Source organism: Bradyrhizobium sp. CSA112 (genome assembly GCF_029051645.1).
Lineage (GTDB): Bacteria > Pseudomonadota > Alphaproteobacteria > Rhizobiales > Xanthobacteraceae > Bradyrhizobium.
Map to the genome: position 1 here is coordinate 57,343 of NZ_JAACFS010000007.1, position 56,521 is coordinate 113,863.

General features: G+C 60.9%; 52 protein-coding genes and 8 pseudogenes (2 of these 60 running past the window's edge). 23 read left to right on the forward strand and 37 right to left on the reverse strand.

All coding sequences use genetic code 11. The features are described from left to right. The 3 genes and pseudogenes from GWE18_RS15840 to GWE18_RS15850 all read left to right on the forward strand — a co-directional run. Positions 1-391 (forward strand): annotated as a pseudogene (locus tag GWE18_RS15840) (NYN domain-containing protein) (its annotated part extends 180 nt beyond the left edge of the window); the annotation flags it as partial. A 538-nt stretch (positions 392-929) separates the two neighbouring features. Next, a complete protein-coding gene (locus GWE18_RS15845; protein ID WP_275186087.1) occupies positions 930-1,085 on the forward strand; it encodes a DUF2934 domain-containing protein in 156 nt (51 codons plus the stop codon). 17 nt (positions 1,086-1,102) lie between these two features. Further along, positions 1,103-1,249, forward strand: coding sequence for a hypothetical protein (locus GWE18_RS15850; protein ID WP_275186638.1), 147 nt, complete (start codon positions 1,103-1,105; stop codon positions 1,247-1,249). 307 nt (positions 1,250-1,556) lie between these two features. On the opposite strand, the gene GWE18_RS15855 is transcribed toward GWE18_RS15850, so the two are convergent. The 3 genes from GWE18_RS15855 to GWE18_RS15865 form a co-directional block, all read right to left on the reverse strand. Beyond that, positions 1,557-1,979, reverse strand: a complete 423-nt coding sequence (locus GWE18_RS15855) for a hypothetical protein (RefSeq protein ID WP_275186086.1) — start codon at positions 1,977-1,979, stop codon at positions 1,557-1,559. A gap of 354 nt (positions 1,980-2,333) precedes the next feature. Beyond that, positions 2,334-2,825: an NUDIX domain-containing protein gene (locus GWE18_RS15860; RefSeq protein ID WP_275186639.1), complete on the reverse strand. Its 492-nt coding sequence runs from the start codon at positions 2,823-2,825 to the stop codon at positions 2,334-2,336. Between the two features lie 248 nt (positions 2,826-3,073). After that, complete coding sequence (locus GWE18_RS15865) at positions 3,074-3,592, reverse strand: septal ring lytic transglycosylase RlpA family protein (RefSeq protein ID WP_275186640.1); 519 nt, start codon at positions 3,590-3,592, stop codon at positions 3,074-3,076. 226 nt (positions 3,593-3,818) lie between these two features. Here GWE18_RS15865 and GWE18_RS15870 point away from each other — a divergent pair, with 226 nt between their 5' ends. The 8 genes and pseudogenes from GWE18_RS15870 to GWE18_RS15905 form a co-directional block, all read left to right on the forward strand. Next, a complete protein-coding gene (locus tag GWE18_RS15870; protein ID WP_342804267.1) occupies positions 3,819-4,229 on the forward strand; it encodes a hypothetical protein in 411 nt (136 codons plus the stop codon). Between the two features lie 485 nt (positions 4,230-4,714). After that, entirely contained in the window at positions 4,715-5,269 is a 555-nt protein-coding gene (locus tag GWE18_RS15875; protein ID WP_275186641.1) for a thioredoxin family protein, read from the forward strand. 166 nt (positions 5,270-5,435) lie between these two features. Continuing rightward, positions 5,436-6,689: a radical SAM protein gene (locus tag GWE18_RS15880; RefSeq protein WP_275186642.1), complete on the forward strand. Its 1,254-nt coding sequence runs from the start codon at positions 5,436-5,438 to the stop codon at positions 6,687-6,689. A 240-nt stretch (positions 6,690-6,929) separates the two neighbouring features. Then, positions 6,930-7,223 (forward strand): enoyl-CoA hydratase-related protein, encoded by a 294-nt coding sequence (locus GWE18_RS15885; protein ID WP_342804271.1) that lies wholly within the window; start codon positions 6,930-6,932, stop codon positions 7,221-7,223. Between the two features lie 136 nt (positions 7,224-7,359). Beyond that, positions 7,360-7,821: a carboxymuconolactone decarboxylase family protein gene (locus GWE18_RS15890; protein ID WP_275186795.1), complete on the forward strand. Its 462-nt coding sequence runs from the start codon at positions 7,360-7,362 to the stop codon at positions 7,819-7,821. 153 nt (positions 7,822-7,974) lie between these two features. Next, the gene (locus tag GWE18_RS15895) at positions 7,975-8,838 is read left to right on the forward strand and encodes an SDR family NAD(P)-dependent oxidoreductase (protein WP_275186643.1); all 864 of its coding nucleotides are present in this window, start codon (positions 7,975-7,977) and stop codon (positions 8,836-8,838) included. Between the two features lie 176 nt (positions 8,839-9,014). Continuing rightward, entirely contained in the window at positions 9,015-9,911 is an 897-nt protein-coding gene (locus tag GWE18_RS15900; protein ID WP_275186644.1) for an RNA polymerase sigma-70 factor, read from the forward strand. A 75-nt stretch (positions 9,912-9,986) separates the two neighbouring features. Then, positions 9,987-10,176 (forward strand): annotated as a pseudogene (locus GWE18_RS15905) (LysR family transcriptional regulator); the annotation flags it as partial. A gap of 150 nt (positions 10,177-10,326) precedes the next feature. On the opposite strand, the gene GWE18_RS15910 reads toward GWE18_RS15905, so the two are convergent. After that, positions 10,327-11,328 carry an NmrA/HSCARG family protein gene (locus GWE18_RS15910; RefSeq protein ID WP_275186645.1) on the reverse strand — a complete coding sequence of 334 codons (1,002 nt, stop codon included), beginning with the start codon at positions 11,326-11,328 and terminating at the stop codon, positions 10,327-10,329. A gap of 111 nt (positions 11,329-11,439) precedes the next feature. Here GWE18_RS15910 and GWE18_RS15915 point away from each other — a divergent pair, with 111 nt between their 5' ends. Beyond that, positions 11,440-12,375, forward strand: a complete 936-nt coding sequence (locus GWE18_RS15915; RefSeq protein WP_342804268.1) for a LysR family transcriptional regulator — start codon at positions 11,440-11,442, stop codon at positions 12,373-12,375. Between the two features lie 121 nt (positions 12,376-12,496). Beyond that, entirely contained in the window at positions 12,497-12,742 is a 246-nt protein-coding gene (locus GWE18_RS15920; RefSeq protein WP_275186646.1) for a DUF2934 domain-containing protein, read from the forward strand. 229 nt (positions 12,743-12,971) lie between these two features. Here the strand turns inward: GWE18_RS15920 and GWE18_RS15925 are convergent, their stop codons facing one another. From GWE18_RS15925 to GWE18_RS15945, 5 genes are all read right to left on the reverse strand, one after another. Beyond that, the gene (locus GWE18_RS15925; protein WP_275186647.1) at positions 12,972-13,181 is read right to left on the reverse strand and encodes a hypothetical protein; all 210 of its coding nucleotides are present in this window, start codon (positions 13,179-13,181) and stop codon (positions 12,972-12,974) included. Then, entirely contained in the window at positions 13,171-13,407 is a 237-nt protein-coding gene (locus GWE18_RS15930; protein WP_275186648.1) for a hypothetical protein, read from the reverse strand. Before GWE18_RS15930 ends, GWE18_RS15925 begins: the two co-directional genes overlap by 11 nt. A gap of 394 nt (positions 13,408-13,801) precedes the next feature. Next, positions 13,802-14,503, reverse strand: coding sequence for a phosphatase PAP2 family protein (locus tag GWE18_RS15935; protein WP_275186649.1), 702 nt, complete (start codon positions 14,501-14,503; stop codon positions 13,802-13,804). A gap of 285 nt (positions 14,504-14,788) precedes the next feature. Then, entirely contained in the window at positions 14,789-15,280 is a 492-nt protein-coding gene (locus GWE18_RS15940; protein ID WP_275186650.1) for an NUDIX domain-containing protein, read from the reverse strand. 87 nt (positions 15,281-15,367) lie between these two features. Then, complete coding sequence (locus GWE18_RS15945) at positions 15,368-15,595, reverse strand: hypothetical protein (protein WP_275186651.1); 228 nt, start codon at positions 15,593-15,595, stop codon at positions 15,368-15,370. Between the two features lie 417 nt (positions 15,596-16,012). On the opposite strand from GWE18_RS15945, the gene GWE18_RS15950 reads away from it, so the two are divergent. Further along, positions 16,013-16,162 carry a DUF6065 family protein gene (locus GWE18_RS15950; protein ID WP_275186652.1) on the forward strand — a complete coding sequence of 50 codons (150 nt, stop codon included), beginning with the start codon at positions 16,013-16,015 and terminating at the stop codon, positions 16,160-16,162. Between the two features lie 451 nt (positions 16,163-16,613). Next, positions 16,614-21,430 (forward strand): annotated as a pseudogene (locus tag GWE18_RS15955) (NAD-glutamate dehydrogenase). Positions 21,431-21,860: 430 nt separating this feature from the next. On the opposite strand, the gene GWE18_RS15960 reads toward GWE18_RS15955, so the two are convergent. From GWE18_RS15960 to GWE18_RS15985, 6 genes and pseudogenes are all read right to left on the reverse strand, one after another. Further along, positions 21,861-22,637 (reverse strand): hypothetical protein, encoded by a 777-nt coding sequence (locus GWE18_RS15960; protein ID WP_275186653.1) that lies wholly within the window; start codon positions 22,635-22,637, stop codon positions 21,861-21,863. Between the two features lie 529 nt (positions 22,638-23,166). Next, positions 23,167-23,412 (reverse strand): annotated as a pseudogene (locus GWE18_RS15965) (helix-turn-helix domain-containing protein); the annotation flags it as partial. A gap of 169 nt (positions 23,413-23,581) precedes the next feature. Then, positions 23,582-24,004, reverse strand: a complete 423-nt coding sequence (locus GWE18_RS15970; RefSeq protein ID WP_275186654.1) for a hypothetical protein — start codon at positions 24,002-24,004, stop codon at positions 23,582-23,584. 338 nt (positions 24,005-24,342) lie between these two features. Then, positions 24,343-24,651 carry a hypothetical protein gene (locus tag GWE18_RS15975; RefSeq protein ID WP_275186655.1) on the reverse strand — a complete coding sequence of 103 codons (309 nt, stop codon included), beginning with the start codon at positions 24,649-24,651 and terminating at the stop codon, positions 24,343-24,345. A gap of 199 nt (positions 24,652-24,850) precedes the next feature. Next, positions 24,851-26,302, reverse strand: coding sequence for an HlyD family type I secretion periplasmic adaptor subunit (locus tag GWE18_RS15980; protein ID WP_275186656.1), 1,452 nt, complete (start codon positions 26,300-26,302; stop codon positions 24,851-24,853). Between the two features lie 23 nt (positions 26,303-26,325). Then, positions 26,326-28,459 (reverse strand): annotated as a pseudogene (locus tag GWE18_RS15985) (type I secretion system permease/ATPase). A gap of 493 nt (positions 28,460-28,952) precedes the next feature. On the opposite strand from GWE18_RS15985, the pseudogene GWE18_RS15990 reads away from it, so the two are divergent. Then, a pseudogene (locus GWE18_RS15990) lies at positions 28,953-29,339 on the forward strand (DUF899 family protein); the annotation flags it as partial. 259 nt (positions 29,340-29,598) lie between these two features. Here the strand turns inward: GWE18_RS15990 and GWE18_RS15995 are convergent. Beyond that, complete coding sequence (locus GWE18_RS15995) at positions 29,599-29,997, reverse strand: hypothetical protein (RefSeq protein ID WP_275186658.1); 399 nt, start codon at positions 29,995-29,997, stop codon at positions 29,599-29,601. A 741-nt stretch (positions 29,998-30,738) separates the two neighbouring features. Here GWE18_RS15995 and GWE18_RS16005 point away from each other — a divergent pair. Next, a pseudogene (locus GWE18_RS16005) lies at positions 30,739-30,863 on the forward strand (IS3 family transposase); the annotation flags it as partial. Positions 30,864-31,149: 286 nt separating this feature from the next. Here the strand turns inward: GWE18_RS16005 and GWE18_RS16010 are convergent. From GWE18_RS16010 to GWE18_RS16030, 5 genes are all read right to left on the reverse strand, one after another. Next, positions 31,150-31,959: a CheR family methyltransferase gene (locus tag GWE18_RS16010; RefSeq protein WP_275186659.1), complete on the reverse strand. Its 810-nt coding sequence runs from the start codon at positions 31,957-31,959 to the stop codon at positions 31,150-31,152. A 56-nt stretch (positions 31,960-32,015) separates the two neighbouring features. Beyond that, entirely contained in the window at positions 32,016-32,837 is an 822-nt protein-coding gene (locus tag GWE18_RS16015) for a phosphosulfolactate synthase (RefSeq protein ID WP_275186660.1), read from the reverse strand. Positions 32,838-32,862: 25 nt separating this feature from the next. After that, entirely contained in the window at positions 32,863-34,242 is a 1,380-nt protein-coding gene (locus GWE18_RS16020) for an MmgE/PrpD family protein (RefSeq protein ID WP_275186661.1), read from the reverse strand. 533 nt (positions 34,243-34,775) lie between these two features. Then, positions 34,776-35,498 carry a metallophosphoesterase gene (locus GWE18_RS16025; RefSeq protein ID WP_275186662.1) on the reverse strand — a complete coding sequence of 241 codons (723 nt, stop codon included), beginning with the start codon at positions 35,496-35,498 and terminating at the stop codon, positions 34,776-34,778. Positions 35,499-35,502: 4 nt separating this feature from the next. Continuing rightward, entirely contained in the window at positions 35,503-36,261 is a 759-nt protein-coding gene (locus GWE18_RS16030; RefSeq protein WP_275186663.1) for a nucleotidyltransferase family protein, read from the reverse strand. Between the two features lie 327 nt (positions 36,262-36,588). Here GWE18_RS16030 and GWE18_RS16035 point away from each other — a divergent pair, with 327 nt between their 5' ends. Next, positions 36,589-36,819 (forward strand): hypothetical protein, encoded by a 231-nt coding sequence (locus GWE18_RS16035; protein WP_275186664.1) that lies wholly within the window; start codon positions 36,589-36,591, stop codon positions 36,817-36,819. A 263-nt stretch (positions 36,820-37,082) separates the two neighbouring features. Here GWE18_RS16035 and GWE18_RS16040 read toward each other — a convergent pair whose 3' ends face one another. From GWE18_RS16040 to GWE18_RS16075, 8 genes and pseudogenes are all read right to left on the reverse strand, one after another. Next, a complete protein-coding gene (locus GWE18_RS16040) occupies positions 37,083-37,499 on the reverse strand; it encodes an ester cyclase (RefSeq protein WP_275186665.1) in 417 nt (138 codons plus the stop codon). Between the two features lie 116 nt (positions 37,500-37,615). Then, on the reverse strand, positions 37,616-38,224 hold the full coding sequence (locus GWE18_RS16045) for a hypothetical protein (RefSeq protein ID WP_275186666.1): 609 nt from the start codon (positions 38,222-38,224) through the stop codon (positions 37,616-37,618). A gap of 194 nt (positions 38,225-38,418) precedes the next feature. Next, a complete protein-coding gene (locus GWE18_RS16050) occupies positions 38,419-39,402 on the reverse strand; it encodes a tripartite tricarboxylate transporter substrate binding protein (RefSeq protein WP_275186667.1) in 984 nt (327 codons plus the stop codon). A 48-nt stretch (positions 39,403-39,450) separates the two neighbouring features. Beyond that, positions 39,451-40,947, reverse strand: a complete 1,497-nt coding sequence (locus GWE18_RS16055; protein ID WP_275186668.1) for a tripartite tricarboxylate transporter permease — start codon at positions 40,945-40,947, stop codon at positions 39,451-39,453. 13 nt (positions 40,948-40,960) lie between these two features. Next, positions 40,961-41,446 (reverse strand): tripartite tricarboxylate transporter TctB family protein, encoded by a 486-nt coding sequence (locus tag GWE18_RS16060; protein WP_275186669.1) that lies wholly within the window; start codon positions 41,444-41,446, stop codon positions 40,961-40,963. A 416-nt stretch (positions 41,447-41,862) separates the two neighbouring features. Further along, positions 41,863-42,291 carry a hypothetical protein gene (locus tag GWE18_RS16065; protein ID WP_275186670.1) on the reverse strand — a complete coding sequence of 143 codons (429 nt, stop codon included), beginning with the start codon at positions 42,289-42,291 and terminating at the stop codon, positions 41,863-41,865. An 11-nt stretch (positions 42,292-42,302) separates the two neighbouring features. Continuing rightward, positions 42,303-42,524, reverse strand: coding sequence for a hypothetical protein (locus GWE18_RS16070; protein WP_275186671.1), 222 nt, complete (start codon positions 42,522-42,524; stop codon positions 42,303-42,305). A gap of 139 nt (positions 42,525-42,663) precedes the next feature. Next, positions 42,664-42,903: pseudogene (locus GWE18_RS16075) on the reverse strand (hypothetical protein); the annotation flags it as partial. 363 nt (positions 42,904-43,266) lie between these two features. Between GWE18_RS16075 and GWE18_RS16080 the strand changes: the two are divergent. Both GWE18_RS16080 and GWE18_RS16085 read left to right on the forward strand, forming a co-directional pair. Beyond that, positions 43,267-43,476, forward strand: coding sequence for a hypothetical protein (locus tag GWE18_RS16080; protein WP_275186801.1), 210 nt, complete (start codon positions 43,267-43,269; stop codon positions 43,474-43,476). Positions 43,477-43,582: 106 nt separating this feature from the next. After that, complete coding sequence (locus GWE18_RS16085; RefSeq protein ID WP_275186672.1) at positions 43,583-44,374, forward strand: hypothetical protein; 792 nt, start codon at positions 43,583-43,585, stop codon at positions 44,372-44,374. A gap of 887 nt (positions 44,375-45,261) precedes the next feature. Here GWE18_RS16085 and GWE18_RS16090 read toward each other — a convergent pair. Both GWE18_RS16090 and GWE18_RS16095 read right to left on the reverse strand, forming a co-directional pair. After that, on the reverse strand, positions 45,262-46,413 hold the full coding sequence (locus tag GWE18_RS16090) for a Gfo/Idh/MocA family oxidoreductase (protein WP_275186673.1): 1,152 nt from the start codon (positions 46,411-46,413) through the stop codon (positions 45,262-45,264). Between the two features lie 31 nt (positions 46,414-46,444). Then, complete coding sequence (locus GWE18_RS16095; RefSeq protein WP_275186674.1) at positions 46,445-47,518, reverse strand: sugar phosphate isomerase/epimerase; 1,074 nt, start codon at positions 47,516-47,518, stop codon at positions 46,445-46,447. A 422-nt stretch (positions 47,519-47,940) separates the two neighbouring features. On the opposite strand from GWE18_RS16095, the gene GWE18_RS16100 reads away from it, so the two are divergent. Continuing rightward, complete coding sequence (locus tag GWE18_RS16100) at positions 47,941-48,603, forward strand: TQO small subunit DoxD (RefSeq protein ID WP_275186675.1); 663 nt, start codon at positions 47,941-47,943, stop codon at positions 48,601-48,603. 30 nt (positions 48,604-48,633) lie between these two features. Then, positions 48,634-49,374, forward strand: coding sequence for a methyltransferase domain-containing protein (locus GWE18_RS16105; RefSeq protein ID WP_275186676.1), 741 nt, complete (start codon positions 48,634-48,636; stop codon positions 49,372-49,374). Positions 49,375-49,579: 205 nt separating this feature from the next. On the opposite strand, the gene GWE18_RS16110 is transcribed toward GWE18_RS16105, so the two are convergent. From GWE18_RS16110 to GWE18_RS16135, 6 genes are all read right to left on the reverse strand, one after another. Continuing rightward, complete coding sequence (locus GWE18_RS16110; protein WP_342804269.1) at positions 49,580-50,377, reverse strand: alpha/beta hydrolase; 798 nt, start codon at positions 50,375-50,377, stop codon at positions 49,580-49,582. Between the two features lie 200 nt (positions 50,378-50,577). Then, entirely contained in the window at positions 50,578-51,336 is a 759-nt protein-coding gene (locus GWE18_RS16115; RefSeq protein ID WP_275186677.1) for a glycosyltransferase family 2 protein, read from the reverse strand. Further along, a complete protein-coding gene (locus GWE18_RS16120; RefSeq protein WP_275186678.1) occupies positions 51,333-52,412 on the reverse strand; it encodes a radical SAM protein in 1,080 nt (359 codons plus the stop codon). The genes GWE18_RS16115 and GWE18_RS16120 overlap by 4 nt, the downstream gene beginning before the upstream one ends. After that, entirely contained in the window at positions 52,409-53,662 is a 1,254-nt protein-coding gene (locus GWE18_RS16125; RefSeq protein ID WP_275186679.1) for a glycosyltransferase 87 family protein, read from the reverse strand. The genes GWE18_RS16120 and GWE18_RS16125 overlap by 4 nt, the downstream gene beginning before the upstream one ends. A 116-nt stretch (positions 53,663-53,778) precedes the next feature. Further along, positions 53,779-54,483 carry a TIGR04282 family arsenosugar biosynthesis glycosyltransferase gene (locus GWE18_RS16130; protein ID WP_275186680.1) on the reverse strand — a complete coding sequence of 235 codons (705 nt, stop codon included), beginning with the start codon at positions 54,481-54,483 and terminating at the stop codon, positions 53,779-53,781. Then, positions 54,480-55,289 carry a nucleoside phosphorylase gene (locus tag GWE18_RS16135; protein WP_275186798.1) on the reverse strand — a complete coding sequence of 270 codons (810 nt, stop codon included), beginning with the start codon at positions 55,287-55,289 and terminating at the stop codon, positions 54,480-54,482. Before GWE18_RS16135 ends, GWE18_RS16130 begins: the two co-directional genes overlap by 4 nt. Positions 55,290-55,605: 316 nt before the next feature. Here GWE18_RS16135 and GWE18_RS16140 point away from each other — a divergent pair, with 316 nt between their 5' ends. Continuing rightward, positions 55,606-56,521, forward strand: partial view of an acyl-CoA dehydrogenase family protein gene (locus tag GWE18_RS16140; protein WP_275186681.1) — the 5' portion only. The gene runs 230 nt beyond the window's last position; the window shows 916 of its 1,146 coding nt (coding positions 1-916); it begins with the start codon at positions 55,606-55,608; its stop codon lies beyond the right edge, outside the window.

Genomic DNA, 56,521 nt, shown 5'->3' on the forward strand with positions numbered 1-56,521 from the left:
CTCCGCCCGTTAACAGATTGGCTCAGTTACAACGGCTACACCGTAGTCACCAAGGCGGCGAAGGAGTTCACGGACGCCGGCGGTCGCCGCAAGGTCAAAGGAAGTATGCACGTCGAACTGGCCGTGGACGCCATGGATCTCGCCGATCAAATCGACCAGATGGTTCTGTTCTCCGGCGACGGAGATTTCCGCGCCCTTGTCGAGGCAGTTCAGCGTCGCGGCGTCCGCGTTACGGTGATTTCCACGATATCGAGCCAGCCACCGATGATTGCCGACGAACTGCGGCGCCAGGCCGACGTGTTCACGGATCTCGTGGAGTTGCAGTCAAACCTCGCCCGCGACCCGTCCGGGCGTCCCGCGCGAGCCGCATCATCCGGCGCCGCGGTTCCTGCATTGCGCGATGCTAAGGTTTCCCCGAGCAAGCGATAGGGACGGCAACTCTCAGGCCATTTGCGGGCTTGTTACCCGGCTGACGAGGACCCAGTGTTCTCAACCGAAGTTCCCACCTATGTCCGTTGCGGATCAATCGCGTCGATGCGGTGGCGTTTTGGCAGTCTTGAAGACTGCGGCTTGGCGCCAATCTGAGGGGGTCTGTAACTGAGCCAGATAGGCCTGAGCGAGTCGGGTTTGCAACTTCGTAGCTAGTGACCTGTTTCTTTTCTGGCGACAACGGCGCAGCCTGTCAAAGCTGCTGTCCTAAATTTAAGTGTTTATTCCAATTGACTACGGTTCGTTGCGGCATAGCCTCATCATCGGATCGCGACCAAGGCTTCCCACGCCAGCAGAGCCAGAGCGGGTCGCGCCCGCCAGCGCCAGTCGAAGTGGGCCGATACCACGCGTGTGGTGCACCAAAACGGCGCTGGTAACAGCGCCGTTTCTGCCCTCGGCTCCCAAATCCCAAAGGCGGGACTGCGCTTCAAGGAAGAGGCATGGCCACACCCAAGGAAATGGATGTTGTCCGGCGGGCTTATGAGCTCTGGCAGCAGGCAGGCGAGCCCTCGGGCAAAGACGACGAATTCTACCACCAAGCCAAGAAAGAGTTGCAAGAGGCGCTGGATAGAGAAAACCAACCCCGCCGGGAATAACCAAGAACGCCTTGCGTATGGCGCTGCTGCTTGATGGCACCGACACCAAAGTCAGTTTCCAGGCTGCTTATCGTGGGCTGAAAGACCCCACAGTCGGAGCGCCTATTCTCGACCGGGCGGCGCAGCGCCGCTTTGCTATCCTCGTGACGCTACGCCAGCGATGATTGAAAGTTACAGGCAGAGACAGGCTTCGCGGTGATCGTGAGCGCGGAGGTTAGGTCGGCGCTTCAGAGGTAGGGCTATACTACATGCGGCCACGTCCGGACATTGGGGCCCAGTGGTATCGTCCCGCTGGCATGCTCACGGTCGACCGTACCCGGGACATAGCACCGTCAGGCGTTTGCGAATGTCCGCAACGGGGCGATGAGCCGAAAGGCTCCGCCAGAGCACGAGCAGTCCGCTGTCCTCCCAAGATCGGAAATAACGGCCGATGCCGTGCTTCGCCGGCTAACGGTCCATGAGCCGACATCGTTAGCGGCCGTAGGGGAAGCAGCGGTCGCGATCGAGTGTGAGACCGAAATGCGCTCCCAGCGCAGCGATGGCCGCGTCCTGCTGAGGATAAGGATCGGCATTGGATGCGGCAACGATGATGATCCGGAACCCGCCGCGATCCTTGCCACCCGGCGGCAGCATCGCTGTAGTCAGTGCATTGCCCTCCCTGTCGCGCAACGTGAGGAAAAGCGGCATCTCTCGCTCTACATGGGCCTTGAGGCCGATGTCGCGCTCGATCGCGTTGGGTCGCTCCGGACGCCAGGACTGGACTGCCTTCTCCCGCTCGCGGCGAAAATATTTCTCGACCGTATGGCTCATGAGGCGCGACTCATGCACCGCTTCACCTTCCGTCTCGATACGGAACCAGGCCTTACCGTTCGGCGCGTCGCAAACATACTGCATTTCGCTCGTCCTGCGATCCCCGCAATTCTAGGGCGGTGGGCCTGCAAAACCAATATGAGATTCGCTTCGGTGTATAACGCTGCACGATCGTATAATCGGAAGTTCGGCTGCAAGACCGCGCGACTATTGCTCGACAGGCGATAGTAGGGCTCCGATCTGATGATGCTTCACAAAGCGGTCCGGTACGCCCAGCCTAGTAAATCTGTTCACCGCAACGTCCGCTTTGGGTCCACACAGCCAGGGTCAATAGCAGACCTTGACGTAGAGCGATCGGCACGTCTGCTTTCCCGCGAGCAACGGACATCATTCGGATATGAGATGTTATGGAAGAAGCAGCCCAATGGCCCAGTCCGGCTAACTGCCGTCAGCCCGACCGAGTATCTCCAACAGATAGTCCAGGAACACTGCTTGGCCTTTCAGTATCTTAAGTCGCGCCTCGGCAACGCCAAACCAGGACGCGCGGTCGAGCTCAGGAAATGATTGTCGACGCCCGGACCGCGGAGGCCATTCCATCTCGAACGTGTTGCTCCGAAGATCGGCTGGGTCCCAATCCTCTTCAATGGCCCACACATGCACCACCTTACCACCCGGTTGCTGGGCACTGCCAAGCGCAATGGCTTTGCCGTCCGGACGGTAGCCGGTCTCTTCGGCGAACTCGCGCTGTGCGGCCGAAAGCAGGGATTCGCCAGGCCCAATCAGGCCCTTCGGAATGGTCCAGGCACCGTGATCCTTGCGGCTCCAGAACGGGCCGCCCGGATGGCCAAGCAAGACTTGGACGTCCTTGCCCCTTTGACGGAAAAGCAAGAGACCTGCGCTCTGTATTTTGGATGAGGCGCGGACAGCCATCGAAGGCCACCCGGAGAGCTAGCACATCGTCGCGTTCAATGATTCAACTCCCGACAAGGCGAGAATTTCTCGTCTATGAAAAGGTTTGCGTCGTAGACCGTTCACTCAACATGTCGCGCCTGAATCATAACTGTTGCAACCCAGAGTGGGAGGAGACAGGGCTTCGTGGCATTGCATGAGTGCAAGGGAAAAGGCGTTGCAGTACCGGGGTTTCAAAGCCCAACCGCAAATGGAGTTCCGAGCACGATCTAAAGGACTTCAACGCGCACTCGGGCAACACCGCGATCAGTGATTCCCAGCGTGCGCGCCGCGCCAAGGGAAAGGTCGAGAACGCGGTCGCGAATCCAGGGGCCCCGGTCGACAATGCGCACCACCACCGACTTGGTGCTCGCAGGATCAGTTACGCGAACTCTTGTGCCGAACGGCAGGCTGCGGTGAGCTGCAGTCATGGCATCGCGGTGGAAGGTGGCGCCGCTGGCTGTTTTGCCCTTCGAATACGAATAGAAAGACGCTTTCCCGGAAAACACTCGATTGGCGGACCGAGGAGCTAAGCGATTTACCGATGATTCAGTTGGCTGTTTTTCAGTCGCAGGCTGATCTGGCGAGTTCTGCTTGGTTTGGTCGGGTGCTTCAGGAGCTGGTTCTGCGTGCGCTTTTGGGATGATGGACCATCTGTCATTGAAGTCTTGGGCCGCAGCAGAATTCACAGAGGTGCCTAACCAGGCCGGGATGGTCGCGATAGCGACTACTCTAAGCAACGCACGCATGGATCAACCTCACGAACAATGAAAACAAAATGATAATGCCAGCGCATTAGGGAGTGTTCCCGGGAGGTGGACGTTCATTGCCGCGACGGTGATTTGTTACCGCTAGCTGCAGACATGCAGAAGCAAGCTGCTTGGAGGCGTTGCAGCAAGAACTGGCGGCTCAGCTTTAGAGCGGCATTGATGAAAGAGCTTCAGGTCGCCGGCGTGCGCCGAACGTTCACCGGGGATGGCAAGGGATGGCAATGGATCGCGGCTGGGGTATTTGCTGGCCGGCGTCGGCCTGTTTCACCAGGCACATCGAGCGATCGACGATTGCCGCGCCCTTGTTGAAATCCTGGCTTGCGATCTATCGAACACAGATCGATCCGGCCTCGCCGCCCTCCTGGAACGCGCAAGACGAAAAACTATGCGCATCTGGGCCGAACAGTCTCCGTTCGAACTTAAACACGCCTTGAAGCAGCGGGGCTATCGTTGGAGCGATGGCGCCGACGGCCGACCGAGGTCTTGGTACATCGATGTCGATGAGGCAAACGCAGCAACCGAAACCGAGTTCTTGAGAACCACTATTTACCTGAGAGATGTTGAGCCTCGCATGCAGGCGATGAATGCGATCAATCGGTTTTCGACTCGCACCTGACGTCGCAAAAAGACGCGCTAGATCGAGATCCTGATTCTGGGCGGGCAGCCTAGAGACCTATAGATGTCAATCCCGACTCGTCTGCACGAGCAGGCGTGACCGCACCAGTTTCGCACCAGAAACGACGCAACCGAAGCGCAACGAACGCGACCGGATTGAGACAAAAAGACAGCAACATCAACGAAGCCGATCGTTATCCCGCCGCTCATAACGGTCTGGTTGCAGGTTCGAGTCCTGCCGGGCCCACCAGCCTTCGCTCGCTGTGCGGACTAGCCGGCCGGGCGTTGGCGCAGCGTTCGCGGACGCAGGGGCGAGCTGGCCCTAGGAAGGTGTTATATCGCCTGCTGGCGCACACCGACGAAATCACGCGCTCGTCCAAATGACGGCTACGTATGGCCTAAAAAGCGCGACTGGCGAGCAGGCCTTGGAACTGTGCCCCGTCTGGCCGTCATCAGCACATATATTCGGGGACAAGGAGGTGCGATATGGCGACAACAGCTACTCAAGTCGTTCTTGATGCGCCGGCGGCGGAGTTCCGGCTTCCGGCCACCGACGGCAAGACTTACGCACTGGACGACGTTGCGGGCGAAAAAGGCACGGTCGTCGTCTTTATCTGCAACCATTGTCCCTATGTTAAAGCAGTGATCGACCGCATGGTTTCGGACGCCCGCGTGCTGATGTCGGAGAGCGTAGGCTTTGCGGCGATTTGCTCGAACGATGCGGCGAGCTATCCCGAAGACTCATTTGAGAATATGAAGCGCTTCGCGAAGGCTCATGATTTCCCGTTTCCATATCTCCACGACGAAACCCAGACAGTCGCACGGGCGTATGGGGCGGTCTGTACGCCGGACTTCTTCGGTTACGATGCCGACCGCAAGCTCAAGTATCGCGGCCGGCTCGACGAAGGCCGCACAACTCCGCCTCGCGCGGGGGCGCCCCGAGAGCTAGTCGAGGCCATGCGTGCGATTGCGACCACCGGTGTGGCGCCGGCGGAGCAAAAGGCGTCTATTGGCTGCTCGATCAAATGGAAGGACGAATAAGGCCGAGCCCCGATGGGCGCGATCGTTAGGCCCGGAATCGGGCCTTCTACGCCCGCAGCAGCGAGATCGTCATCGCTGGACACGACCGTGTGACCCGCTTGTCCCCGAATAAGACGATCCATAATTCCAAGGTAGGGATGTAGGCTGGCGTGACCGGAACCCGCGCATGAGCGACTTGGCCCAGCTGAGAGTGTGGGACGATCCAGCGATTCATGCCGCGCTGTCGTGGTACCTTGACGTCGCGGAAAACCGATGCCCGGCCAAGTTCCGTATCGCCGCCACGGTTGCTCTGCAGTTCGATCCTGCAGCAACTAGCGAAGATGCCCTCTGGGCCGAGCTCGACGACCTGACGCCGATTTTTATCGCACGCTGGCAGGCGATCAGGGCGGGCGCGCCGTTGCCACCGGCGGCGGATGGCCCAAGTCTGCTGGAGCTGTGCCGCGAACTCGCCTACCGCATGCTCACCCACTGCAATTTCTGTCCATGGGATTGCCGCATCGATCGCGCGGCAGGCACCAAATTTGGCGCCTGCAAGCTCGCCGCCGGCTCACGGGTCAGCTCCCATTTCCATCATACCGGCGAGGAGCTGTTCTATCGCGGCACGCAAGGCTCGGGCACGATCTTCTTCACATCGTGCAACATGCGCTGCGCTTTCTGCCAGAACGGCGACATCAGCACCGACAAAGACAACGGTGAGGAGACGGATCCGCGTACTCTTGCGGCGATGGCGTGGACGCTGCGCCGCGAAGGTTGCCACAACATAAATTGGGTCGGCGGCGAAGTCGTCATTCACCTGCACGCCATCGTCCATGCCATTGCGCTGTTGGGCCGCGATTACGCGCCGACACGAGCGGAGCTGGCTCGCGCGCGCAAAACGAAGGCTGACCGCTTCTTCTGGTTCGACGAGGTACCCGGCGCCGCCGTCTATGACGGTAGGTTCAATGCGCCGATGCTATGGAACAGCAACTTCTTCATGACGATCGAGAGCATGAAGATCCTGCGCATCCTGACCGACGTTTGGCTCCCTGATTTCAAATTCGGTCCCGGCCGTTGCGCGATGACACTGGCGAAGACACCTTGGTACTGGGAGACGGTGACGCGCAACATTGCGCTGCTCGACGAGTGGGGAGAGGATTTTTCCATCCGCCACCTGGTGATGCCCAATCACGTCGAGTGTTGCACGTATCCGGTGCTGGAATGGATTGCCTCGCGCGTGCCCGCATCGCCCGTGAACGTGATGGAGCAGTTCCACCCCGACAATTTCTGTGATCCCGCGAGTGCCAAGTACCGGGACAAATATGCGGAAATCGCTCGCCGACCGACGCACGCGGAGCTGGAGGATTCGTGGCGCCGCGCTCGCGAATTGGGCCTCCAATTCGAGATCACTTCGTTCGAGCGCCACAATGCTTTGGGTATGTGATCGGGGCCGCTGCGGGTTTTGGCGAGCTCAATTTATGCCGAAATGGCGCCCCAGCGTAGATGAAACTGATAACTACGTTTCCGCTGGAGCACTATGAAATTTCCACCTTCGGCCCGCGAAGGCCACCGGAAGCATCCGCGACTCGCCAAAGCTACTACGACCAAGCGGAATCCCAATCGTCACCCTCACTCGGAACCGCCCTAACAAGCTGAACGCCTTGAGCTACGCGCTGCTCGACCGCTGCTCGCTCGCCTCGACGAGCTTGAGACGACGCCGACGGCGCGCACGGTGATCCTGACAGGCGTGGGTGATCGCGCTTTCTCGGCGGGCGCAGACATAGCTGAGTTCTTCCGCGGCGTCGCGGCGGGTCCGGGAGGCTGCGTGCCTCGCTGCGAGATCACGGAAGCTGCGCCGCTCGCCATCGCCAGCGAGAGGGCGATGTTCGCCAAGCCCGAGATCGGGCTAGGCATGCCACCCATCTTCGGCGGCACAGCGACTGCCGCGCGAATACCTGCCGGGCCTTCGATTTTCTGAGATTCGAACACGAGCGGACTAAATTTCGTCAGCGCCGATGTCACAAGACGCCAGGCCGGGGTGTCTTAAGGACGTGATCACCCTCACGAGGAGAACGATTGTGAGCCACGCCACCGCCCAATCCCGCCTGAATTTCATGGAGCAGTCGCCCGACCTTTTCAACAAGCTCAAAGATCTTGGTATGGCCATCGTTGCCAGCAGTCACATCGAGCCGGGGCTGGGCCAACTGGTGGACATCCGTGCCTCCCAGATGAACGGCTGCGTCGCCTGCCTGGATATGCACGTCAAGCAGGCCAAGCTGGCCGGCGAGCGCGAGTTGCGCCTGTATCACGTCGCGATCTGGCGCGAGTCGCCGCTGTTTTCGCCCAAGGAACGTGCCGCGCTGGCCTGGACCGAGGCGCTGACCAAGATCGCGCCGACTGGCGTCTCCGATGACCTCTACGCCGAGTTGCGCGAGCAGTTCAGCGAAAAGGAACTCTCGACGCTGACCTTCCGCGTGATAGGCATCAACGCGGCGAACCGCGCCAACGTGGCCTTCCGCACCCAGCCTGGCAAGTACGATAGGGAAATCGGTCTGGATAAGGCCGGGCTTGCCTAAGCGTGCGTGCGAGCCGGCCAATGTCCCCGCCGCGTTGAGGGATGGTGTGGGCCGCGTCACGCGTATTCGCGAAGCCCTGCGCGCGCCGGTCCTGCTACTCAAAGCTGCAAATCGAATGTTCGATAGCAATCAACGAACGAAAAGGAAGACATCATGAGCAAGATCTGGTTCGTCACCGGTTCTTCGCGTGGTTTGGGCCGCAGCTTCGTCGAGGCGGCCCTGTCTCGCGGCGACAGGGTGGCCGCGAGCGCCAGAAACATCCTGAGTCTTGATGGGCTGGTCACCGCCTACGGCGACGCGGTGCTTCCGCTCGAGCTGGACGTGACCGATAGGGTTGCAGTCTTCGAAAGCGTGAAGCGGGCCAAGAAGCACTTCGGCCGTCTCGACGTCATCGTAAACAATGCCGGTTACGCGCAGATCGGCGCGATCGAGGAACTGACCGAGCAACAACTGCGTGACCAATTTGAGACCAACGTGTTCGGCGCCGTGTGGGTCATTCAGGCCGCGCTGCCTTACCTGCGCGAGCAGGGCGCAGGACACATCATCCAGATGTCCTCCATTGCCGGGCTCATCGCAATGCCGCTCGGCGGCGCATACCACGCCTCGAAGTGGCCTCTCGAAGCGCTGAATGACTCACTTGCCCAGGAAGTCGCCGACTTTGGTATTAAGGTAACCGTGGTCGAGCCCACCGGATTCGCCACCAGGTCCGGCAAGAACCCAAATCCACTAGCCAATGGCCACATGGCCAAGGCTAACCCGGTCTACGATGGACTCCGCCGGCGTCTCGCCGGGCTCGCCGGCAAGCAGCCCCCTGGCGATCCGGCCGCCGCGGCCCAGGCACTCCTCAAGATTGTCGATTCCGACAACCCGCCCCTGCGGGTACTCTTTGGCCAGGGCTTCTACCCCATGCTGCAACAGGTTTACGCCGACCGGCTCAAGACCTGGGCCGACTGGCGGGACCTCTCGCTGGAGGCTCACGGCAAGTTCGATCCGAAGGCCGGTGCATCCTCCGCCTGAGCTTTCGAGATCTGAGACGCGTGGGGGATATCCTGGATCGTCATGATGGGAACTAACTGAAGGAAGACCGATCATTACTGCCAAACTCAATTTCGCCGTCGTAGCGCCGGTGCTGATGAAGCTGCGGTAAGACCTTCAGCAACGAAGGGCATCGGCCGAAGAAGAAGGAACGAGAATTGAACAGCCACGCGATTGATGCTGCGACGAAGGCTTTCGTAGCCTACCGCGGTCTTCTATTCACCGTCGCATACGAAATGCTCGGATCGGCATCCGACGCTGAAGACGTCCTTCAAGAAACCTGGCTGAGGTGGGTCAAGGTTGACTTGGCACAGGTACGCGACCAGCGCGCCTATCTTTTCCGAATTACGACACGGCAGGCACTGAACCGGCTCCGCACACTGAAGCGCCGCAAGGAGGAATATGTCGGCCCGTGGCTACCCGAGCCGTTGATCACTGCGCCAGACATGACCGAGGACCTTGAACTCGCCGAGAGTGTATCGATGGCGCTCATGATCGTTCTCGAGACGCTGTCACCGATCGAGCGCGCTGTCTTCGTTCTTCGTGAGGCCTTTGATGTCAGCTATGACGAGATCGCCGCTATCGTCGACAAGAGCCCCACGGCCGTCCGTCAAATAGCGCATCGCGCCCGCCAGCATGTCAACGCGCGACGCTCTCGCCAAGTAGTCTCCCCGGGAGAGGCGCGGCGGGCACTGGAGGTGTTTCGCCGCGCACTCGAATCCGGGAATCCGCAGGACCTCATCAACGTGCTCGCGCCGGACGTGGTCTTTGTGAGCGACGGCGGCGGCGTAAAGCAGGCTGCGCTGCGGCCGATCATCGGGGCAAAGAGGATCATCCGGGTGCTCCTCCACGGTCTCCCAAAGATCGAAGGTGCGCTCACTGGCGAACCCACGGTAGTCAACGGCAACCCGGCACTGATCATGCGCCTTGATGGGAAGCTCGACGGCATCCTCGCTGTCCGGGTCGAGGACGCGCGCATCACCGGCCTTTACTACGTCCGAAACCCGGAGAAGCTGACCCGTATCGAATCCGAAACGCCGCTGACCCTCGGATGAGCGGCGGCCCCGAACTGGTCATTGCGATCAAGGATCGTGGCGGCGCGAATGCGCTGCTGAAGATTTTCCGTGTCGATCGAGCTTAAGCATCTACGCTACGCTGAAGTAGCGGAATGCTGTGGCAGCTTTCGCAAGGCGGCGGACTTGCTCGCCCTCAAGCAGTCTCAGCCGCAGAGTCAGACATCTGGAGGAGCAACTCGGGATCGCGTTGTTCGAGCGGATCAATGGGGGTGTTAGGCCGACCGCGGCAGGCCGGGACTTTGTCAATGGTGTTCGGCGGCCGCACGTCGTTAGGCGACGCGATCACGGGCTCCCGGCCGACCGCCGCATCGCAAAGCCTGCACCTGCTCTGGCTGCAGGCGTTGCTGGTAAGGCGGCCGCCGCCTGCACCTCAGTCAGCCGGCGGCAGCCATTCTCACGTCGGTGCAAGTTGGGCGTGATCGGGCTCAGGAGCGGCGCCATAAGACAGCAAGTCGCCTTGCCAATGACTGCGTTTCAGGAATTGCTCCCAGGTCAACGCATGCGAATCGATTTTCCGGCTCCACGTCAGGTCGCGCTCGGGGGCGAAGTAGCCATACTCGACGGCGTATTCGACCATGCCCACCAACTCGCGCACGAGATGCTCGTCGGCGGCAAAACCCGGAAAGTGGCGCAACAAATCTTCGCGCGAATAAGCGGAGGCATGGCGCGCCCGCTGCCCGGTGACGCGTACAAACGTGTCCACCATGTCCAGCGCCGACAGAAACTCGCCGATAACCGGGAGGGTTTGGCCGGCGTATTGCATCGGGTGATCGAAAATCTCGCGCACCGCCGGCCCGGCCGCAGTGAGCGGATCACAGAACGGCATGGGGATGTGCGGCGGCAGGTAGATGGCAAACGTTATGCCGTCCTTCCCGCGCTGCGGCACATAGTATTCCAGGAAGTTTGTGTAGAAGAACGCCAGGTACACGAACGAGCTGCGAATGGGTAGGCTGCGAATATAGTCTGCCACCTTCGCTTTGTCGGTGAAGTGCGGCGCCCACTTGGTACCGCCGGTGCGCGCTTCGACGTTTTCGAGCCCGCTGAAAACCACATGTCCGACGCCGGCGGCCACCGCCGCATCGGCCAATTCCTTGCCGAGAGTAAACTCAAGTTCAGCGGGCGGTACTTTGACGATGGGTGGCGTCATCAAAAACGCCCCAGCCGAGCCGCGCATAGCCGCGGTCAGTTCAGCCTGCTTGCCGGGTTCAAGCGGCGCGACCACGACTTCGGCGCCCTTCTGCGCCAGGATTTGCGCGGGCTCGCTGTCGCGGCGCCGAGTCAGGGCACGCACCCGGTAGCGCCCGCTGTCGAGCAAGGCCTCGGCGACACTTCGACCTTGCTTACTCGAGGCACCGACTACGGTGATCAAAGGTTTGGAGGTATCGGCTTGGATCATGCTGTTTCTCCCGTTCGTAACCGCTTCCGCCCGATCCCGCACCGTGGCCTGCAGGTGAGCGCGGCGAAGGTCCGCCCTAGGCCACGAAGTCTCGACTGATCCGAGCTATATTTGAAATCGCAGAAATGTTCGGCTACTATCCATCCGATGGATAGCAAGCGCCTCGATCTCAATCTGTTGGTCACTCTCGAGACGTTGCTGGTGGAGCAGAACGTCACGAAGGCGGCGGCCCGCCTGCATCTGAGCCAACCAGCGGTAAGCGCGCAGCTGAACCGTCTCCGGCATGAATTCGATGACTTGTTGCTAATTCCTGCACAGCGAGGAATGACGCCGACCGCCAAGGCAACAGAACTGCTCGACCCGTTGCGCCAGGCGCTGGACCAAGTTCGCGCTGCCGTCGCCACGCATAGGAACTTCGATCCGGCCAAAGCCAGGCTAACCGTCGCCATCGCCTGCACAGACTATTTACAGGCAGCAGTAATCAAACCGCTCGTCGTGAAACTCAGAACGCGGGCGCCTGGGGTGCGTGTGGCGCTGCGCAATCTGGACCTGCCGCAGCTCGAGGCGCAGATGGCACGCGGTGAAGTCGACCTGGTGCTCATGACACCACAGGATGCGGCGCCCAGTCTTCGTACCAGGCACCTGTTCGACGAGCGCTATGTGCTTATCGGCCGCCGCAAGCATCCGCGGCTACGGAAAGGGATCACAGTCGAAGAATTTGCCAAGCTGGAGCACGTCGTCGTGTCCCTTGGTGGCGGCGGCTTCGTGACACCGGTGGATAGCGCTTTGGCTGCTCTCGGATACAAGCGGAATGCGGTACTATCCGCGGCTTCATTCTTGTTCGTCCCCGAGATCGTGTCCGGCTCGGACTTCGTGGCTCTGGTGCCGGAACGGCTGGTACGCGACCGTTCCGACAAGCTCAAGGTGATGGACTGTCCGTTCCCGGTGGAAGGCTTCGCAGTCGGGATGGTGTGGCACGAGCGCAGTCACGGACACAGCGGGCAACGCTGGATCCGAGAGGCAATCTCGTCACTGATCAACGCTTAGGCCAGCAAGCGCAGGAATCCGACCAGGCGAATCCAATCGACACCAGCGGGTAAGATTTCGTTAACCTTACGGGAGCAAGACTTTGCCTGCCGGGGCTGGGCGCATCATGAAGGAGAATCCCATGCCAAATCTGGAAGAGGCCATTCGCGAACGCGCCTACCATCTCTGGATCGCCGATGGTCAACCCGAGGGCCAGGCGCACATCCATTGGCTCAATGCTCAACGCGAAATTCTTACGACATCAGTTGAAAGCTCATGCAGTAACGCTGCCGCCGCAGCGTTCGCAGACACGAGCTTCGTTGCGACGAAATCCACTAAAAAGGCGAAGGTCGCCCGATCGGGAAAAAGCAACACCCGCGCCGCATAGGTCCATACGAGCATCGTTACGCGTACCGTATTGACGACTCCGTGATCAGCGGAGGGAGCCCGTTGTTCGTCAAAACGAATCGATCTTCAGGAATGGCGAGACATCCGGGATTGGACTGCCGAGAAGTACCGGCGCCTCCCGGATGGTCGTTTGGGGAGCGCTCATCAACTGCCGGCCGTTCCAAGATCGCGAAGCGGCCGGGTGAAGTTCGACGATGACAAGCCGTTGGCTAAGCAGCAAGCGATGATGCGCCGGTAGTGAGCGATCTCGGCAGTTTGACCGCCGCGGCGACCGTGGCGCCGCCGCCCACCAAGATGGCCTGGGCGACGTCATTCTGTCGATTGCCTTCGGAGGCAGCGCAGGTTGCGTGCGCTCGGTGATCTGACTGGATGATAGCCATTTCAACGCGGGAGCGTGAGTCTTCCATCTCAATGGTCATCAGTTCGCGCTCCACCGGTGGCTTTTGATCGCTTCTTGAAAGCCACTAAACCAAGCTCACGCGCTTTTGTTTTCACCGAACCAACGTAGCGCCCAAGAGATTTCGATATTTCTTCCGCACTATGCCGCTGCCCGCTCATAAAGATCAGGGCCTTAACCTCTAGTTCGGTCCATTCCCGGGGCTTAGATGACTTCATCGCGAGCCAGATGATTCGCAGAAAATCCAATTATGGGCTCCAATCTAGGCGAACAGGAGGCCCAGTGGGACTACGCACAATTTAGAAGTCGTTCCCATAAGGCGAGCGCCGTGCTCTCGCCGTCCGTGGTGTTGCGAAAGTCGAAAATTGAACGATGCGGAGAATCTCGAAGCTGATTTTTAGCCGGCTCCACCACTGCAATACTGCGTAGCGCCCATACGAAGCTCCGTGGTCGTTTTTGTGTGAAACGATTTGACCCCCTCATATCGCCGCGTGCGAAACGCATCAGCGGTCCTGAAAAATTTGGTCGCCACCCCAAAAGGACTTTTCAACGCTATCCGCCAATAGCGGAAGTCCGACGCCCTCATTCGATCACTTCATCGGTACAGGCGCGCAAAGTCGACGCCTGAGCGGCAAACGCGAACTAGTCGCTCGGCTGCTCGATCCTTCCGGTGCGCTGAAAATACGACATGAGCATCTGGCAAATTAGTGCCCACGAAGTGCCGAAGCACCAGCCCGCCAACACATCGGTCGGATAATGAACTCCGAGATATATGCGGCTGACTCCGACCAGCAGGGTAAGGGTCGCGGCGGTCATTATAAGATGGATGCGAACAGAACGGGAAGCTTGCGTTTGAGCAAGCATCAAGCCGAGCGTCAGATAGCAGACAGCCGAAATCGCTGCGTGCCCGCTCGGAAAGCTCAGCGTAGAAACCTGAGTGAGTTGAGCGACGAGATCGGGACGCGCTCGCGCAAAGGCAAGCTTGAGAAGAGTGTTGAGAATGGCGCCGCTCAGAACCGTCGTCAGGACGAACAAACCGGCGCGACGTTTGCCTATGGCAAAAAGGAATGTGGTCACAACCGTAACCAGCAGTGCAAGTACCGCAGTACTGCCCAGCGCGGTGATGTCTCGCACACCGTCAAGCAACCATGGCGGCCCGATTGGCCGCGACAAGTCGGACGCATGGCGAAAGGCGACCATCAACCAACGGTCGAACGCGATAGGCTCTCCTTCGGTCACTTCCAGTGCGATGAACGCAAAACCGAACAGAAGAACGGCGACGAGCAAGGTCGGAGCCCCAGACTTCAGATGCCTGGCAGCATTCTGCGATCCAGTTGTTCTCATCTTCGCCTCCGGGGAGTTCAACTTTCCAAAATTTCTCCAAAGAAGTGAAGTTTGGCGGCTAAGCAAGCAGTGGCAAGCGGATTATGCGCTTTGCCAAAAGTCCAAGCCGCGGCCCGAACTGCGCCGGCTTCCATTCACGGCTACGTCGCCGCCACTACGGACTGGACGTCGGTGAGCAAGGCTACGGCGCTGTGACCGAACAGCGCCTCTACCAGTTGATAAGACAGACGAAGCCCGCCGTCGACCAACGTTCGAAATCGAGTTCATCGGCCCGGGCCCCGAGGCTTATTTGCTGACTTCAGCCCGGCCCAGTGTTTCCAACAGACGGTCCAGGAACGCTGCTTGGCCTTTCAGCATCTTAAGTCGCGCCTCGGCAATGCCAAACCAGCACGCGCGATCGATCTCAGGAAATGATAGCCGTCGCCCAGACCGCGGAGGCCATTCCATCTCGAACGTGTTGCTCTGAAGATCGGCTGGGTCCCAGTCCTCTTCAATTGCCCACACGTGGACGACCTTGCCCCCCGCTTGCTTGACACTGCCAAGCGGAATGGCTTCGCCGCCCGGACGATAGCCGGTCTCTTCGGCGAACTCACGCTGTGCGGCCGAAAGCGGGGATTCGCTAGACCCAATCAGGCCTTTCGGAATGGTCCAGGCACCCTGATCCTTACGACTCCAAAACGGGCCACCCGGGTGTCCCAATAGGACTTGGACACCCCCGACCCTTCGGAATAGTAAGAGACCTGCGCTTTGTATTTTCGACGAGACGCGATCAGGCATGACCCTGAGGTCTAGCACATTGTCGCGCTCAATGTTCAGCTACCGCCAAGTGCGGTGGGGAAAATCGGAATAGGACTCCTCCGCCGACTATTTTAAGTTAGCCAGTTTCTCTCTGTTCTCAATTGCCCGGTCGACGCTCGCGAACATTCCCAATACACATCTTCGGGCAGCCTCGTGGTACTCGCCCTCGCTGCGTACCACGTTCTTGGCGATCTCATTCCTCGTTTCTTTAGTTTTGAAAATCTTGGGAAGCCGGGCGAAAACCGCATCAACTGCAGCCTGCATTTCGTCCGCTTTCTTACTATCGAGCAACATGCGCCATCTCCTTGCCTGCATGGCCTACTTAGAAACTAAGACGGGGCTTTTGAGACCTTTACCAACTGCCAATATATCGGTGCCCTTGAACCATCGATGAACGCCCTCGAATTCGAAACCACAAAAAGCTGATGTTGTGCCACCGGTCCAACGGCAGGATCGCCAACTATCAGAATGTGTTCAGAATTCAGGTCTCGGTCCTGGAGATGCCGCGCGCCACATCTCTGGCGTTCTCGTAAATGAAACGCGGCACCTTGCCGGCTGGCATCTTCGATCAGCACCTCGGCTTGAGTGAGCAGGCGTCGCAGTCACGCTTGCTGGCACGATAGAGGGGTATCGCCCCGTCATTCGCTATGGCCCCGGTCGAGGTCAGCACCTTGCCGGCAGGGCATGAATAGATATCGGACTTTGGATAGAATGCGTAACAGTGACCGACACCCGGGATCGGAAGCAACGCAGCAGCGGTGGCAGAAAGCATACTTTCGCGGCCTGAATCCCTCGGGCGAGGAAACACATGCGGAGCACCGAAGCCGTCTTCGCGTGCAGGATTTCACGGCAAAAGATTAAAGCCGCACGCCTCGGAACAGGTGGTTACCATCCGAGGCGGAAAGCGTCGTGGCCGGTCGCGCGTCCCGGAAAAAGCTCTCGCAATTGGTGGCCAGACACCTGGCCTGGTTCGATGCCGCCGAACGGCGCGCCATTCAGAACAAAACTACGAACTCATATTCATTGAAATTCCGTGGGATACCGCCAATGTTTGCATTGCGAAACGCTCTCACATGAAGCTCTCAGATGGAGCTCTCCGATGGCATACGTGCCAGTAAGGCGACTCTTCCCGAGATCAGCTGAAACCGCAAACTGGGGATGTATTTCGCGAGATTAGATGGCATGATCATCAAGAGCCGCGGACGCTCCGAGACCGAGGATTTCGCATCGATCCCGGCCAAAACGACGCGCTCAAAGAGATGCACTCCAAAATCAAGCGGACGATCGCGACTGCGGTCAGACGGCGAGAGAAATGGAGGACGTTATGGCGTCGTGGCGTGACGACAAGGCCCGGGCGACTCTGATTCAGGAAGCCGCGGGTAGCGTGCAGCCAGGCAAGACACCTCGATCCTTTGCCGAGCATCTGTTCGGCCATGCAAATCTCGAGGACCTCGCCAACTACGATGCCGCCTCCCTGGCCTTCCTGGCGGAACAGGCCTGGGAGCATGTGAAGCAACGAACGGCGGGCCGTGCCGACATCCGCGTCATCAATCCGATGATGCCGGACGGGCGCGAGATTTCCGTGCTCGAAGTTCTCAACGACAACATGCCCTTCCTGTTCGATTCCACCATGGCGGAACTCGCCGAGCAGGGCATCGAGGTCACGCTGGTCGTCCACCCGATCATCGCCGTGGAGCGCAACGAGCAAGGCAAGCTGCTGCGTTTCTACGGCGAGACGCTCCCCGAGGGTGTAAAGGGCGAGCGCGAAAGCCTGATTCATCTCCACATCGCGCGTCTCGACGCCGATGCCGACCACCAGAAGCTGATCGATGGCCTCACCGAGACGCTGAACGACGTGCGCGCCTGCGTCACCGACTGGCAAGCCATGCGCGCCCGCGTCGAGCAGGCGATCAACACCTTCTCTTCTAATCCACCGCCGCTGCCGATCAACGAGGTCGCCGAAGCCAACCAGTTCCTGCAATGGCTGTGCGCCGACAATTTCACTTTTCTGGGCCTGCGCGAATATCGCTTCTCGCCCGACAGCGATGCGTCGGATGAAATCAGCACCGGCGACGGCCTCGGCATCCTGCGCGATCCCGACGTGAAGGTCCTGCGCCGCGGCACCGAAATGGTGGTGATGACATCGGAAATTCGCGAATTCATGCGCGAGCCTACCCTCCTGATTGTTATCAAGGCGAACGTCACCAGCCGCGTTCATCGCCGCGTCCACATGGATTATGTCGGCATCAAACTCTATGCGGCCGATGGGCGGCTCGACGGCGAATTGCGCCTGGTCGGCCTGTTCACTTCGGGTGCCTATACTCGCTCGGTGCGGAAAATCCCTTACGTCCGCCACAAGGTGGCGCAGATACTCCAGCGCGCCGGCTTCGACCCAAACAGCCATTCCGGCAAAGCCCTCATGCATATCCTCGAAGAATATCCGCGCGACGAGCTCGTCCAGGTCGACGGCGAAACGCTCTATAATTTCGTCATGGAAATCCTGATGCTCTCCGAGCGCCCCCGCTGGCACGGGTCGACAAGTTCGATCGCTTCGTCTCCATCCTTGTGTTCATTCCGCGCGAGAAATATGACACCGACGTGCGCACGCGTGTCGGTGCCTTCCTGGCGCAGGAATACAAGGGGACCGCGGCAGCCTCCTACCTGTCCTTCCCCGAAGGGTCGCTTGCCCGCGTCCACTACATTATCGCGCGCTTTGAAGGTAAAACGCCTGTCGTCGAGCGCGCCATGCTTGAAGCCGGGATCAGCGCCATCGCCGCAACCTGGGGCGACAAGCTGAAAGCAGCGCTTGCGACCACCACCGACGGCATGCGGGCTCGCATGCTCGCTAACCGTTATGCCCGGGCCTTTACCGGCGGCTATACGGAGGTCTTCGACACCTCGCAGGCCATCGCCGATATCGGCACCATCGAAAAGCTCACCGCGGCTCGTCCCGTGGCGCTTTCGGTTTACCGCAGCGTAGGCGATGACGATCCGACGCGCTTCGGCCTCAAGGTCTTCTCGCGTAGCACGCCCCTGTCGCTGTCCTATCGGGTGCCGGTGATCGAAAATCACGGCTTGCGCGTCGTCAACGAGCGCACCTATCAGATCACGCCCAGCGCCACACCGGCACCCGCGCCGGTTTGGCTGCACGACATGACGATCGAGGCTAATGACGGCAAGCCGATCGTTATCACTGCGGAATTCGCCGGTCGCCTGGAAGCCTCTATTATGGCGGTGGTGGGCGATCGCGCCGAATCCGACGGATACAACGCGCTGATCCTGCGCACGGGCCTGAGCTGGCGCCAAGTTTCGGCCATCCGCGCCCTCTCCCGCTACCTGCACCAGATCCGCGCGCCGTTCAGCCAGGACTACATGTGGGCGACCCTCCGCAAGAACGCCGCGGTCACCAACAGCATCGTCGCTCTATTCCAAGCTCGCTTCGACCCGCGCCTCACCTCCACCGATGCCGAGCGCTCGGCACGCGAGACGGCCCTCCTTGCCGAGATCGAGGAGCAGCTCAAATCCGTCGCCTCGCTCGACGAAGACCGCATCCTGCGCCGTTTCACCAATCTGTTGCAGGCCACCATCCGCACCAATTTGTGGCAGGTCGGTCAGGATGGACAACCGCGTCCGGTGATTTCCTTCAAGTTCGACGCACGCAGGATTGAGGATCTGCCGGATCCTCGACCGCTCTACGAGATTTTCGTCTATTCGCCGCGCCTCGAAGGCATTCATCTGCGCTTCGGCAAGGTCGCGCGCGGCGGGTTGCGCTGGTCGGACCGGCCGCAGGATTTCCGCACCGAGATCCTCGGCCTGGTCAAGGCCCAGCAGGTCAAGAACGCCGTGATCGTGCCGGTCGGCGCCAAAGGCGGCTTCGTGCCCAAACGCCTGCCGCCACCCTCCAATCGCGACGCCTTCATGGCCGAAGGCACCGAAGCCTATCGCATCTTCGTTCGCTCGCTGCTCGAGCTTACCGACAATCTCGACGGCGACACCATCGTGCCGCCTGACAGCACCGTGCGACACGACGGCGACGATCCCTACCTCGTCGTCGCCGCCGACAAGGGCACTGCCAGCTTCTCCGATATCGCCAACGCGATCTCGGCCGAGAAGGGCCATTGGCTCGGCGATGCCTTCGCCTCCGGCGGCAGCCAGGGCTATGACCACAAGAAGATGGGGATCACGGCGCGCGGGGCCTGGGAGGCGGTGAAGCGCCACTTCCGCGAGCTCGGCACCGACATTCAGACCATGCCATTCACCGTCGCCGGCGTGGGCGACATGTCGGGCGATGTCTTCGGGAATGGCATGCTGCTCTCGCCGGCAACGAAGCTTGTCGCGGCTTTTGATCACCGCGACATTTTCATCGATCCTTCGCCCGACCCGGCGATCAGCTACGCCGAACGCCTGCGTATGTTCAGCCTGCCGCGGTCGAGCTGGCAGGATTACGACAAGTCGCTGATCTCGCAAGGCGGCGGCGTGTTCTCGCGCTCGCTCAAGGCAATTCCACTCGCACCGGAAGTGCGGGTCTTGCTTGATCTCGACAGGCCGCAAGCCACGCCGTTCGAGGTGATGACGGCGATCCTCAAGGCGCGCGTCGACCTCCTGTGGTTTGGCGGCATCGGCACCTATATCCGCGCATCGACGGAAAGCGACGATCACGTTGGCGACCGCGCCAACGATTCGATCCGTGTCACAGGCGCTGATGTCCGCGCCCGGGTGATCGGCGAAGGCGCCAATCTCGGCGTGACCCAGCGCGGCCGCATCGAAGCGGCGCAGAAAGGCGTCAGGCTCAACACCGACGCGATCGACAATTCGGCCGGGGTCAACACCTCCGACGTCGAGGTCAATATCAAGATCGCGCTGGCGCGCCCCAAGCGCGAGGGACGGCTCAGTCCACCCGACCGGGACAGCCTGCTTGCCGCAATGACCAACGAAGTCGGCGCGCTGGTGCTTCGCAACAATTATTTGCAGACGCTGGCGTTGTCGCTGGCCGAACGCAGGGGCACGACCGACAATGGCTTCCTCGCCCGCCTGATGCAATCGCTCGAGCGGCGCAGCCTCCTCGACCGCGCCGTGGAGTTCTTGCCGGACGATGTCGTGATCGCCGAACGCACCAGGCGCGGCCAGCCTTTCACGCGGCCCGAGCTCGCGGTGCTGCTCGCTTACGCCAAGCTCACGCTTTACGATGATCTGCTGGTCACGAGCGTGCCAGATGATCCTTATCTCGCCCACGAATTGTCAAAGTATTTTCCGCACCAGGTTCGGGACAAGTTCCCCGAGTCCATGCAACACCACCGGCTGCGGCGGGAGGTCATCTCCACCAATCTTGCCAACGCCATGATCAATCGCGGCGGCCCGACCTTCATCGGGCGGCTGATCGACCAGACCGATGCCGACGTACCCACCATCGTCAGGTCTTTTGTGGCGGTCGACGAATCCTACGGTCTTGAGCGTCTGAACAACGCGATAGATGCGCTCGACAACGGCATCGACGGTCAGGTGCAACTCGGCCTCTATGCCGCCGTTCAGGCTCTGCTGCTTTCCCGCGTGGTCTGGTTTGTGCGGAATGTCGACTTCAACGCCGGGCTGGACGCGGTGATCTCGCGCTTCAGCCCGAACATCCGCGAGATCATTGCTGGACTCGACGAGACCCTGCCGGAGGACCTGCAAACCGGACGCTGCAAACGCCGGCAGGACCTTGTCGATAGCGACGTCCCGGCCGAGCTTGCCGGCGAACTCGCCGATCTCGACATCCTGGTCTCGGCACCGGATATCGTAACCGTTGCGGAGCGGACCAACCGGACCATCGGCGACGCCGCCGCGACCTTTTTCGCCGCCGAAGCCAATTTCCGCCTTGATCGCATCATCGCCGCGGCACGCAGCGTGCCGGCAAACGATAATTTCGAACGCCTCGCCATCGATCGCGCCGTTGACCAGATCGCGGCTGCGGAAAGAAGACTAGCCGCAGATACCGGCCAATCCGGTCTGCAGGCCGCGGAGAACTGGCTCGCGGCTCATCCTGAAGCGACGCGCACCCGCCGCTCGGTCGAGGAAATCTCGGCCAGCGGCCTGACACTCGCCAAGCTGACGGTGACGGCGAACTTGCTGGGGGATCTGGTCAACGGCTGATGGGCACGCGGCAACGAAATGGGATTCTGAAGGACCAGGGTTGAGGACGAGAATGTTCGGTTGAAAGCTCGTCTCAGCGCGGTCCGCGCCGGCGAACCGAGAAACCCAATGATCCCACGCTACTTGCCACACCGCTGATAATGTCGTCTGTCTTGAGTTCGATGCCACACCTTGGTTCAGCGGGGCCGACGCGCCGAACATTGTCGATTTGGCCCAGCGAGGGTGGTCCAGTACGGCGATTGCGGAGTCCCTCGAGCGCCGACGCGGATACGAACGCTTGCACGACCTGGTTGAGTATGCGGCGCAGCGGCTTCAGCCAGAATCCCAACCTGGGAAACGTTCGAGTGTATCGTTGACGAGCCGGATGCTTGGCGTGGCTCGAGAAAAGCCGGCCTGATGTTGTGGCAAAAATCCCGCGCCAAAGCCGGTGTCAGCGCGGGACGTTCAATCGGTTAGCGACCAACATGGCGATCCCACGGGGGGTCGCATCGTGCAATGTCGTGGAATGGCGCGCCCGAAGAGATTCGAACCCATGACGCCGAGATTCGTAGCCTGGGGGGGGAGCGCTTTGCGATCGTTCGCGGAAGCGCGTCTGATCACGACTTACTCCGCAGCGCGACCGCACAGCGGAATCCCGGTCGGTCCTAGATACCTCGGGGCTCCCGGATTCTCGAACCGCGTCCTCTCGGGGATCTTGTATGAATGGCTGTACCTTGCTCCTGAACGATTCAACCGTAGTTACATATTCTCCAGGCGTCATGGCGCCATCGGCTGCCATTTGATTAATCAGAGTCGAAGTGCCTTGCACCCCGGTGCTGTTGAAGCCATTCGGCAGACCGCGAAGGTTCTGCGACCTAGTGAAGAACTCGTCGTCCGCCCAGACGGTAACCCGATTTCCGGCTGCAATATCGGATTTCGCAAGTTCTACGATTGATACGTCGCCTGCACTTTTTGACGGAATTTCACCAGTAATCACCTGAAGCAGGGTCTGTGTGGGAAGTCCTGACGACAAGCCCTTGCTTTGGAGCCACCCACCAAGCTCCTTTCTTAAAGGCCCGGCTTCAATTTCGCCCCTCACCACATCGCTTATCCGCAACTCGTATCCCTGCTGCGCCGCATACACCGCGATCCTATCAAGCAAGGCGGTGCCGCCGCCCTGATAAGCATAAGCTAGTGAATTGTGATCCAAATAGAGATGGCTGCTCATCGGTTCTCTTCACTAATCAGGTAGACCAAGCTGCCGCCGACTGATGTCACGGAGCAGGCGAACGAGGCCGATGAATTCCCCTGGCGGGGTCTCTGGATACAGCTTGTGAATTGTCATGAGGATCCACTGGTGGACATCGGGCTGGATTGCCTTGTCGCGAATTTCACCCTGTAGATAAGCTTCCCACTGATCCGGCCGTTCTGACTGAAGGGCCTTTGTGAGATATTGCACATCGTTCTCAGTCCACCTTGTACGTTCAGACATTAGACCACCTTTCGCCTACGGACCCCTGAAGCCATTCATCTTCCCAAATAGAGGTACCTACTCATTGAGTCTCTCCATTAGTCGCCAAAGGCAAGCTGCACCTAGTAGCGCCGCAACCAAGCATCTGGAGAACTCCGACGGCGCGGAGGGTGGCAAATGGCGGCAAACGTCGCCGACGAACGAACGGTCCCATCATCATCATCCTTAAACCACTTGGTCACCTACCAGTCCTGAGAGTTGCCATTTCCGAAAAAGTCTGATCTCGTCATCTGCCAACACTGGGCTGTGGCTCTCGCGGCGGCGCGGACCCTTCGCCTACCGGCTCGATCAGACCAAGTTCGATTGCTTTAACCGCGGCGAGAGTGCGGTTGGCAGTATCGAGCTTACGCATTGCATTCTTGATGTGAAAGACGACGGTGTTCTCGCTGATCGAGAGAATCCGACCGATCTCCCAAGAGGACTTGCCAAGCGCTGTCCACCTCAAGCAGGCCTTCTCCCGCTCAGACAGATCGCCGGACGTAGCCAGTTTCCCATTTTTCATATGCACACCTTGACCCGCCAGCCGTGCACGCGGATTCGTCCAGCATTCTCTTTTTCACCGCTTGTTCGGAACGTCGAAGACGGATAGCCGTGGATTGCGCGGCGAACGTTGAGACGCTCAAGGAGGAACTCCGGGTAGGTCATCGGGATGCATTCATGAGGTGCAAGACTTTCGGTACGCTATGCGTTGACTCAGGTGCTTTGGCCATAGCGTCACCTCTCCCGCAGACTTTCCTGCCTGTATACCGCCGCAGCGGCGACAGCAGATACTCGATGATCCTGCGTTGCCCGGTCTTGATCTCGACCGTTACCGCCATGCCGGGCGCCAGATCGACCATACGATCTTCCACCTGCATCCTCGTCTGATCGAGCGCAACGCGCGCGGCATAGATCAATTCCAGCCCCGGCGGTTCGCTGCTGCGCGCGGTCTGGCCGGCCTGGCGCTGAGCTTCGGCCTGATGCCCCGCCGGCTTGTCGCGCATGACGGCGTCCTGCGAAACGCTGACGACCTTGCCGTGCAGCAAACCGTATTTCGTGAAGTTGAATGTATCGACCTTGACCAAGCGAGAAGCTTACTCCAGATACATCGCTGCTGTCTCCGTATGTCAGCGTCGTTGTCTGAACGAATCCAAGCCCAGACCTCTTGATCACCCCCGAAGAATTCTGCGATCGCACCCAAATTAACGCCAAGGCTTGTTGTCTCACCATCGATCGACTTCGGGCTAACGGTGCCATACACACCAAAGCTATTGTTGGGGCCGAACGCTGTTGCGTAAACGCCCCCACCGACAGTCCCGCCCCATTGCGTTAGCGGAATTCCCGCCGTGAGCTGACGACCATACTGCAATGCAAGTTCAGGAAAGTTCGACATTTGATATCCACCATGCGCAACTTTGCCGAATTAACGAGATCTAATTGTAGAGAAGGCTGACCACGCAACGATTCCCACGACGAGTAAGGACAATCCAAGACCGCCCAGTGACATGGCGAGAAACAGCCAGCGGGGCATTGTTCGCTTCAACCAATTAAAGTAGACATCTTCTAACTTTCCTATTGCCGCCAAGGCGACAGCCATCGCTACGAAGAGAATGATATTTGATGCTGTTGATGACCATGCTTCACCAACAGCATCGCTTCTCTGAGCACCGGCAGAACCACCTAAACCAACCAAGATAGTCACTACACGGAGTGCCTCATCCCAGGTGAGCATATGATCTCGTCCTCACCAAGAAGCTTTCGCTCAGCACTATCCGCAAGAACCCGGCGCAGCTTCAGTTCTGATCATTCGTCCTTCCCGCAACCAGCACTATCTCGCCGTCTCCCACTACATAGACGACTGACGTCATGCTAACACGCAACGATTTGGTGCATTATCTTTGCACCTTGAGAGTGTACTCCATTCATCCCGCTCACCTCTCCCTTGCCGCTTCATGCCGATAGCGCAGCAGCGGCGACAGCAGATATTCGATGACGCGGCGCTGGCCCGTCTTGATCTCCACCGTCACCGCCATGCCGGGCGCGAGACTGACGGTCTTGTCCTCGATTTGCATTTGCGTGCGGTCGAGCGAGACGCGCGCGGAGTAGACCAGTTCCTGTCCCTGAGGCTCGCTGGTGTCGGAAAGCGCCGCGCGTTGCGTCGCGCCGCCCGTCCGATCGGCGGGTTTTTCACGGGTGATGGCGTCCTGCGAGACGTTGATTACCTCGCCGTGCAGCATGCCGTATTTGGTGAAATTGAACGTATCGATCTTGATCTCCGCGGGTTGCCCCGGCACCACGAAACCGATGTCGCGGTTCGGCACCATGGCTTCCGCTTCGAGCTTGCTATCGGCCGGCACGATCGCCATCAGTTGCTGCGCCGGCGTCACCACGCCGCCGACGGTGTGGATCGCCAACTGCTGCACTGTGCCGTCAACCGGCGCGCGCAACATCTGGTCGCTCATCTTGCGCTCGGCCTTGACGATATCCTCGCCGAGTTGCGCCACCTTCTGCTCGGCCTCGGCGAGATCGGTCATGACGCCGCGTGCATACTCAGCGCGCGTCTGCTCGCGGCTCGCTTCCAGAGCCGCCTTGGCCGCAGCGGTCTCCACCAGGCGGCGACGCTGCACGATCAGATCATGACGCTGCTCGCTGAGCTTGAGCTGCGAGTCGAGGAATGCGAGGCGGTTGCCGAACTCCATCTTGAGGAGCTTCTGGCGAACCTCCGCGGTCTCCGCGACGAACGGAAGGCTGGCTTCAACCTTGTCGATCAGCGCAGCGATCTCATCGGCCTCGGCCGCCTTCTGCGCGATCTGCTGATCGAGCGAGAGGATTTTCGCGGCCTGCTGCTCGGCCTGCGCCAGCATCGCCGCACGCGTGCGCAGCACCTCATAGGTCGGCGCCTGCGGCGGCGGGGCAAAATCACCAGCCGTGTTGGTGGCAAGCCCGGCACGCAAAGCGGCGAGACGCGCCACATCAAGGCGGGCGCGCAAAAGCTCATGGCCGACGCGGTTGCGCTCGGCAGTCGAGATGGTGCGATCGATCTCCAGCAGCACGTCGCCTTCGCGCACCTTGTCGCCGTCGCGAACGCGGATCGCGGTCACGGTGCCGGCTTCGAGCGGCTGGATCGTTTTGGTGCGGCCGGTCGGCACGATCTTGCCTTGCGCGGTGGCGATGATGTCGATCTTGCCCAGACACGCCCACAACAGGGCAGCGACGAAGAACGCGATGATGGTGAAAGCGATGGCGCGGCCCGCCGGCGACGCCGGGGTTTCGATGATCTCCAGCGCGGCCGGCAGGAATTCGAGCTCGTCACGATGGCGCACCACGCGCAGCGGCGGGACCTTGGCCGGAGCGGCTTCGACGGCAGCGCTATCAACGGCCATCGCGTAACCCCGCCATCTCTGGTTCACACCACTTCATGCAAGCCCGCCTGGATCCGGTGCAGGTTGGCGTAGCGGCCGCCCTTGCGAATGAGTTCGTCATGGCTGCCGTCCTCGACCAGCCGGCCCCGCTCCAGCGTCAGGATGCAGTCGGCGTTGCGCACGGTGGAGAGCCGGTGCGCGATGATCAGCACGGTGCGGCCGCGCACGATACTGCGCATGTTCTCCTGGATCACCCGCTCGCTCTCATAATCGAGCGCGCTGGTCGCCTCGTCGAAAATCAGAATGCGGGGATCGCCGACCAGCGCGCGCAATGGCGATGCGTTGGCGCTGCCCGCCCGACAGGCTGGCACCGCGCTCACCGACCATGGTGTCGTAACCTTCGGGCAGCTCAAGGATGAAATCGTGCGCGCCGGCGAGCTTCGCCGCCGCAACCACACGCTCCATCGCCATCGCGGGGTCCGCCAGCGCGATGTTGTCGCGGACCGTCCGGTTGAACAGGACGTTTTCCTGCAGCACCACGCCGACCTGTCGGCGCAACCAGGCGACATCGACCATCGCGAGGTCTACGCCGTCAACGAGAATGCGGCCGGCCTCAGGCACGTAGAGCCGCTGCACCAGTTTTGCGAGCGTCGATTTGCCGGAGCCGGAGGCGCCGACGATGCCGACCACCTGCCCGGCCGGCACATTGATGCTGACATCATGCAGCACCTGCGGTCCATCGAGCCGGTAGCGGAAATCGACGTGATCGAAGCCGATGGCGCCGCGGATCGGCGGCGGCGTAGCCCGCCCCGGCGTATAGGCCGGCTCCGGCGCAGTGTTGAGGATGTCGCCAAGCCGCGCGATCGACAGTCGCGCCTGGTGGAAATCCTGCCATAGCTGCGCCAGCCGCAGCACCGGCTGCGCGACCCGGCCGGCCAGCATGTTGAAGGCGACGAGTTCGCCCACCGTCAAGCTGCCGTCGATAACGAGAAGCGCGCCGAAATACAACGTCAGCGCGGTGACGATCTTGCTGATCAGTTGCACGCCCTGGCTTGCCCAGTTGCCGAGCGACAGCACGCGGAAGCTTGCCGCGACATAGCCGGCGAGCTGCTCTTCCCAGCGCCGCTGCATCTGCGGCTCGACCGCCATCGCCTTCAGCGTCTCGACGCCGTTGACGCTTTCGACCAGGAACGACTGGTTCTCGGCACCGCGGTTGAACTTCTCGTCAAGCCGCTGCTTGAACAACGGCGTCACGCCCGCCGAAATCGCAATGTAGAACGGGAATGAGCCGATCACGGTCCAGGTCAGCGCCGGCGAGTAATAATACATCACGCCCAGAAACACGAAGGTGAACAACAGGTCGATCACCAGCGTCAGCGCCGAGCCGGTGAGAAAATTGCGGATGTTTTCCAGTTCGCGGACCCGGGCGACCGAGTCGCCTGCCCGCCGTGCGCCAAAATAGGCGATCGGCAGCGCGATCAGATGCCGGAATAGTCGGGCGCCGAGCTCAACGTCGATGCGGTTGGTGGTGTGGGCAAACACGTAGGTGCGGAGCGCGGCGAGCACCGTCTCGAAGATCGACACCGCGATCAAGCCTGCGACCAACACATCAAGCGTGGTCAACCCGCGATGCACCAGCACCTTGTCGATCACCACCTGGAAGAACAGCGGGGTGATCAGCGCAAATACCTGCAGGAAGAACGAGGCGACCAGCACTTCGGTGAGCAACCCGCGGTATTTGTGTATCGCCTGCAAGAACCACGTGATGTCGAAGCGCCGCGCTAGTTCGGCCAGGGAGGCACGGCGCGTCATCAGCACGAGCCGACCGGACCACGTCGCCTCGAAATCCTTGCGCTCCATCAGTTGAGGCCGGCCGTTGACCGGATCATGCACCAGCACCTTGTCGTCAGCGACCTTGCCAAGAATCAGGAATGAGCCGTCAGTGCGTTCGGCGATGGCCGGCAGCGCGGTGGTGGCGAGCCGCAACCAGTCCTTGGTGACGAGACGCGCTTTGAGCCCTAACGCCTTGGCGCAGCGCACGATCTCCGAGTGATCAACAACCCCGCCTCCGAGCCGATGACTGATTTGCTCGGGCTCGACCGCCACACCGTTGAATCGGAGCAACAGAACCAGGCACGCAAGACCGGAATCAGAATTGTCGTTTGCGGTCTCAGGCATACCCATCCCAGGCCAGCACAGCCATTTTCCCATAAACATCTAGTAGTTGAACCTATAGGACGTCTCCCGTCGAGCAAATCGATTTGTTTTTCATTTATTGTTTCGGGTTCGGGTCTCCTCAATCGTCCTACTTAAATGGACCTTGGTTTGGCTCGAGCAAAGGACGGGCGCATGGATGACAGGGTAATAGGTATTCCGGTTTTCCTGTATGATCAGCAGCGCGATAGCGGCGGGGATCTCCGTAGTCCAGTTCGTCATCGAGGGCTCGGACAGCACCGCACTGGCTTCGCGCGTCGGCTGCTCCTGCGACTTGTGTCTACCCTGGCCCACCCGGACATCTCTAGAATGTACGCGGTCGGAGCGTTGCGGCAGCCGCCAGAGCGCCTGGGCGACAATAGCACGTCGTACCAGCCTCGACGGGACTCGGATTTCGGTGAGGCTATATGCCCGGGACTCAAAACTGACTTGAAATAGACTCAGAACTTCTTTCGACGTTGAGGGGCTGGGAGCAAACATCGCGGCCGTGGCCAAGGCACCGATCCAGCGGGTCGCGGCTTGTGCAGCGCATCGCGGCTGGCGCAATTTGAAGGTGCTTTCAGCCGCCAACAACAGCTTCAAGCGCGACTATCATGGCGAGGATGAGGAGGGACAGCAGGTGCCGATGCTCACCGTATTCCACAAGGGCGCCGATGGGGTGATTAGGCTGAGCTGGGCCTCCGAACTGTTGTTCTTGCCGACCGAACCGGGGCAGGATCCACGACATGTCGGCACGATCGAGCCGATGTGGACCCTCTTGGATCTCACTCCTGGAGGGCGGCCCGACGCGTACGAGCAAATCGAATACGAATGCTGTCGGCCCGAAGCGCCAGCGAGTACTTAGCGAGCATACAGCAACTTCGAAATCGCGCGCTCGTGCCTCAGAACAGTGGCTTTGCCGACGCCGGCGCGGAGTTGCCAGGGTCTGAAAAGAGTCGACTCCAGCCGTAGCCCGAATGGGCGCTCTGGAGAGCGCCGCGAATGTCTGGAACTGGCCCTGGCCGGACCTCCCGTGATTTCCGCTTTTCCGCCGCTCGTGGCAGCTAAGCAGACATCACTTAGAGATTGCAGAACGGTCGCGATTTGCGAGTACGCGCCATCCGCTAATTCAGTTTGCCCTTTTGGGCATCGGGCGATGGATGTGTGGCCTTCGCCGAATTGCGCGCCTTCATCCGGTCAGCCAGCATCCGAAGCTCATCCGCAAGAACGGTCCCTTTCGGAACCGGATAGTCATGGGAAATGCGATCATTCATATGAACGCGGAGGAGCACTTCTCCCGCAGTCTCAACGATCTGCACTCCTTCAATGCGCGGAAGGGCCATGCTGTCTGCGGCCGGACTTCCAATCGCCTCCTCTAGCGAGGTCCTCAACGCACCGATAAGGTCTGCCGTCTCTATTGTGCTTAGAGCGATTTCGTGTTCACCGCGCTCATCGGTGAACCCAATAATCACCCGTCCATCCCGTGAATCCGTATAGGTTAGCTTCATAATCTTGGCTCTCATTAGGGTTGCAATCCTACTGCGACACGTGCCGTTGCCAATAGCCGGTGAAGTCTACGGATTTCCTGTGCTTCAACGCCAGTTCTGCAATCCGGCTCATCTAAATCCCATTGGAACCCCGCGGTTGTCCTCACGCCATGAGCTTTCCTGAGGGTACGCGCTATCATCCGACGGCGCCCTCGGCCGCGATCAGTGTCGACACGTCATGACCGCAACGCCCCAAGCCACCTCGCCGGAAAGCCGCTCGCTTTCTTGGCCGGTTCTCGACCGGCCGCAATTGTGCTCGCCACGACATCATAGTGCTCGCCACGACATCGTTTCCATGTCAGTTCGTGCATATCAGTTCGTGATCAACGATCTTCGACCATTCACTCAGACTGGGCCCCACGAACAGCAATCACCTGTGCCCGCCAACCTCCGCAATCGTCGCCGTCGATCGCGCTGCGCGCAACCGGCCTTGCTCTCGGGCCCAGTCAAATCCCCATAGCACCTGCGGCCCCGCCGCAGTCCGCCCAATCGCGGTTTCCTCCTTTGGAGGTTTTCATACGCCGACCCCCGGAGTCCATGGCGACGTCGTCAGGCGTACCAGTTAATATTGTGCGACAAGTAGTCTGGTGCACAACCGCCCTTCCGACGACCCTGACGCCGCGGACGTGCGATGACTAAGGCGATCGTCAACATCGCCACGCCGCTCGGGAATGCCGTGCACGATCACATCGTCGGCAAGAACGGGCATGCGAGGTTGACCTGACGCTCGACAAGATGATCTTTGCGAGGACAGCCAGGGGAAACTTCTGAGCCCGGCGCGCCGCCGTGACTGTATCGATCACGAGAAGTTATCCGAGCGGCGCGTCTTCCGTGTGCTCGGCGCTCCGCAGCCCGAAGGCTAAGCAGCCTGGCGCAATGCGTTTCCAGCTTGAATTTATGCTCCTGTTCGAGCCGAAACTGCAGAAGGCAAGGCCGGAGCGTTCTCCATCGGTGGTGAGCTTGGGACGAGTCAGCTGCGGTCGATTCGGATCCAAATAGTGCTTGAATCTTTCGATGAGGCGACCGCGACGAGTTGAACCCTCGGTCGATTGCGACGTCCCCCCATACCTCATCCCCTCTCCTTCGTTTCCGCCCCATTGACTCGAAAAGCCGAATCCTCGTCCCGGTTCAGCCAGCCTTCGTGAACACATGCGGCATGCCTGCGGCGGAAACAAAACGCGGATCGGCCAGTTGCTCGTGCGAGCCCACGACCAGAAATCCATCTGGGACGAGCCGCTCAGCGAACACCGTCAAGACCTTCTGCCGCAGCGATGGTGCGAAATACGTGAATGCGAGATACCGGCAGAGAATGAGGTCGAAAGCGCCGGACGGCGCTTCCGAGCGCAAATCCTGCTTCAGGAAAATCACGCCCTCACGATGCTGCTCCTGGATACAGAAGTGTGATCCGACCTGCTCGAATGCACGCGCAATCAGGTCCGGCGGGACCTCCCGTAAGCTGGTGCGGCCATAGCAGCCGACGCGCGCACGCGCGAGAAGCTCACCGTCGATGTCGGTTGCGACCAGCAACATTTCCGTCTTGGGACCGGCGCAACCCGAACCGAGATCCCAGAGGATCCTCATCGAATAGGGCTCCTCGCCAGATGCGCAGCCGGCCGACCAGCAACGGACAGGACGCCGTTCCGAACAAGCACGTTCGGCGACGGTCGGCAGTATGCCGGTCCGCAAACAGTCGAAGACGCCACGATCCCGGAAAAAGCGCGACATCGTGATGTGGCAGAATTGGTCGAGCACCCGCCATTCTTGTGCGTCACCCTCCAGGCGCTCGCGATAGGCGGCGAATCCATTTAGTCCGAGGGCGGCGATGCGGTGTCTCACTCTCTTGCAGACCTGATGCCGCACCTTCCGGAAGCCCAGCCAATGCATATCGAGTTGCGGCAAGGCCCATTGCAGAAATGCCGTGCAATCAGCGTCGCGCATGGCCGGGACACACTCTCCGCCGCGCTCATGTCCGATCCGTCGCTCGGTCCGCCCCTTCAACCGGATGGGTTCTGAATTCGGCCCCAAGTGCTCTTGGTGCCCCAGATTCCCGAGCGCAGCGCCTCGAGCTGCACGATCTGACTGTGATCGACGAACAGATTGACCTCGTTTCCGTAGTTCTTGACATACCATTCGAATACCGGCGGATCGGCGCCTTCGAACATGACCCTTTCGAGTCCGAGCTGATTGATGACGCGGGCGACCACATCAGTGCGCCAGATGCTCACGTTTTCGGTGATCCCTTCGCTTTCGACCATGATGATGTCCGCTCCGGCATCGAGCGCCCGCTCAGCCTGGGCGATCAGCCAGCCGACATCCTTGGTGCCTTCGGCTGCGAGCTCCTCGGCCGACGTGCTGCCGCCAGCGCCGAACTGAATGCCAAGTTCGGGTTTCGCCTTCAGCCCGGCTTTTTTCACCTTCTGCACCAGGCGCAGCAGGCTGTCGGTAGGAAGGCTGATGAAGCCCGTGGAAATCTCGATGACGTCAAAGCCAAGCGCCTTGGCCTCCTCGATGTAGCGATCGACCGCGTCCCCGCCGAAGCGCAGAACATTTTCCATCCAGCCGCCGGTTGAGACGTAGACATCGTGATCGCGTGCCAGCTTGTTGATCGACCTGACGGCCTCGGCCGGCATGAGCGCAAACGAGCCGCCCGCATATTTAAAGCCGTCGACATACGCGCCGACCGTTTCCAGGATATCGGCAAGATGGCGGGAACCATAGGCGCTGTAATAGGGACCTCGGATCTCTGTGATTCCGATCCGCCGCGGCTTGGCCGAACGCGCCGCCCGGGGGATGAAAGAAAACGTGGTTTCTGCCATGGCTTCGTCCTCCTGAGAAATTTGTTCAGGCCTTCGTGGGCGGGATTGGAATGTCGCCGAGCAACGACGTGAGGGCGGCAACCGGGCGCTCTTCCAGCGTGGCGATCACCTCGGCGAGCGCATCGCGTTCGGAAGGGCCCGCGAAGGCGAGCGTAACGCGATCGAACTTGCTGCGGGCCGCGCTCCAGTCGAATGGCCTGGTATGAAAGCCGTGATAATCGTCGCGCTGGGAACGAAATACAGTCCCGTCGTTCTGTTGAACTTCGAGATCGGCAGGGAGCCGGTGCGGGAACTGGGCCGACAGGCTGGGATCGGGCCTGACCGTCACCTTGCGCAGCAGCATCTGGACATCCTCGGCGGCAATTCGCTCGGGAGCGTATTGCTCCGGCTGCACCTCGCCATCGATCAGCGCAACCGCCAGCATATAGGGCAGACTGTGATCTGCCCCCTCCTTGGTTCGCACTGTTCGCTTGTCGCCCTCCTCCCCGCCGCCAATGATCCGATGGGCGACCGCAAACGTCCTGAGCTGCACGGCGGAAACGGCGCCGACCTCAAAGCCCGGACGAGCGCGGATATCGAGAGCCGTATCGAGCGCGGATTGAGCGTGGATTTCGGCATTGTGCCGCTTGATGATTGTGCGGCGCACGCCTTCGAGATCCTCTTGCCGCCAGTCAATCTCGAAGGGACCGGCGATCACTTCCTTGAATCCCTTGGTGCCTTCGAACAACATTTCGGGTCCAGTGATTCCGCGGCTCGCAAGCAGCGCGGCGTGCGTCGCCGACATCGCTGTATTTGGATAGGCGAGTCCCTTCCAGTGAGACAGCGCGCCCGTGCGGGTGACACGCAGCGCATTGTTGGCAGTCCCGCTGATGGCGATGGCATGCGCGATCTGCGCTGACGGCAAGCCAAGCGCCTTGGCTGCACCGGCAGCGGCCGCGTACGCGCCTTGCGTGGTGTGGTCAAAACCCCTGTCGCGGACCGGAGCGACATCGCTTAATCTGATGTGGACATGGTAGGCAACCGCAAGCGCGGTGAGCAGATCGGCCCCGCTCGCCTCCCGCATCTCGGCCGCGGCCAGGACTGCGCCAAGATTATCGGATGGATGACATGTCTCCCCGGCAGCGATGTAGCTGTCCATGAAATCAAGGTAACGGCTGAGTGCGCCATTGTAGAACGCGGCGCGGTCCGGCGCGGTGCGGCCGCCGCCGATGAGCGTGGAGCACGGATGGCCGCCAAGCTCGGTGACGAGGCCGCGGACCGCCACGATCGGTGGAGCATTCAGTGCCCCGATGGCCACCCCGATCGTGTCCAGCACGCGAATCTTTAGCTGCTCCAGCGCCGGCTCGCTCAAGTCTTCCAGCCGGGCACGTTCCACAAAGCTTGCGAGCTCCTGTACCTCGGTCATGACCGTTGGTTCCTCGTCTCATCTGCTGCCGGGCCGGGCTCACCGCAATCGCCATCGGCAAGCCAGCGCTTGCGCTCGCAAGCATTCCGGCCTCGGCCTGCCTAGATCGGCCCCGCAGACAGCTATGCGGTGAGCAGACACCTGCGCGGTGAAATGCGTGCTCCCCACGCCGTCGATCGAAATGATCGCATCTTCGGCGTCCTTTCCGCCGCCGGCCTGCGATGCAGGTCAACGTTGCAGCATGAAGACGGTTGCAACATGGGAACAAGAACCGGGAGCAGTAACTGGGCATCGCCGCGCCTGGCTTGAGCGGCGCGGTGTCATCTTAACGAGCCTCAGACAATGACGAATGGCGGCTACTCGCTCCAGCTTTGCCATCGTCCGAACGTCGTTTGGCGAGCGTGATCGTCGTGTTACGCCGTCTGGCCGGATGTGCCGTTTTGGAGTCAAGTCGCAGAGCTGCGACCTGCCAACAAATCAATCGCAGCCCGCGATCGGTCCTGCTGGGCCACCAATGAGTCCAGGCGCCCGGCTTAGACCTCAATCAAGGCATAGGGTCGACCGGTGGGCTTTTTGATTGACCGAGCCACGTTGTAGACCGGGGCGCCTCCGGGCGTGTGTCCCTCATAGCGGCCCTGATGGGCGTGGCCGTGCACTACCGCGCTCACATTAAATCGATCGATCGTTTCGCCGAGACGTGATGAGCCGAGGAACGGAAGAATCTCCAGTGGCTCGCCTTCGACCGTATCGAGAACCGGCGCATAGTGAAGGACGACGACAGCCTGCTTGCTCGCCACAGCGCGCATCGCATTTTCGAGGCGCGTCGCTTCGTTGATGGCTTCGGCCACCAAGCTCTTGACGGCGGCCTCACCGAACGATGCAAGCATACGACGGCCGAATCCGCCGATGAAGCCCTTCACACCGACGAAGGCAACACCGTGGATTTCGTACGACTGCCCATTGAGCAAATGCATCCCGGCACTCTTCAAGATGCTCTTAACGTCTTCAGTCTGCCCGGATTCGTAGTCGTGGTTTCCGAGCACGCCGACAACAGGAATGGAGCAAGCACGCAAATCCTCTGCCAGAAGTTCCGCTTCAGACGGCTTGCCGAGGTCAGTGAGGTCGCCGCAAAGGACGAGCACCTGGGCCTTGGTCGAGAGCTCGGCAAACAGCTCCCGGAAGGTCAACGTGCGGTCCTCCTTCACGTGGAGATCGCCAATGGCAGCGAAGGTGAGCTTGTCGGGCTTTTTGGACATCGCGCTACTTACTATCCACGTCTGCGTCGATAAAGCCCCAATCCTCAACGGCCGGCTCATAGTCGACCTGCGAGAACAGGCGCCCCCGACATATCTTCACGCGCGGAGGAGGAAGCTCGAACTGGGTCTTCAGGCGGGCGACCAGTTCGTCCATCAGCCAGCGCGGCACGCAATCGCGCTCGCTGGGGTAGGCCCAGCGGAAGTTGAGTAGATGCGCCAGAAGAACCTCCCAATGCAGCTCCATGTGAGCAAGCAGACGCTGCCAGTCGATTTGATCGTGCTGCTTGAGAACGAGATGCGCGATATCCGCACCGTCGTAACGGTGGCGCAACTGGACGAAGGCCTTGGACCAGATCAGCTCCGTCGGGGCGATAACGCGCATCGGCGTACCCAACACCTCAATGCGCGGCGCGGATTCGAACCATTGGTCCGTCACCGGAGCCATGCCATACCAGAACGCGAAGATCACATCGAAAAAGTGCTCATCCTGGAAGACCTTGCCGAGCCAGCGCTCGTCCTCGATTTCGACGGTGTATCCCAGGTCCTGGAAGTGGTTGAGGACATGTGGATAATCACTCGGCTTGCAGACGATATCGAGATCTTTGGTCTCGCGCACCACGCCGGTATAGGCGCTGAGCGCATACGTCCCCGCCAACAGAAACGGAAGATCGAGCTTCGCGAGCTCACGCAACGCCCGGGCGTAAAATACTTCGGCGCGGGCCGATGGCGCGGTCGGCTCGGCGGCTGCATCGACCGTCTCCATAGATCCAGTGAGCGGTCTGAGTCGCTTCACCATGAAGGTTCATTCGAAGCTCATCGGCTTCGGTCATCAGGATGCCCGTTTGACAATCGAACAGACCGCGCAAAGTTCCATCGCCACAGTTCCCCTACCGGCGACAAAAGAGGCCGCCGGTGGGACACGGGCTTCGCTATCACGCCGGCGGCTGTCGGCACCTAGCCTGTTGGACCAGAATTTTCGCTCGAACCGGTGACCTTCGTGCTCCGCAAAGCGCCTTTTTTGCAGCAATCCTGCCGGTCGGCAGACCGGCCCTGCGGTAGCTACCGCTGCTACTAAGGGAGCGGGCTCCTGGTGCCCTATTTCCTGAGCCTGCCCGCTGAGCCGCACGATCATGCCGGCGCGGTGAACGACGGCTTGGATGTTGTCACCAAGGCGCTGGACCGAGTGACAGCAACCGGCGAGCCGTGGTTTGAGGCCGAACTCCATCGGATGATGGGCGAGCTGATGCTGCTATTGCCGAGGTCCGATCCGACCGCCGCGGAAGCACGGTTCGCCCGTGCGGCGGCAACGGCGCGCCAGTAAGGCGCCGCTGTGGGAGCTGCGCGCGACGACACGCCTTGCAGAAGTTTGGAGAGAACAGGGCCGGTGCGGCGAGGCACACGACCTGCTCAGCCCGCTCTATAGCCAGTTTTTCACCGAGGGTTTTGGGACACCGGATCTACAGGCTGCCAGCGCAATACTTCGAGAGACCGCTGCCAGCTTCGAACCGAACAACCCGATCCCAAATGCCAGTGGTTGATCCTGCACACGAGCATGGCCGTGCGGCCACAGTTCGCGTGTTGCCCTTAAGCCCAGCCCAGTTGCTTTAGTGCCATGCCAGAATGCCAGATCTTCGTCATGTGGCTGATCTTGTCGTCGGTGAATTGCATCACGTAGACGTAGTCTGAAGTCGTCTTTTTGCCGGTTGGCTCACACGGACCACCGGGACCGGTATGCGTACCCGAAAAGACGGCATAGGCGGCGACGTTGTTTCGTTCGGTATCGGTAGCGAAGGATTTCACCTCGTAGCTGCTGTCCGGCATAGCGGTTGTTACCCCCTTCATCCAATCCGCGTATTCCGCAAGTGTTTTAATATCTGCAAGCGGTTCGGCCTGAGCGGCGAAGGTCGCGTTTGGAGCACAGTAAGCCTTGCATATTTCCCAGCCTTTTCCTGTCTCGCAGGCGGCAAAGAAATCTTTGGCAATTGCCGTGATCGATGCCATGAGCGTTTCTCCTTAGTATTTATGAACTAACCGCCAACCGAGGGACTTCCAGGTTAACGCCGCGAGCGTGGTCCCCCGATCCATCTGAGTTTGCCGGATCCGCCTCGTTACTCGTTTCACGCACAACTCGCCGCGAGCGTGCGAGTCAAATCCGCCACCTTGCCGACCGACGCCGGTGAGAAAAATGAGCCGGCCAGCGGAGTTGCTGAATCGATCGGTTTCCTTGACGATCTATCCAGTTGGCTGAAGGCCTGCGACTCGGTGTCGTACATGCCAGCAGTGGTGGTTGTGAATGTCCCCGCTCTTGCCGTGACGACCACCGTTCCCGCGTAAGATTGCAGTGCTTTGGGCAACGAAGGCAGTCCTGCCGTTTCGGCCATTCCGTGCGCCGTGAAAAACCACGTTGCGCCGCTTAGGGCGGGCTCGCTGCTCATCACTGTTCCAACGATGCAAAGGTCGATTTGGCTCAAGCAACCTTCTTTGGTCATCTGAAGCGCAATTGTCGCCTCAAAGTTTCGGCACTGCGCGGGCTGTTGTGCGAAGCCGGCGCTCGTCGAAAGTGACAGTGCAACGATCAGGGTTGAAAGGCGGTTTTCATCATGCCCTCCTTTTCTGCTGGATGTGCACTCTACATCTGATTGGAGGGGTAAACTAGAGCGCGCCAGCGCACCCTTCCAATTAGGCCGCTGCCAATCGAAAGTCCGCAAATGGGACAATTGTGTCATTGTGGTCGTCGCCGACTACTCTTCCCCTGGAAACGGACATCGTCAGGGCCGGTCGTCATGTCTCAAAGGTGCCAGAAGCGGACCTTTCGAATGAGTTGGAGATGTGGCACGGCACTGCGGCGCGCCGCTATACCAGCGCCACGCCCGACTCGAAGCGTTGTCCGCGGAAAGCCACGATCGACGCGCCGCGAGCATCACATGGGCGGTCGGTTCTTGGCCCACTCCGTATATTTCTTCGCCTTTGAGTGCGTTTCGGCGAAGTACTTTTCGTACTCATCGCCAATCATGATCTTGATGGCGAGGCCCTGCTCCTCGAGCTTCTTCACGTGCTCGGGGTCTTCCATCGCCTTCTTGAGAACGTCGCTCAGCTTGGCCACGAGCGGCGCCGGCATCCCCTTCGGACCGGCGAGACCGCGTGTCGAGCTCGAGATCACCGTCGGAAGGCCGAGCTCTTTCATGGTCGGCACGTCGGGCAAGAACCTGGACCGCGCATCATCCATCACGGCCAACGCTCGCACCTCGCCCGACTGTACGCGCTTGACGATGCTGCCGACGTTGTCGAACGCCACATCGATGTTGCCGGCCATGATCTCCTTGAACTGCGCGGCGCCGCCTTCAAGGTGCACGAGACGGAATTTTGCGCCCGGCGCTGCTTCCTCGGTCATCAGGATCGCCAGGTGGTCGTCCGACAGGATGCCGGTCGTAGCGGCGCGGATCGTTCCCGGCGATTTCTTGGCCGCGTCGATGAGGTCCTGCACTGTCTTGTAGGGGCTGTCCGCCCTGACCCAGATAACGCCAGGATCCAGCACCTGGTTGATGATCGGTGTGAAGTCCTTCTCGGTGAAGACCGCCCTGCGTTCCGGATCGAGGATTACCGTATTGGTAGCGGGCAGGTTGATGAAGCCGATGTAGTAGCCGTCGGGCCTCTGGCGCACCAATTCTGTCCACCCGATCTGGCCACCGGCGCCGCCGCGGTTGATCACCACGATCGGCTGTCCCAGCGCCTTCTCGGCAATGGATGCGACGATGCGCGCCGCAATATCGGTCGATCCTCCCGCCGGGAAGGCGACCATCAGCTGGATCGGCTTGGTGGGAAAATCCTGCTGCGCCCTCGCAGCTCCGGTCACCGCCGCGAGCACAATGGCCGCAACGGAGAGGCATTTCGTGAGCTTGGGCATTTCCTCATCCTCCTCTTATGCTTCGAAGTCTCACACTCTCGATTCCTGTCAGGTGGTAGATCCCTCCCGGAGTTGGCGCGGCTGCAGCCGTAGCGCCGAGGCGACGAGCACAATACCTGCCAGCACCAGCAGCGTGAGGCAGAGCGGGCGGGTAAAGAAGATGGAGAAGTCGCCCGCCGACATCTCGAGCGACGTTCTGAGCGACTTCTCGAGGAAGGGTCCGAGAATCAGCCCCAGCACCAGGGGTGCGATCGGCATGTCGATCTTGCGCATGCCATAGCCGATGATGCCGCAGACGATCATGACGCCGATATCGAACGCGTTCTGCTGCAGGCTGTAGGCGCCGATGACGCAAAACAGGAGTGTGCAGACGCACACATAAGCGTAGGGCAGATGTAGGATGCGCGCCCACAAGCCGACGAAAGGCAAATTCAGAACGAGCAGCAGGATATTGCCGAGAAAGAAGCTCGCGATCACGGCCCAGACAAGATCCGGGCGCTCCTGGAAGAGGAACGGCCCCGGGGTGAGCCCGTTGACGATGAACGCGCCCATCAGCACCGCAATCGTCGGCGAGCTTGGGATGCCGAGAGTCAGCAGCGGAATCATGGCGGCATTGGCGTAGGCGTTGTTGGCGCTCTCGGGTGCCGCCACGCCTTCGATGGCGCCGTGCCCAAACCGCTCTGGCGTCTTCGAGAGACGCTTCTCGAAGACATACGCCACGAAGGTCGGAATGATCGCACCGACACCCGGAATAAGCCCAAGGAAAAAGCCGATGCCGGTTCCGCGTCCGATGGCGCCGATGGAGCGGCGCCACTCCTCGCGCGAAGGCAGCAATGAGGCGAGGTCGGTCTTGATGACCTGGCGACGCGGCTGCTGGATGGCGAGGAGGATTTCGGCGACGCCGAACAGGCCCATCACGACGGGAATGAAGCCGAGGCCGTCATAGAGGCTCGGAATGCCGAGCGTGAAGCGCGGAGCCCCGCGTACGGGATCGATTCCGACCATGGCAATGAGAAGCCCGAGTATTGCCATGGTGAGTCCGGCGAGCAGCGAACGGCCGCCGAGGCCGGTGATGAGACAAAGGCCGACCAGCATCAGCGCGAAGAATTCCGGCGGACCGAACTTCAAGGCTACCTGCGCGAGCGGCGGGGCGACGATGACCAGCGCAATGGTCGCAACGATTCCGCCGACAAATGAGCCGATCGCCGCGATGCCGAGTGCGGTGCCGCCGCGGCCCTGTTTGGCCATCTGGTGCCCGTCGATACAGGTGATCACTGACGCGGCTTCGCCCGGCACGTTGATCAGCACCGAGGTCACCGTGCCCCCATACATCGCGCCATAGTAGATGGCCGAAAGCATGATGAGGGCGCCAGTCGGGTCGAGCTTGAAGGTCAGGGGTATCAAGATTGCGGTGCCGGCGGCAGGCCCGAGGCCGGGCAGCACGCCGATGAGCGTGCCAAGGATACAGCCGATGAGCGCGAAAGCGAGGTTCTGCAGGCTGAGCGCCGCCGTCAGGCCCGCCATCAGATGCGCAAGCGTGTCCATCGCGTGCCCTGCCTCACACCCCGAATGCGCCGATCGGCAACGGCACCTTGAGCCACTGGTAGAAGACGTGGAAGACGCCAAAGCTCCCCGCGAGTGCCGTCAGCGCGATTGCGATCGGGGACCGTGCGCCGAGAATGAACAGCACTCCCACGATGAATGGCAGCATGGTCAGCCGGTACCCGAGGGGCTCGAACAGGGCTGCCGCCGCGGTCAGGGCAATGATTACGCCGATTGCCTGCAGCGCCATCCGCCGGTCCGGCGCAAGGCTCATGGCGGTGCCCTCGGCGGCCTTGGCCAGTGTCACTTGCACCAGGATCGCGGCGGAGAGGACCCCACCGATGAGGCTGAGCCAGAACGGAAAGAAGCCAGGGCCCGGGCCCAGGGCATCGGTCAGCGAATAGCCAAGGGACGTCACGAGCGCGGGCACGAAGATGCCAAGGAGGCACACGCAGGCGACTTGCCAGCCCAATTTGAGAGCCTTGCTGCCGCTGGTCGGCATGGCTTCCTCCCCTCGCCGCCGGGTATCGAGCATCCTTTGTGCGGCTCTGTCAGGTCGGCCGCTTCCTTAACGCGTTGACGCTCTTTTTAACGGGCACTGCGGATCATCTCGCAAACCCAACGAGATTACCAGCCCACATTCGGCACGCCGCTGCCACGACCGTGCGCTCATAATCAGGCTGACCTGACCGATGTCTGGTAACACCCCGAGAGCGCCGCGCGAGCGGATGTTCCAGAAAGGCTTCGGTTTGGCGTTGATGATGCAAGCGTTGGAGTAGTCGCCTGTTCCGGCTCCGCGCATGAAAGCGACGGCTACCTGTTCATCGCTTTTCGGCCCGACCTCGTCGGGCGAGCGGATGTTTTCAGGTGGCGCAATTGATCGAACGTATCAAGGCGATACGACGCCGATTTGCGTTCTCAGCCGAGGGGTCGGCTTTGCCTGAAATGGAAATTATTCGGAGTGAACCTCCTGGCCACGGCGCGCGCCTGGCCCTCGCATGTCTCCAGCGCGATTTTCTGGGCAAGCATGACGTCTCCGATCGGCAGAGCGCCGATCGGCATGAAACACAGCCCCTCCTGCAGGCGACCTCTTTTGTCGATCTCGCACACATTCACCGAGGCCCCGGCGTGGATCCTGTACCGCTTTCCGCTGTCGCTTCCGACGACCTCGAAGTAGCCCTTCCTGGCGAACTGCTCTCGCTGCGCCGGCGACAGCCATTCTCGCAAGAGCCGCAGCGAGCGGCCCTCCGGCGTGCCCTCGGCGCCGTGCCTGATGAAGAGGGCTCGCGTCGCGCTTATGCGGGAACGGGAGCGGCCGCCCGGCGGCCACGGTCGAAAGCCGAACATGGCCGGGCCGGTTACCCGCCGACCAGCCTGGGGAAGAAGACAGTTTCTTCCGCAGTGGGGTCGAACGATCGTAGGTGCGCGGTCTGACCCGGACCTGTCCTAACTGCCGCGGTGAAGCCGGCATTGGTGAGCTCGTAGAACCGCTGCTCCGCCTTCGCCAGTTCTTGTGCGTCATCCGAATTGAAGGGGTGACGGCGGTCGCCGCTGCGGTCCATCACGATCTGGATCGGCATGATCGTCCTCCTGGGATTGCTGGTGGCAAGGACCTGCTCCAGTATCCGACCGCCCTCGCGGACTTTCAAGAACAACATTCCATCGCAATCGCCGGTCGTCTGCCGATCGCAGCAAGCGCAATCGGGCTGGTAGACGCGCCGGGCAGGTGTCGCCGAGCGAGTCCGGGACGCCCCGAACTTCAGCGACGGCCTCCTCCGGAGAGACGCCGGACGGCGGATCCTGACGGGCGATGACGAGAGCGCGCTCTTGGGCATGGGGATCAGCGCGGGCCCAGCCATGCTCCTCGCATTCGCGGATCGCTCCGGCTTCCTGCAACACGGAGACGGCCCAGCCCCGCAGCGTCCTCATAGCGGGCTGCCGTTCCTTCTTGATCCGCATCGAAATGGCTCCTGCCGAAGACCAATCCGACCGAACCGTCTTCCGTTCCGGCTGCTAACACAGGTCAGGGATTCGTAAATTTAAGGTCTGCTGGTTGTCCCCGCGCTCTGACGAGGCGGAAAACGCTACGCAACCACTGCCTGCGATCTAACGTCTGCTGTCCAAGATGAACCGGACCAAGATTTGCCAAGCGGGAACCGCCGCTTGTGACCCCCTGGGTTGAAGCCACACTGGGGCACGGCTGGAGGCCGTTCGAGCCGAGTATCCACGCTCAATGTGAGCGCTTTCACACGACGCCAGCGGATGCCGAGCTAACGTGGTTGCATTCCATCAGGGCCTCGGGGACCGGTTCTGACCAGCCGCGTGATCCATCGCGATCCGGACTCCGCTGGCGCCATTCAACAGCCGCTTGAGGTGGAAGTTGGCGAACGCGTCATCCGGATGCTGGCCGACATGCGCCGCGAAGGCGGCGATCGCGCGCGGCGATGCATGGTCCGGCTGCTCGCCGGGATGGGATCGGTGCCGCCTTCGCAGCTGCAAAATCCCTGTCTCACCCCCAAAGTTCTGTCTTAGCACTGCAAGCGTCAGAACCTTTCCGGTGTTCACGGTGTTGACTTTGTGAGTTCCGCGCGCTGGACGGGGACGAAGCCGTCCGCGCCCTCACCGGGAGGAAGTCACCATGAATCCGACGTTTACGAGCATTCGGGATTGGAGCGAGGCTTTGCTCACATCCCTTGCGGCCGCGATGGCCGTATTCTTCGCCGCCATTCCCAAGATCCTTGCCTTTGCCGCGATCCTGATTATCGGCTGGTTCGTCGCGGCCATAGTGGCAAGCGCAATCGCGGCGGTGCTTCGGCGAGTCCGCTTCAACGAACTATCCACGCAATCGGGGTTCACCGGCTTCGTTCATAACATGGGGTTGGAGACTGATGCCTCGGGAGCGATTGCCCTCACGACGAAATGGTTCATCAGGCTGATCGCGCTTGTGGTTGCGTTCGACGCTTTGGGTCTACCGGCTGTTTCGGACGTGTTGCGACAACTCCTGTTGTGGATTCCCAACCTTATCGTCGGAATCGTCGTTCTCGTCATCGGTGGCTTGGCGGCGAATGCCCTGGGTAACTTGGTCCGAGGCGCCACGGCACAGGCCGACCTGGGCAATCCCGACCTCCTCGCCAAGATTGCAAAGGTCATGGTGTGGGCCTTCGCCATCGTCATAGCCGTGAACCAGATCGGTGTTGCCCAGACGTTGGCCAACACGCTGTTCACGGCTGTCGTCGGCGCAGCAGCTCTCGCGCTCGGTCTGGCCTTCGGGCTCGGTGGACGAGAGACTGCAGCCGAGATTCTCCGTCGATGGTACGACTCGTCGCGAGGAGATGTCGCGTCGAAGCTCGACGAAGCTGCTGAAGCCGGCCGTCGCTTGGGCGAACACGCGGCAGGTACTTCCCAACCGCCGCGCAAGTCCAGCAGGTGAACGTGATGATACCGGAAGACGTTGAAGGCGACGATTGAGCATGTTCCGCAGAACACGACTTCCGGTCTACCGCGGTGAGCGGACATTCGCAGGATAGACGGGCATGTCTCAGAAGTGCCACGAACGGACATTCATGTAATGGTTCGGCTACGCTCACGCCTCAAAAACAATCGCGTTCCCGTGTACGAGCGTAAGAGCTTCGTCGGCATCGCAGCGCGCGCGGCTTCGTAAAACGGTTCGCCGGTACAATGCAGCGGATCACGTAAGTCGGATCGATTTCCTGGAGTGCCTTGACCGTATCTCGAACGTAGTCCTCTTGATAGGGCGCGAGACTTGAGGATGCGCACGCACAAGAACGTTGAGCTTCCGGGGCTCAGTGGATCAGACCTGCGACCTACGATATGCAGCGCGCGATGAGATGTTCAAAATACAAGATCGTGTGCATTTGCCAAATCGACTCACGAATTTTGGTTTTGGGCAAAAATCGACTCACGAATCTTTGGTTTTTCGACTCGCGAATTTTTGGCGACGAACGAGAAATCAATGACTTAGTCGACTCGCATTTGATTGGTCCCGACACGAAGCGAGAGAAGGCTGCCGCGCCGGAGCCCAAAGGGCGAAGGCGGGCTGTTCGGCACGCGAGCTGCGGCTAGGCAAGCCATCCTGCGATCATCAACGGGAAAGATAGCCGCAAGGCCGACGTGGTTCCCGCTCCCAACTAAAATATCGAAAACAACCCCATGCAAAGTAGCAGGGCATTCGCTGGCAGGGATGCCTCGCGCGATGCCGATTTGACACGTCGGGCAAATCAGCGGCGCAAATCCACCATTGCGCCGTGACCAGGTTCTGGCCTCGACCGCCGGCGACGACGCGTGTGATCGGCGCGTTCACAATTCAACCGGCATCCAGACCCCTCCGGCTGCGCTTGAGCGCAACGCGGCGTCCACCATCGCAACTCCGGCAAAGCCATCCTCAATCGTTGGAAAAGTCACCTCCGGATCGGCAAGGGAAGCGGTGCGCCTGGCCACGATAGCTGCGGCCACTTCGGTATAGATCGTCGCGAATGCTTCCAGGTATCCCTCGGGATGGCCGGGTGGAGTACGATTGACGCGCTGACCGGCGGCGTTCATGGACGCTGTGCCGCGGCGAATCAACCGTGGTGCTTCACCGAGCGGCGACCAGACAAGAACGTTCGGCTCTTCCTGCCTCCAATCAAGACCGCCCTTCTCGCCGAAGATCCGTAACCGCAGCCCGTTATCGTTTCCGGGTGCAACCTGGCTCGCCCACAATGCGCCTCGCGCCCCGTTCCCGTAACGCAGCAGAATTTGCACGTTGTCATCGAGACGGCGGCCCGGCACGAAGATGGTCGCCTCGGCCAGAATCTGCTCAGGCATCATCCCGGTGACAAAGTGCGCCAGCTGGTATGCATGGGTACCGATGTCGCCGACGCAGCCGCCGGCACCCGAGCGCGCCGGGTCGGTACGCCAGTCGGCCTGCTTCTGGCCCGCAGCCTCAAGCGGATCGGACAACCAATCCTGCGGGTATTCGACCTGCACGATGCGGATCGCGCCGAGTTCGCCGCCCTGAACCATAGAGCGTGCATGGCGGACAAGAGGATAACCGGAATAATTATAGGTGACAGCAAATATTAGTCTGCTCGCGCGTGCCTTCTCGCGCAAGCGGCGTGCCTCCTCAAGTGTGATCGTCAACGGTTTGTCGCAGATGATATGAACGCCCGCATCCAGGAAGGCGGCGGCGACAGGTGCGTGCATATGGTTGGGAGTGACGATCGCAACCGCTTCGATACCGTCGGTTCGCGCGGCCTCGGCCTGCGCCATGGTCCGAAAGTCGGGATAGGATCGATCGGCCCCAAGGCCGATAGCCGCCGCCGATCGGATCGCTTTATCGGGCGAGGCCGAAAGCGCGCCAGCGACGAGTTCGTAGCGATCGTCCAGGCGCGCAGCGATACGGTGGACGGCGCCGATGAAGGCGCCTTCCCCGCCGCCTACCATTCCAAGTCGAATGCGTGGCTCAGCCATGTCGCGCGCTCCTGTCGATTTATTCCGGCGCTCAGATGAGGCCCAATGTCCGTCGGATCTGCGTCTCGTCGCTGGTGCCGCCGGCGAAGTCGTCGAAGGCTCGCTCGGTGACGCGGATGATGTGGTCGCGGATAAAGGCGGCGCCTTCGCGCGCGCCGTCCTCCGCGTTCTTCAAGCAGCATTCCCACTCGAGCACCGCCCAGCGGTCGAATCCGATGGCAGCCAGCCGCGAGAAGATCGCCTTGAAGTCAACCTGCCCGTCGCCGAGCGAGCGAAAGCGGCCGGCGCGATTGATCCAGGGCTGGAAGCCCGAATAGACGCCCTGCCGCCCGGTCGGATTGAACTCCGCGTCCTTGACGTGGAAGGCGCGGATGCGCTCGGCGTAAATGTCGATGAAGGCCAGATAATCCAATTGCTGCAGGACGAAATGGGACGGATCGTAGTTGATCGCGCAACGCGGGTGATTGCCGGTGCGCTCGTAGAACATCTCGAAGGTAATGCCGTCGCATACGTCCTCGCCTGGATGGACCTCGTAGCAGAGGTCAACGCCCGCTTCCTCATATGCATCGAGGATCGGACGCCAGCGACGCGCGAGTTCGTCGAACGCCGTCTCGATCAGGCCCGGCGGCCGCTGCGGCCAGGGATAAAGGAACGGCCAGGCAAGCGCGCCGGTGAAGCTCACGCTGCCGGTGAGGCCGAGGCGGCGAGACGCCTGCGCGGCCTTCATCATTTGATCTACCGCCCAGATCTGACGTTGGTCCGGCCTGCCCCTGACTGCCGGCGGTGCAAACGCGTCGAAGGCTTCGTTGTAGGCCGGGTGAACCGCGACGAGCTGGCCTTGCAGGTGGGTGGACAATTCGGTGATCACCAGACCATGGCTCGCGGCCACGCCGGCAATTTCATCGCAATAGGTCTGAGAGGCCGCGGCCTTGTCGATATCGATCAGGCGCGGATCGGAGGTCGGGACCTGAACGCCCTTGTACCCTAGTCCTGCCGCCCAGCCGCAGATGGCATCGAAGCTGTCAAACGGCTGCGCATCGCCGATAAACTGCGCCAGAAAAATTGCGGGCCCCTTCATGGTGGCCGGTCGGATAGTCGCTGACATTACATTTTCTCCGGTTCATGCCGCTACGCTACGCCGGTAGGACGCCGCCTCCTTGTCCGACAAGGCTGCCGGCCGTTCAATACGCGAGACGATCTTGATCGTCCCCCATCGCTGCCCGCCTGCTGGCCAGGCCAATTTCAACCTGGGCGCACTCGACTTCTGTTCTCTTTGTGTTCTGGTCAAGAAAATGGCCGACCGGCCCGCGAGCTGGCGCATGCGCCCTCGAAACAGATGTAAAGCTGGCCGCGGAAGCGGTCCCGCACCCTATCCCGAACTGCCTGAGGCTTTGATGCCGCCTTCTGCGTAATAACCACGCGTTCTACTGCGTAGTAACCTGGTAGGCGCCATTCGATCGCCCGCGCGGCGGCGCGCCAACTGGCCGATAGGCAGAGCAACTATTCAGTTCATTGGAGCACGCGCCTATGCCCAAGAATCCATTTACCGATGTCTGGCAGTTCCTGACCGCGACTACCGGCGACTATCTTCAGCTCGGAAACTGGCGCTTTCTGATCCTGGCGCTGTTCTGGGCGCTGCTGCTCGCCGGCATTGCAGTGGCCTTCCAGAATTGGCGGGAGGATTCGGCGCAACGTAGCGGGCGACATCTTGGAATCTGGCTGGTCCGGGTCCTGATCGGCTGCATGTGGTTCGAAGGCATGTTGTGGAAACTCCCGCTGCCCGTGTCCGGCGGTCTGCAATTCTGGACCGAACAGGAAACGACCCGCGCAGCGTTCGAGTTTCACGGCGCCTTCGTGAAGGATATCGTGCTGCCCAACATGAATTTCTTTGGGCCAATTGTTTTTCTTGCCGAGCTCGTGTTTGCCGCGTCGATGATCCTCGGGCTTGCGGTACGGTTCGTGGGCGTGCTGGCCCTCGCCTATACGCTGCAACTCTGGCTCGGCATTTATCGGCCGGGCGATCCGGCCGAGTGGCCGTGGTCGTACATCTTCCTGGCCATGCTGATGTTCCTGTTTGTGCTGGAGGGCGCCGGCCGCAGTCTGGGCCTTGATGCCTGGTTGCGCCGCAAAGTGCCCGCCGTGCGCGATGGGAAGGGACTTGTTGGATGGTTCTTCAACATCGCCGGTTAGTCGTTATCGTTTTGCGTGGGAGACGAGCAGATGATGGCACTGGCCCGCGCAGTGGCGCTTCTTGTGGGCCTGAGCGCAAGTTGCGGACACGCCGCTGACATTGGCTATCTGGCTCCGCCAGGAGTTGCTGCAAAGGAGTTTCCTTTGCCTCAGCGCCCGGTTGCGCAGATCGTCAGCCCAACCCGCGCCTCCGAGGAGCACCGCGATTCACTGAATGAGGCCGGTGAGATCGCCCGCCTTCTTGAACTGAAGCCAGGCATGGCGGTCGGCGACATCGGTGCAGGCAGCGGCTACCACACGGTGCGTCTCTCCCGTCTCGTCGGTCCCACCGGCTCCGTCATCGCCCAGGACGTCACGCGAAGTTACCTCACCGCGCTCGCCAGGCGAACGCATCGCCTGAGGCTGACAAATGTCACATTCGCGCTGGGCAAACCACACGACCCGCGCCTTCCCGCTTCCTCGCTCGACGCTGCCATCCTCGTGCACATGTATCACGAAATAGCTCAGCCCTATGCCTTCCTCTACAATCTGGCGCCCGCCTTGAGGTCGGGCGCGCGGGTCGGAATTGTCGACCTCGAGCGTCCGACGTCGGAGCATGGCACGCCGATCGAGCTGTTGCGTTGCGAACTGACCGCCGTTGGCTATCGCGAGGTCGCCACACATCAGCTCGCAGGCGATGGCGGATACCTGGCGGTGTTTTCGCCACCGGAGCCACGGGATCGAAAAGCCCCCCGGGACATCGTTGCTTGTCGGGGTGCCGGCGCTCGCTGATCTGGGCCGTGTACTCATAAATCGGGGCGCTTGGGTCAGGCACCCTGATGTCCGCTTGTCCGCCAATAGCGGCGGAATAGCGGACGTCGCCGGAGGTCGCAGAAGGGCCAACACCGGACATCACTAGGGGCCGCTTCTATGGCGCGCGATAATGCAGGTTCGCAGCTCCCGACGTGGCGCGCTCGCAGCGCGGCCCCCCTCGAACTTACGTGGGCTGCGATGCGATCATTTGCAGCAGCTGCGCAAGAGCTTCGGGAGCGGTTACGTGCGCTGAATGGCTAGCGTCGAGCTCGTAGTAACGCCAATTGCGATCGTTTTTCGCGCGTTCGGCAAATGGTCGGAAGGGGTCCGCAGGAGTCACGCGGGTAAGATAGATATAGCTACGCGGCAAGGTCAGATCCCCACCTCGCATCTTCAGCGGCTGCTCGAAACACTTGATGGATTGGGGGAGCCGGCGTTCAGAAATCCATTTCACGTCAGCTTCCGATGTGTCAGACGGAATGGGGTTCGATGGTACCCGCCAGCCATCGCCCGCCTTTGCGAGCTCCTGCATGCGCTGCCGTACCGTCGGCGGGCCCACATCCATCAGAGATTGTCCGTCCGTTGGCACAAATGCGTCGAGATAAACCAATCGGGTGATACGGTCTCGCGCCCGGTCGGCGACCCCCGTTGCGACCATGCCGCCGTAGCTGTGGCCGACTAGCACAATGTCGCGCAAATCTTCGTATTTGATGACCGCCAGAATATCCTGAATGTGGGTTTCAAGATCGTTTGACGAGCTGGCTAGGTGCTCCCTTTCGCCAAGACCTGTGTAGGTCGGAGCGGCCAAGCGATGTCCGGCGGCAGCCATTAGCGGATGCATCTTCTTCCACGACCATCCCGCAGACCACGCACCCGTACAGACTAAAAATGTTGTCCCAGAAGTCTGCGCGATGGCGGGCGTGGCCATTGCAACAACGGTCATACTTGCGGCGCCTGCTTTTAAGAATTCTCGACGTTTCATCGCGTTTCCTCTTTTCAATGAGTTCTCGCTGGTCGTGGGCAAAGCGTAGCACTTTGCCACGGAGCCGATGGAGAAATAAGTGCGACCCAAAGTCCCCTAATGGGGTCACCAGCAGCAATACTCTTGCCGATCAGAAGATTTCCGCTGGGCCGTCAGAAGCCGACGTCCCCTTTATGGGTACACGCCCTAGCCACGCCTCTCTACCCCACCCTCTGGTGTCGCAGCTCAAGCGCGAGGCGGACAAATGTCGTCGAAATCGACCAAGCTGCCTTGATGCCGGCAATGAGATTGCCGGAGACCTTCGATACCCCACCGATCCGGCGCCGCTGCCCCACGGCGATCTCGAGTGCCGGCAAGCGGGCGGCCGCAACCCGCATCAGCATTTCCAGGTTCCAGCCATATGTCTCCTCCTTCATACCGAGATGTCTGAGCTCATCCCGCCGGATGGCGCGAAACGGCGACAGGTCGGTGAAGCCTGCGCCATAGACGAGGCGCAGGAGCAGCCTGGCGACATGGGCCGCGAGGAGCTGCTGCGGCGCCAGGCTGCCGGATTCGCGTGAACCGCGAACGCGCGAGCCGATAACGAAGATGGCCTGCCCAGCCACGATCGGCGACACGAGATCAGAGATGCGCTCTGCAGGATCACTGCCGTCGCCGTCGAGAAAGACCAGGATGTCGGCGTCGTCGCGCGCAGCGGCGATGCCTGCCTGGATGGCGCGACCGTAGCCACGTCGCGGCTCGACAATCACGCGAGCTCCGGCGGCCCGTGCCCGCTCGGCCGTGCGGTCCCGCGAACCGCCGTCGACAACGACGACCTCACTCACGTTCTGTGCCAGCACGGCAGCTACGACCTGGCCGATTGCCGTTTCCTCGTCGAGGCATGGAATGATCGCCGAAACGACCGGCGGTTGGCACAACACGGGCCGCTTGCCACCGATCCCGTGGGTCACCTCGATCATAGGCTCCAGCGCAGGCCGCAATTGGCGCAGCACTTAGGCGGCTTGTCCGATAGCAGGGCCGCACGAAACTCCCGATACGCGGACCCGTTCCAGATGTCGTGTAAGGACTGCTGACCTGCATGGCCAAGCGTGTAGTTCTCGTAGCCATGTTGCGAGAATGGCGCGATGCAGCATGGCAAGGCGCGGCCATTGGCCGTGAAATACATCAACGACCACGGCCGCCGGCAGAGCGACCACGGCGAGCCGTCACCACTGCCCTTCAGGCTCAGTCCCGGCTCGGTTGCCGCCCCCGACGCGCTGAAGGTCACGCCGAGGGAATGCGCCAGATCCTCCGCCTCTTTCAAGTAAGCCGCTTCTTCCTGCGTCAGGCGCTCGAACAGGGCCTGATCCGGTCGCGCCATGCCAATGGCGGATTCAGTGAAGAATACGAGCCGCTGCAGATAAACCTCTTTGACACCGATCTCCGCCGCAACTTTCACAAATGCCGGCAGTTGCTCGACAGTCTCTTTCAGGCCGGTGAGCCAAACGGAAACTTGCGGCCTTGCGAACCCCTCCCGCTCCTGTAGCTCGCGAAATGCGCGAACATTGCGGACAATCCGACCGAAATAATCCCTGCCACGAATCGCCTTGAAGCTCTCGCGATTTGACGCGTCGAGCGATACACGCAGCTCATCAAGCCCGGCTTCGATCAGCGCACGGCCGTTGCGCTCACTGAGGACCGTTCCATTGGTGTTGAACAAGACGTAAACGCCGCGCTCTTTCAGGTATTTGACCATTCGCGGCAGGTTCGGGACCAGCATCGGCTCGCCAACGCCGTGCAGAACCACGCGCGCCAGATCGGGAAGCTGATCGATAATCGACGTGAACAAATCCCAGCTCATGTCTGCCGGCGGCTCGAGCTCCTCGTAGGTACGAGGACAGGTGGTGCACAGCAGATTGCAGCGGTTGGTCACTTCCAGATAAGCGCAGACCGGCGGACGCTGGGCGACCTCGGTGCGCTCGCCCGTGACCGTCTCGTGATAGCGGCGCGGATCGAACGGCGCGCCAGTGCCCTGCACTTCGCCGGAAACGTTCATGGCGATGCCCCGGAATCTGCAGTCCGCTGCATGCGGGCCCTCCACGCGGTAAAGGCGCAAGCCAGGAAAAGACCTCCGAACAGAATTGATTTGCTCACAATTCTCGGAATGTAGAAATCCCAATCGAGTTGTTCGGACAGCAACAGCGCTCCGATCGAAACGGCCCAGGTAGGCGCGGATCCACACAGGGCGACAAACGGCATTATAACTAAAAAATGCCAGGGGTAGTTGGGCGACAACAACAGGAGCGTCAGAAGTAACAGCATGTTGATGTCGGCAAGACGGGATGCGATGCTGTGACGAGAGCTGCGGGCCACGGAGAGTCCCTTGAACCAAAGGGCCAGCGCGGCCAGTGCGACGTAGGCGGCAACATCACCTTCATGATAGCCAAACACAACGCGCCAAAGTGACAACAGCCAGAGATCGTTGCCGCCACTGATGCCCTGTTCTGTCAGATAGCCTTTGGTCAGGAATCCGAGAACTCCCGAGCCGACTGACAGGTAGGGAAGATAACAAAGCGCTACGGTAGCGATCACGACGAGCGGCATCTTGACGTCCCAGGGGCGCCAGATCCCGGCCAGCACCGGCGCCGCATAGGGCTTGACCAGCACTGAGAGAGTGATCACCACCGCTCCGCGGAGGGCACGGCCGGTCAGGGCAATCCACAGGCCCAGCAGCATCAGCGCAACCATCAGCGCGTCGACATGGCCGTTGTTGGCAATCTCCCACACAGGCAGCGGATGCCAGAGATAGGCAACTACGCGCGTCACCGGGCGGTCGATACGCCGCAGCAGGACCACGATCAGTATCACTGTGACGGACTCGCACGCCAGCAGCGCGAGACGCATCGTCGTCACGCTCTCGCCGATCCGCGTGACAATGAGGAAGAAGAACTGCGCCACGGGAGGATAGATGGTTACGGCAGTATCAGCCCGGTTGATGTGAGGAAAGACCATCCTGTCGCGCAGAAACGCCAGCGTCTCATCGGCTGGCATGAAGCGATAAGGATTGATGCCTGCGGCCTGAACCCTGCCATCCCAGACGTAGCGATAGACGTCGCTGGACAGAAGTGGATCGAACAGCAGCACATAACCTCTCAGCGCGATCCCAAGTCCAACGATAAGCCATAGTGCACGACCAGATGGCGAGCGCTCCGCCAGACCTGTCGCTACGATCGTCAGCAGACCTGCAAGGATGCTCAGTGCAATGAAGGCATTGTCGCCAACAGCCTCGAAGGCATAAGGAGTCACCAGGGTAAGTCCGCACAAGACAACTCCGATGCCGGCCAACAACAAAAGTGGAGATATCTTGTGGTCGGAACGCACCAGTCGACCGAATTGACTAACGATAGCTCCTGGCAAGGGCCTCATTTGCTTACCTGCGGCGCGTCCTTCAAAAAGGCCCGGCTCGCCGCGGCACATCCGCCGCCGCGAAAGCGGGTCGAATGCCCGGCCAGCTCGTCCCGCAGCCAGCGCAAGCTTTCAATGTCGTCGACATCGTACCATTCCGGTAGCAGGGTCGTAGCAAGCCCGATTTCGGCAGCGCGCTCGCGTGTACTGCGAGCTACGGTTTCTGTTCCCCATGCGATCTGCGTGAACAGGTGCTTGTGCGGGTGCTTCAAGCCGATGAGATAGTAGCCACCGTCGCTTGCTGGCCCAAGCACCATCCGGTCGCCGGACTGGCGCAGGGTTTCAAGAGCCAGTACCAGCAGCCGGGGTGGCAGGGTCGGACTGTCGCCATTGACGAGCAGGACACAGTCATGTCCGGCGTCCAGGAACGCGCGCGTCGCGCCCAGCAACACATGCCCCAAATCGTCGCCAGCCTGTAGCAACAGTCCGAACCCTGCCGGAAGCAGTTGCCGCATGACGTCTTCGGTGCCCGCCGGCGCGTAGACGCCGTAGCCGCGCCTGCCGAGCGCCTCCGGGACCGCCTCGATTGCCGCGGCCACGTCGCGCAGAAAGCAGGTGGACAGCTCGGAAGCGGCAACGTCGCCAATCGCGGTCGCAAGCCGCGTCTTTGAGCGGCCGGGCAGCGGCGCCTTGCATACAATCCCGATCGCCGCGACGCTCATGGCAGCCGTGACCGCAGGCGATCAGCGGCGATCGCTATCAACTGCAGCGCGTCATGGCTGCCGTCTGCTTCGCCCTTTTCAAAATCCCTGTCGACGCGCCCCATTTGATTTGTCACATGTGCAAAGCACAGGACGGGCTTTTGCCTGACTTGTGCGAACGCATAGAGCGCGGCTGCTTCCATTTCGACTGCCATCAGATTCCTTTTGACCATGGCGTCGATCGCCGGCTGGGTCTCGCGGAACGGCGCGTCGGTTGTCCAGGTCGCGCCTGTGAGCACCGGCACGGGAAATCCACCAAATGCGCCGTCGAGCGCCGCGATCAATCCGGCATCCGCATCCGAATAGTCGGACGGCGCCATGTAGTGATAGCTGGTGCCTTCGTCGCGCAGCGCGCGTTCGATGATGATGAAATAAGGTGGCGGGCGCATCGGCACGATCTGCCCGGAGGACGTGACGCTGATCAGGAGCTTGCAGCCCGATGCGAACAATTCCTCGGCGATCAGCACCGCGTACGAGGCGCCGACGGCGCAGCCGACAATTCCGAACTCAATCCCGTCGCGACTGAAGCTGTAGAGCTGCGTGTGATAGCAGGCCCATCCCGCTTCAAGCCGGGCCTCGCCACGGGCGAGCAGGCTGCGCACGATGTCGCCGTCCGGATCGAGGATGCAGATGTTCGGGATGCCGGCGTCCGTAATGCGCTTTTGCCTGCGCGCTTCGCGCAGCAGATTTTCCGGCGTGAAGGCGGACGGCTGCGCATAGTGCTTTTGCGCGAGGATGGGCGGGACCCCGCCCTCATTGACTGCCATCACCAGACAAGCCTCGTCACCCGGTTGCCGGTCATTGGTAGCGTTCTCTCCGACAACGGGCAAGCTCTCCGCGACAGCGGGCAAGCGCCGCCAAGGTTTCGGCGACGTCAAAAAAAGATTTCAGGTGGTGTAACAAGATGGCCTTGAAGAACGTAATAACCGCGGCTCGTACTCGCTGCGGGCATGGCGAGGGCTTGCCATGCCGCAAGCCCGTCGTGTTGATCCGACGGTGCGCGTGGCGTAGCATCGGTCGCAAAGGTAGCGGATGCGATATTTTCGAACTTTGGTACGCAACACCTAAGCATCGAGGGTCGCCATGAATCACGAGACCGCAGTTTCGAATGCCAAAGAAATCGCCGATCGCATTCTCGCACCGGCGGCCAGGCAAAACGACAAGGAAGCTCGATTTTCGTCCGAAGCAATTGCGGCGCTCGGTTCGGCCGGATTGCTGGGGGTGATGCTGCCCGCCGAGGTCGGCGGCTCGGCCCTGGGACCGCGGACGTTCGCTGCCGTCGTTGCGACGCTCGCAGAAGCGGACGCGTCCGCCGCGATGGTTTATTTGATGCACATGAGCGCCACCGCAACGATTGCGGCGGCCCGTCCGGGTGCCACGGTTGCGCAGACGCTAAAGGATATTTCAGCCGGAAAACACCTGACTACCCTGGCATTCAGCGAAGCCGGATCGCGCAGCCACTTCTGGGCGCCCGTTTCGCGAGCGAAGCGCAACGCCGCCAACGTGCACCTCACGGCCAAGAAATCCTGGGTGACAGGCGCCGGTCACGCGCAAAGCTACGTCGTCTCGGCGCTCGCTCCTGAAGGCAAGGGCCCGACGGATTCGACCATTTATCTTGTCGCCAGTGACACGCCCGGACTGTCGGTCGCCGGCCCGTGGGATGGTCTCGGGATGCGCGCCAACGCTTCCGCGCCGATGATCCTGGATGATTGCAAGATTGGACCCGATCTCCAGCTGACCGACGACGGCGCCGGGTTCAAGGCAATGCTGGAAGTGGTGCTTCCGCTATTCAACCTCGGAACATCGGCGGTCGCGCTTGGTCTTTGCCGGGCTGCGGTGTCGGGGACGGCAGCGCATCTCAACGGCGCTCGCTTCGAGCATTTGGGCCAGACGCTCGGCGAGAGCCTGCCGACGCTTCGCGCACAGCTTGCAACGATGCAGATCGACACCGATGGGCTTGCAGCGCGCATCGACGATCTCGTTGATCATCTCGAGCGCC

Excerpts from the sequence above, each read along its gene's own strand:
- GWE18_RS15845 (WP_275186087.1), top strand. The coding sequence starts at position 930 with ATGGCCACACCCAAGGAAATGGATGTTGTCCGGCGGGCTTATGAGCTC.
- GWE18_RS15850 (WP_275186638.1), top strand. The coding sequence starts at position 1,103 with ATGGCGCTGCTGCTTGATGGCACCGACACCAAAGTCAGTTTCCAGGCT.
- GWE18_RS15855 (WP_275186086.1), bottom strand. The coding sequence starts at position 1,979 with ATGCAGTATGTTTGCGACGCGCCGAACGGTAAGGCCTGGTTCCGTATC.
- GWE18_RS15860 (WP_275186639.1), bottom strand. The coding sequence starts at position 2,825 with ATGGCTGTCCGCGCCTCATCCAAAATACAGAGCGCAGGTCTCTTGCTT.
- GWE18_RS15865 (WP_275186640.1), bottom strand. The coding sequence starts at position 3,592 with ATGCGTGCGTTGCTTAGAGTAGTCGCTATCGCGACCATCCCGGCCTGG.
- GWE18_RS15870 (WP_342804267.1), top strand. The coding sequence starts at position 3,819 with ATGGCAAGGGATGGCAATGGATCGCGGCTGGGGTATTTGCTGGCCGGC.
- GWE18_RS15875 (WP_275186641.1), top strand. The coding sequence starts at position 4,715 with ATGGCGACAACAGCTACTCAAGTCGTTCTTGATGCGCCGGCGGCGGAG.
- GWE18_RS15880 (WP_275186642.1), top strand. The coding sequence starts at position 5,436 with ATGAGCGACTTGGCCCAGCTGAGAGTGTGGGACGATCCAGCGATTCAT.
- GWE18_RS15890 (WP_275186795.1), top strand. The coding sequence starts at position 7,360 with ATGGAGCAGTCGCCCGACCTTTTCAACAAGCTCAAAGATCTTGGTATG.
- GWE18_RS15895 (WP_275186643.1), top strand. The coding sequence starts at position 7,975 with ATGAGCAAGATCTGGTTCGTCACCGGTTCTTCGCGTGGTTTGGGCCGC.
- GWE18_RS15910 (WP_275186645.1), bottom strand. The coding sequence starts at position 11,328 with ATGATCCAAGCCGATACCTCCAAACCTTTGATCACCGTAGTCGGTGCC.
- GWE18_RS15920 (WP_275186646.1), top strand. The coding sequence starts at position 12,497 with ATGCCAAATCTGGAAGAGGCCATTCGCGAACGCGCCTACCATCTCTGG.
- GWE18_RS15925 (WP_275186647.1), bottom strand. The coding sequence starts at position 13,181 with ATGACCATTGAGATGGAAGACTCACGCTCCCGCGTTGAAATGGCTATC.
- GWE18_RS15935 (WP_275186649.1), bottom strand. The coding sequence starts at position 14,503 with ATGAGAACAACTGGATCGCAGAATGCTGCCAGGCATCTGAAGTCTGGG.
- GWE18_RS15940 (WP_275186650.1), bottom strand. The coding sequence starts at position 15,280 with ATGCCTGATCGCGTCTCGTCGAAAATACAAAGCGCAGGTCTCTTACTA.
- GWE18_RS15945 (WP_275186651.1), bottom strand. The coding sequence starts at position 15,595 with ATGTTGCTCGATAGTAAGAAAGCGGACGAAATGCAGGCTGCAGTTGAT.
- GWE18_RS15950 (WP_275186652.1), top strand. The coding sequence starts at position 16,013 with ATGCGTAACAGTGACCGACACCCGGGATCGGAAGCAACGCAGCAGCGG.
- GWE18_RS15960 (WP_275186653.1), bottom strand. The coding sequence starts at position 22,637 with ATGAGCAGCCATCTCTATTTGGATCACAATTCACTAGCTTATGCTTAT.
- GWE18_RS15975 (WP_275186655.1), bottom strand. The coding sequence starts at position 24,651 with ATGCTCACCTGGGATGAGGCACTCCGTGTAGTGACTATCTTGGTTGGT.
- GWE18_RS15980 (WP_275186656.1), bottom strand. The coding sequence starts at position 26,302 with ATGGCCGTTGATAGCGCTGCCGTCGAAGCCGCTCCGGCCAAGGTCCCG.
- GWE18_RS15995 (WP_275186658.1), bottom strand. The coding sequence starts at position 29,997 with ATGAGAGCCAAGATTATGAAGCTAACCTATACGGATTCACGGGATGGA.
- GWE18_RS16010 (WP_275186659.1), bottom strand. The coding sequence starts at position 31,959 with ATGCGCGACGCTGATTGCACGGCATTTCTGCAATGGGCCTTGCCGCAA.
- GWE18_RS16015 (WP_275186660.1), bottom strand. The coding sequence starts at position 32,837 with ATGGCAGAAACCACGTTTTCTTTCATCCCCCGGGCGGCGCGTTCGGCC.
- GWE18_RS16020 (WP_275186661.1), bottom strand. The coding sequence starts at position 34,242 with ATGACCGAGGTACAGGAGCTCGCAAGCTTTGTGGAACGTGCCCGGCTG.
- GWE18_RS16025 (WP_275186662.1), bottom strand. The coding sequence starts at position 35,498 with ATGTCCAAAAAGCCCGACAAGCTCACCTTCGCTGCCATTGGCGATCTC.
- GWE18_RS16030 (WP_275186663.1), bottom strand. The coding sequence starts at position 36,261 with ATGGAGACGGTCGATGCAGCCGCCGAGCCGACCGCGCCATCGGCCCGC.
- GWE18_RS16040 (WP_275186665.1), bottom strand. The coding sequence starts at position 37,499 with ATGGCATCGATCACGGCAATTGCCAAAGATTTCTTTGCCGCCTGCGAG.
- GWE18_RS16045 (WP_275186666.1), bottom strand. The coding sequence starts at position 38,224 with ATGACACAATTGTCCCATTTGCGGACTTTCGATTGGCAGCGGCCTAAT.
- GWE18_RS16050 (WP_275186667.1), bottom strand. The coding sequence starts at position 39,402 with ATGCCCAAGCTCACGAAATGCCTCTCCGTTGCGGCCATTGTGCTCGCG.
- GWE18_RS16055 (WP_275186668.1), bottom strand. The coding sequence starts at position 40,947 with ATGGACACGCTTGCGCATCTGATGGCGGGCCTGACGGCGGCGCTCAGC.
- GWE18_RS16060 (WP_275186669.1), bottom strand. The coding sequence starts at position 41,446 with ATGCCGACCAGCGGCAGCAAGGCTCTCAAATTGGGCTGGCAAGTCGCC.
- GWE18_RS16065 (WP_275186670.1), bottom strand. The coding sequence starts at position 42,291 with ATGTTCGGCTTTCGACCGTGGCCGCCGGGCGGCCGCTCCCGTTCCCGC.
- GWE18_RS16070 (WP_275186671.1), bottom strand. The coding sequence starts at position 42,524 with ATGCCGATCCAGATCGTGATGGACCGCAGCGGCGACCGCCGTCACCCC.
- GWE18_RS16085 (WP_275186672.1), top strand. The coding sequence starts at position 43,583 with ATGAATCCGACGTTTACGAGCATTCGGGATTGGAGCGAGGCTTTGCTC.
- GWE18_RS16090 (WP_275186673.1), bottom strand. The coding sequence starts at position 46,413 with ATGGCTGAGCCACGCATTCGACTTGGAATGGTAGGCGGCGGGGAAGGC.
- GWE18_RS16095 (WP_275186674.1), bottom strand. The coding sequence starts at position 47,518 with ATGTCAGCGACTATCCGACCGGCCACCATGAAGGGGCCCGCAATTTTT.
- GWE18_RS16100 (WP_275186675.1), top strand. The coding sequence starts at position 47,941 with ATGCCCAAGAATCCATTTACCGATGTCTGGCAGTTCCTGACCGCGACT.
- GWE18_RS16105 (WP_275186676.1), top strand. The coding sequence starts at position 48,634 with ATGATGGCACTGGCCCGCGCAGTGGCGCTTCTTGTGGGCCTGAGCGCA.
- GWE18_RS16110 (WP_342804269.1), bottom strand. The coding sequence starts at position 50,377 with ATGAAACGTCGAGAATTCTTAAAAGCAGGCGCCGCAAGTATGACCGTT.
- GWE18_RS16115 (WP_275186677.1), bottom strand. The coding sequence starts at position 51,336 with ATGATCGAGGTGACCCACGGGATCGGTGGCAAGCGGCCCGTGTTGTGC.
- GWE18_RS16120 (WP_275186678.1), bottom strand. The coding sequence starts at position 52,412 with ATGAACGTTTCCGGCGAAGTGCAGGGCACTGGCGCGCCGTTCGATCCG.
- GWE18_RS16130 (WP_275186680.1), bottom strand. The coding sequence starts at position 54,483 with ATGAGCGTCGCGGCGATCGGGATTGTATGCAAGGCGCCGCTGCCCGGC.
- GWE18_RS16135 (WP_275186798.1), bottom strand. The coding sequence starts at position 55,289 with ATGGCAGTCAATGAGGGCGGGGTCCCGCCCATCCTCGCGCAAAAGCAC.